The sequence below is a fragment of the Rhizobium sp. 05N49 genome (genome assembly GCF_056396805.1).
Genome location: NZ_JBFTME010000006.1, coordinates 1 through 56,893, shown reverse-complemented (window position 1 = coordinate 56,893; position 56,893 = coordinate 1). Strand labels below are relative to the sequence as shown.

General features: G+C 61.0%; 51 protein-coding genes and 3 pseudogenes. 27 read left to right on the top strand and 27 right to left on the bottom strand.

Annotation, left to right across the window (positions count from 1 at the left end; all coding sequences use genetic code 11):
* Positions 1 to 62 precede the first annotated feature (62 nt).
* From AC1DF8_RS13895 to AC1DF8_RS13885, 3 genes are all read left to right on the top strand, one after another.
* Positions 63 to 1,487 (top strand): DHA2 family efflux MFS transporter permease subunit, encoded by a 1,425-nt coding sequence (locus AC1DF8_RS13895; protein WP_478154085.1) that lies wholly within the window; start codon positions 63 to 65, stop codon positions 1,485 to 1,487.
* 241 nt (positions 1,488 to 1,728) lie between these two features.
* Positions 1,729 to 2,796: a 3-deoxy-7-phosphoheptulonate synthase gene (locus AC1DF8_RS13890; RefSeq protein ID WP_478153947.1), complete on the top strand. Its 1,068-nt coding sequence runs from the start codon at positions 1,729 to 1,731 to the stop codon at positions 2,794 to 2,796.
* 91 nt (positions 2,797 to 2,887) lie between these two features.
* Entirely contained in the window at positions 2,888 to 3,436 is a 549-nt protein-coding gene (locus AC1DF8_RS13885; RefSeq protein ID WP_162729910.1) for a hypothetical protein, read from the top strand.
* Positions 3,437 to 3,481: 45 nt separating this feature from the next.
* Here AC1DF8_RS13885 and AC1DF8_RS13880 read toward each other — a convergent pair whose 3' ends face one another.
* The 3 genes from AC1DF8_RS13880 to AC1DF8_RS13870 are packed head-to-tail and all read right to left on the bottom strand — an operon-like array spanning position 3,482 to position 6,212.
* On the bottom strand, positions 3,482 to 4,315 hold the full coding sequence (locus tag AC1DF8_RS13880) for a TolB family protein (protein WP_113148166.1): 834 nt from the start codon (positions 4,313 to 4,315) through the stop codon (positions 3,482 to 3,484).
* Positions 4,316 to 4,342: 27 nt separating this feature from the next.
* Positions 4,343 to 6,022, bottom strand: coding sequence for an NAD+ synthase (locus tag AC1DF8_RS13875; RefSeq protein WP_113202644.1), 1,680 nt, complete (start codon positions 6,020 to 6,022; stop codon positions 4,343 to 4,345).
* Position 6,023: 1 nt separating this feature from the next.
* On the bottom strand, positions 6,024 to 6,212 hold the full coding sequence (locus tag AC1DF8_RS13870) for a hypothetical protein (protein WP_112547325.1): 189 nt from the start codon (positions 6,210 to 6,212) through the stop codon (positions 6,024 to 6,026).
* On the opposite strand from AC1DF8_RS13870, the gene AC1DF8_RS13865 reads away from it, so the two are divergent.
* From AC1DF8_RS13865 to AC1DF8_RS13830, 8 genes are all read left to right on the top strand, one after another.
* Positions 6,211 to 6,747 carry a DUF1003 domain-containing protein gene (locus AC1DF8_RS13865; RefSeq protein WP_112547326.1) on the top strand — a complete coding sequence of 179 codons (537 nt, stop codon included), beginning with the start codon at positions 6,211 to 6,213 and terminating at the stop codon, positions 6,745 to 6,747. The genes AC1DF8_RS13870 and AC1DF8_RS13865 overlap by 2 nt on opposite strands.
* Before the next feature lie 126 nt (positions 6,748 to 6,873).
* Entirely contained in the window at positions 6,874 to 9,606 is a 2,733-nt protein-coding gene (locus AC1DF8_RS13860; RefSeq protein WP_478153946.1) for an ATP-binding protein, read from the top strand.
* An 81-nt stretch (positions 9,607 to 9,687) separates the two neighbouring features.
* A complete protein-coding gene (locus tag AC1DF8_RS13855) occupies positions 9,688 to 10,221 on the top strand; it encodes a type 1 glutamine amidotransferase family protein (protein ID WP_478153945.1) in 534 nt (177 codons plus the stop codon).
* A gap of 65 nt (positions 10,222 to 10,286) precedes the next feature.
* Positions 10,287 to 10,925 (top strand): ArsR/SmtB family transcription factor, encoded by a 639-nt coding sequence (locus AC1DF8_RS13850; protein ID WP_478153944.1) that lies wholly within the window; start codon positions 10,287 to 10,289, stop codon positions 10,923 to 10,925.
* Positions 10,922 to 12,157: an MFS transporter gene (locus tag AC1DF8_RS13845; RefSeq protein ID WP_112968238.1), complete on the top strand. Its 1,236-nt coding sequence runs from the start codon at positions 10,922 to 10,924 to the stop codon at positions 12,155 to 12,157. The genes AC1DF8_RS13850 and AC1DF8_RS13845 overlap by 4 nt, the downstream gene beginning before the upstream one ends.
* A 79-nt stretch (positions 12,158 to 12,236) precedes the next feature.
* On the top strand, positions 12,237 to 13,031 hold the full coding sequence (locus AC1DF8_RS13840; protein ID WP_478153943.1) for a phosphotransferase: 795 nt from the start codon (positions 12,237 to 12,239) through the stop codon (positions 13,029 to 13,031).
* 330 nt (positions 13,032 to 13,361) lie between these two features.
* A complete protein-coding gene (locus AC1DF8_RS13835) occupies positions 13,362 to 14,192 on the top strand; it encodes an alpha/beta fold hydrolase (protein WP_478154084.1) in 831 nt (276 codons plus the stop codon).
* Between the two features lie 227 nt (positions 14,193 to 14,419).
* Entirely contained in the window at positions 14,420 to 15,361 is a 942-nt protein-coding gene (locus AC1DF8_RS13830) for an MBL fold metallo-hydrolase (protein WP_478153942.1), read from the top strand.
* Between the two features lie 60 nt (positions 15,362 to 15,421).
* Here the strand turns inward: AC1DF8_RS13830 and AC1DF8_RS13825 are convergent, their stop codons facing one another.
* Positions 15,422 to 15,820, bottom strand: coding sequence for a GFA family protein (locus AC1DF8_RS13825; protein WP_478153941.1), 399 nt, complete (start codon positions 15,818 to 15,820; stop codon positions 15,422 to 15,424).
* Between the two features lie 124 nt (positions 15,821 to 15,944).
* Between AC1DF8_RS13825 and AC1DF8_RS13820 the strand changes: the two are divergent.
* Positions 15,945 to 16,490: pseudogene (locus AC1DF8_RS13820) on the top strand (hypothetical protein); the annotation flags it as partial.
* 13 nt (positions 16,491 to 16,503) lie between these two features.
* Here the strand turns inward: AC1DF8_RS13820 and AC1DF8_RS13815 are convergent.
* Entirely contained in the window at positions 16,504 to 16,965 is a 462-nt protein-coding gene (locus AC1DF8_RS13815) for a nuclear transport factor 2 family protein (RefSeq protein ID WP_478153940.1), read from the bottom strand.
* A 184-nt stretch (positions 16,966 to 17,149) separates the two neighbouring features.
* On the opposite strand from AC1DF8_RS13815, the gene AC1DF8_RS13810 reads away from it, so the two are divergent.
* Positions 17,150 to 17,899: an aminoacyl--tRNA ligase-related protein gene (locus AC1DF8_RS13810; RefSeq protein WP_478153939.1), complete on the top strand. Its 750-nt coding sequence runs from the start codon at positions 17,150 to 17,152 to the stop codon at positions 17,897 to 17,899.
* Between the two features lie 94 nt (positions 17,900 to 17,993).
* On the opposite strand, the gene AC1DF8_RS13805 is transcribed toward AC1DF8_RS13810, so the two are convergent.
* Positions 17,994 to 18,404: an NUDIX hydrolase gene (locus AC1DF8_RS13805; protein WP_478153938.1), complete on the bottom strand. Its 411-nt coding sequence runs from the start codon at positions 18,402 to 18,404 to the stop codon at positions 17,994 to 17,996.
* A 129-nt stretch (positions 18,405 to 18,533) separates the two neighbouring features.
* On the opposite strand from AC1DF8_RS13805, the gene AC1DF8_RS13800 reads away from it, so the two are divergent.
* Positions 18,534 to 19,016, top strand: coding sequence for an HIT family protein (locus AC1DF8_RS13800; RefSeq protein ID WP_478153937.1), 483 nt, complete (start codon positions 18,534 to 18,536; stop codon positions 19,014 to 19,016).
* Positions 19,013 to 19,771: an NUDIX hydrolase gene (locus AC1DF8_RS13795; RefSeq protein ID WP_478153936.1), complete on the top strand. Its 759-nt coding sequence runs from the start codon at positions 19,013 to 19,015 to the stop codon at positions 19,769 to 19,771. Before AC1DF8_RS13800 ends, AC1DF8_RS13795 begins: the two co-directional genes overlap by 4 nt.
* A 50-nt stretch (positions 19,772 to 19,821) precedes the next feature.
* Here the strand turns inward: AC1DF8_RS13795 and tyrS are convergent, their stop codons facing one another.
* Positions 19,822 to 21,096, bottom strand: a complete 1,275-nt coding sequence (gene tyrS, locus AC1DF8_RS13790; RefSeq protein WP_478153935.1) for a tyrosine--tRNA ligase — start codon at positions 21,094 to 21,096, stop codon at positions 19,822 to 19,824.
* A gap of 194 nt (positions 21,097 to 21,290) precedes the next feature.
* The gene (locus AC1DF8_RS13785; RefSeq protein ID WP_478153934.1) at positions 21,291 to 21,767 is read right to left on the bottom strand and encodes an NUDIX hydrolase; all 477 of its coding nucleotides are present in this window, start codon (positions 21,765 to 21,767) and stop codon (positions 21,291 to 21,293) included.
* 78 nt (positions 21,768 to 21,845) lie between these two features.
* Between AC1DF8_RS13785 and AC1DF8_RS13780 the strand changes: the two genes are divergently transcribed.
* The gene (locus tag AC1DF8_RS13780; protein WP_112547340.1) at positions 21,846 to 22,658 is read left to right on the top strand and encodes a hypothetical protein; all 813 of its coding nucleotides are present in this window, start codon (positions 21,846 to 21,848) and stop codon (positions 22,656 to 22,658) included.
* Between the two features lie 117 nt (positions 22,659 to 22,775).
* Here the strand turns inward: AC1DF8_RS13780 and AC1DF8_RS13775 are convergent, their stop codons facing one another.
* The gene (locus AC1DF8_RS13775) at positions 22,776 to 24,149 is read right to left on the bottom strand and encodes a class II 3-deoxy-7-phosphoheptulonate synthase (protein WP_478154083.1); all 1,374 of its coding nucleotides are present in this window, start codon (positions 24,147 to 24,149) and stop codon (positions 22,776 to 22,778) included.
* 257 nt (positions 24,150 to 24,406) lie between these two features.
* Between AC1DF8_RS13775 and AC1DF8_RS13770 the strand changes: the two genes are divergently transcribed.
* On the top strand, positions 24,407 to 25,690 hold the full coding sequence (locus AC1DF8_RS13770; protein ID WP_113116838.1) for a pilus assembly protein TadG-related protein: 1,284 nt from the start codon (positions 24,407 to 24,409) through the stop codon (positions 25,688 to 25,690).
* Positions 25,691 to 25,795: 105 nt separating this feature from the next.
* Here AC1DF8_RS13770 and gor read toward each other — a convergent pair whose 3' ends face one another.
* The 3 genes from gor to rpiA form a co-directional block, all read right to left on the bottom strand.
* Complete coding sequence (gene gor / locus AC1DF8_RS13765; RefSeq protein WP_478153933.1) at positions 25,796 to 27,181, bottom strand: glutathione-disulfide reductase; 1,386 nt, start codon at positions 27,179 to 27,181, stop codon at positions 25,796 to 25,798.
* Between the two features lie 108 nt (positions 27,182 to 27,289).
* A complete protein-coding gene (locus tag AC1DF8_RS13760) occupies positions 27,290 to 27,880 on the bottom strand; it encodes a DUF2059 domain-containing protein (RefSeq protein ID WP_112547343.1) in 591 nt (196 codons plus the stop codon).
* A gap of 17 nt (positions 27,881 to 27,897) precedes the next feature.
* Positions 27,898 to 28,596, bottom strand: a complete 699-nt coding sequence (gene rpiA, locus AC1DF8_RS13755) for a ribose-5-phosphate isomerase RpiA (protein ID WP_112547344.1) — start codon at positions 28,594 to 28,596, stop codon at positions 27,898 to 27,900.
* Positions 28,597 to 28,790: 194 nt separating this feature from the next.
* On the opposite strand from rpiA, the gene AC1DF8_RS13750 reads away from it, so the two are divergent.
* Positions 28,791 to 29,525 (top strand): HAD family hydrolase, encoded by a 735-nt coding sequence (locus AC1DF8_RS13750; protein WP_478153932.1) that lies wholly within the window; start codon positions 28,791 to 28,793, stop codon positions 29,523 to 29,525.
* Positions 29,526 to 29,647: 122 nt separating this feature from the next.
* On the opposite strand, the gene AC1DF8_RS13745 is transcribed toward AC1DF8_RS13750, so the two are convergent.
* Both AC1DF8_RS13745 and AC1DF8_RS13740 read right to left on the bottom strand, forming a co-directional pair.
* A complete protein-coding gene (locus AC1DF8_RS13745; protein ID WP_112547346.1) occupies positions 29,648 to 31,546 on the bottom strand; it encodes a L,D-transpeptidase family protein in 1,899 nt (632 codons plus the stop codon).
* Between the two features lie 80 nt (positions 31,547 to 31,626).
* A complete protein-coding gene (locus tag AC1DF8_RS13740; protein WP_162735759.1) occupies positions 31,627 to 31,965 on the bottom strand; it encodes a hypothetical protein in 339 nt (112 codons plus the stop codon).
* Between AC1DF8_RS13740 and fumC the strand changes: the two genes are divergently transcribed.
* Positions 31,964 to 33,355 carry a class II fumarate hydratase gene (gene fumC / locus AC1DF8_RS13735; RefSeq protein WP_478153931.1) on the top strand — a complete coding sequence of 464 codons (1,392 nt, stop codon included), beginning with the start codon at positions 31,964 to 31,966 and terminating at the stop codon, positions 33,353 to 33,355. The genes AC1DF8_RS13740 and fumC overlap by 2 nt on opposite strands.
* A gap of 179 nt (positions 33,356 to 33,534) precedes the next feature.
* On the opposite strand, the gene AC1DF8_RS13730 is transcribed toward fumC, so the two are convergent.
* On the bottom strand, positions 33,535 to 33,843 hold the full coding sequence (locus AC1DF8_RS13730; protein WP_113210396.1) for a hypothetical protein: 309 nt from the start codon (positions 33,841 to 33,843) through the stop codon (positions 33,535 to 33,537).
* Positions 33,844 to 34,135: 292 nt separating this feature from the next.
* Between AC1DF8_RS13730 and AC1DF8_RS13725 the strand changes: the two genes are divergently transcribed.
* Entirely contained in the window at positions 34,136 to 35,743 is a 1,608-nt protein-coding gene (locus AC1DF8_RS13725) for a fumarate hydratase (RefSeq protein WP_478153930.1), read from the top strand.
* Positions 35,744 to 35,801: 58 nt separating this feature from the next.
* Here AC1DF8_RS13725 and AC1DF8_RS13720 read toward each other — a convergent pair whose 3' ends face one another.
* Positions 35,802 to 36,038, bottom strand: a complete 237-nt coding sequence (locus AC1DF8_RS13720) for a hypothetical protein (RefSeq protein ID WP_112968253.1) — start codon at positions 36,036 to 36,038, stop codon at positions 35,802 to 35,804.
* 363 nt (positions 36,039 to 36,401) lie between these two features.
* Here AC1DF8_RS13720 and AC1DF8_RS13715 point away from each other — a divergent pair, with 363 nt between their 5' ends.
* The gene (locus AC1DF8_RS13715) at positions 36,402 to 37,472 is read left to right on the top strand and encodes a GGDEF domain-containing protein (RefSeq protein ID WP_478153929.1); all 1,071 of its coding nucleotides are present in this window, start codon (positions 36,402 to 36,404) and stop codon (positions 37,470 to 37,472) included.
* A gap of 86 nt (positions 37,473 to 37,558) precedes the next feature.
* Here the strand turns inward: AC1DF8_RS13715 and AC1DF8_RS13710 are convergent, their stop codons facing one another.
* Entirely contained in the window at positions 37,559 to 39,985 is a 2,427-nt protein-coding gene (locus AC1DF8_RS13710) for a glucan 1,4-alpha-glucosidase (protein ID WP_478153928.1), read from the bottom strand.
* A 166-nt stretch (positions 39,986 to 40,151) separates the two neighbouring features.
* Between AC1DF8_RS13710 and AC1DF8_RS13705 the strand changes: the two genes are divergently transcribed.
* Positions 40,152 to 40,880, top strand: coding sequence for an ROK family protein (locus AC1DF8_RS13705; RefSeq protein ID WP_478154082.1), 729 nt, complete (start codon positions 40,152 to 40,154; stop codon positions 40,878 to 40,880).
* A gap of 19 nt (positions 40,881 to 40,899) precedes the next feature.
* On the opposite strand, the gene AC1DF8_RS13700 is transcribed toward AC1DF8_RS13705, so the two are convergent.
* Positions 40,900 to 41,679 (bottom strand): class I SAM-dependent methyltransferase, encoded by a 780-nt coding sequence (locus tag AC1DF8_RS13700; protein WP_478153927.1) that lies wholly within the window; start codon positions 41,677 to 41,679, stop codon positions 40,900 to 40,902.
* Between the two features lie 59 nt (positions 41,680 to 41,738).
* Here AC1DF8_RS13700 and AC1DF8_RS13695 point away from each other — a divergent pair, with 59 nt between their 5' ends.
* The gene (locus AC1DF8_RS13695; protein ID WP_478153926.1) at positions 41,739 to 42,608 is read left to right on the top strand and encodes an acyl-CoA thioester hydrolase/BAAT C-terminal domain-containing protein; all 870 of its coding nucleotides are present in this window, start codon (positions 41,739 to 41,741) and stop codon (positions 42,606 to 42,608) included.
* A gap of 14 nt (positions 42,609 to 42,622) precedes the next feature.
* On the opposite strand, the gene chrA is transcribed toward AC1DF8_RS13695, so the two are convergent.
* From chrA to AC1DF8_RS13680, 3 genes are all read right to left on the bottom strand, one after another.
* Positions 42,623 to 43,834 carry a chromate efflux transporter gene (chrA, locus tag AC1DF8_RS13690; RefSeq protein ID WP_478153925.1) on the bottom strand — a complete coding sequence of 404 codons (1,212 nt, stop codon included), beginning with the start codon at positions 43,832 to 43,834 and terminating at the stop codon, positions 42,623 to 42,625.
* A gap of 153 nt (positions 43,835 to 43,987) precedes the next feature.
* On the bottom strand, positions 43,988 to 44,896 hold the full coding sequence (locus tag AC1DF8_RS13685; protein WP_478153924.1) for a DMT family transporter: 909 nt from the start codon (positions 44,894 to 44,896) through the stop codon (positions 43,988 to 43,990).
* Between the two features lie 179 nt (positions 44,897 to 45,075).
* Positions 45,076 to 46,560: a DUF1254 domain-containing protein gene (locus tag AC1DF8_RS13680; RefSeq protein ID WP_478153923.1), complete on the bottom strand. Its 1,485-nt coding sequence runs from the start codon at positions 46,558 to 46,560 to the stop codon at positions 45,076 to 45,078.
* 285 nt (positions 46,561 to 46,845) lie between these two features.
* On the opposite strand from AC1DF8_RS13680, the gene AC1DF8_RS13675 reads away from it, so the two are divergent.
* From AC1DF8_RS13675 to AC1DF8_RS13665, 3 genes are all read left to right on the top strand, one after another.
* A complete protein-coding gene (locus tag AC1DF8_RS13675) occupies positions 46,846 to 47,481 on the top strand; it encodes a LysE family translocator (protein WP_478153922.1) in 636 nt (211 codons plus the stop codon).
* 115 nt (positions 47,482 to 47,596) lie between these two features.
* Entirely contained in the window at positions 47,597 to 48,019 is a 423-nt protein-coding gene (locus tag AC1DF8_RS13670) for a hypothetical protein (RefSeq protein WP_112547357.1), read from the top strand.
* Positions 48,020 to 48,023: 4 nt separating this feature from the next.
* A complete protein-coding gene (locus AC1DF8_RS13665) occupies positions 48,024 to 48,602 on the top strand; it encodes an OmpA family protein (protein ID WP_112547358.1) in 579 nt (192 codons plus the stop codon).
* A 165-nt stretch (positions 48,603 to 48,767) separates the two neighbouring features.
* Here AC1DF8_RS13665 and AC1DF8_RS13660 read toward each other — a convergent pair whose 3' ends face one another.
* From AC1DF8_RS13660 to AC1DF8_RS13645, 4 genes are all read right to left on the bottom strand, one after another.
* Positions 48,768 to 50,222, bottom strand: coding sequence for an MltF family protein (locus AC1DF8_RS13660; protein WP_478153921.1), 1,455 nt, complete (start codon positions 50,220 to 50,222; stop codon positions 48,768 to 48,770).
* 103 nt (positions 50,223 to 50,325) lie between these two features.
* Positions 50,326 to 51,990 carry an arylsulfatase gene (locus AC1DF8_RS13655; protein ID WP_478153920.1) on the bottom strand — a complete coding sequence of 555 codons (1,665 nt, stop codon included), beginning with the start codon at positions 51,988 to 51,990 and terminating at the stop codon, positions 50,326 to 50,328.
* A gap of 462 nt (positions 51,991 to 52,452) precedes the next feature.
* Positions 52,453 to 52,908 carry a MarR family winged helix-turn-helix transcriptional regulator gene (locus tag AC1DF8_RS13650; RefSeq protein WP_478153919.1) on the bottom strand — a complete coding sequence of 152 codons (456 nt, stop codon included), beginning with the start codon at positions 52,906 to 52,908 and terminating at the stop codon, positions 52,453 to 52,455.
* 13 nt (positions 52,909 to 52,921) lie between these two features.
* Positions 52,922 to 53,368, bottom strand: a complete 447-nt coding sequence (locus AC1DF8_RS13645) for a MarR family transcriptional regulator (RefSeq protein WP_113116848.1) — start codon at positions 53,366 to 53,368, stop codon at positions 52,922 to 52,924.
* 85 nt (positions 53,369 to 53,453) lie between these two features.
* Here AC1DF8_RS13645 and AC1DF8_RS13640 point away from each other — a divergent pair, with 85 nt between their 5' ends.
* Entirely contained in the window at positions 53,454 to 55,271 is a 1,818-nt protein-coding gene (locus tag AC1DF8_RS13640) for a chloride channel protein (protein ID WP_478153918.1), read from the top strand.
* A gap of 85 nt (positions 55,272 to 55,356) precedes the next feature.
* Here AC1DF8_RS13640 and AC1DF8_RS13635 read toward each other — a convergent pair.
* Positions 55,357 to 56,733: pseudogene (locus AC1DF8_RS13635) on the bottom strand (MFS transporter); the annotation flags it as partial.
* Between the two features lie 11 nt (positions 56,734 to 56,744).
* A pseudogene (locus AC1DF8_RS13630) lies at positions 56,745 to 56,893 on the bottom strand (IS630 family transposase); the annotation flags it as partial.

Below are 56,893 nucleotides of genomic sequence, written 5' to 3'. Positions count from 1 at the left end.
GCGCCATTGGTGCCGAATCCCTTCTCCTTGCATCCCGGTTGCCCGTGTCCCGCCTAACGCCGATGATCCTTGCGGTCGCCCTGTTCATGGAACAGATGGATTCGACCGTGATCGCCACCAGCCTGCCGGCTATTGCGGCCGATATCGGCACCTCGCCGATCGCGCTGAAGCTTGCGGTAACCAGCTACCTTGTGGCGCTTGCGATCTTCATTCCGATCAGCGGCTGGATGTCGGATCGCTTCGGCGCGCGCAACATTTTCCGTCTGGCAATAGCAGTCTTCATGGTCGGTTCGGTTGCCTGCGCCTTTTCGAATTCCATCGCCGCCTTCGTCATTTCCCGGCTCATCCAGGGCGCCGGCGGCTCGATGATGACGCCGGTCGGACGGCTGCTTCTGGTGCGCGGCACGCCACGTCACCAGCTGGTGAATGCCATGGCCTGGCTCACCATTCCGGCCCTGATCGGCCCGATCATGGGCCCGCCGATCGGCGGTTTCCTGACGACCTATTTGAGTTGGCACTGGATCTTCTGGATCAACGTTCCGATCGGCATCATCGGCATTGCGCTGGTCACCCGCTTCCTGCCGGCGATTGAGCCGCGCAGCCCGAAGCCGATGGATTTTCCGGGTTTCTTCCTGTCCGGGATCGGCTTTGCCGGTTTCGTCTTCGGAATATCCGTCATCAGCCTGCCGGCCGTTCCCGTCATCTACGGCTATGTCACCGTCGCGGTCGGCGTCCTCTCCGGTATCCTGTATTTCGTCCATGCCAGGCGCACGCCGCATCCGCTGCTTGATCCGAAAATGTTCCGCTACCCGATGTTCCGGGCGGCGATCCTCGGCGCCTCGAATTTCCGCATGGGGCTCGGCGCGCTGCCCTTCCTCATGCCGCTGATGCTGCAGCTCGGTTTCGGTCTGACACCGCTGCAGTCTGGCTCTGTCACCTTCGTCAGCGCACTCGGCTCCATGGGCTCGAAATTCGCTGCAACCCGCACCTATAACGCCTTCGGCTTCCGCAACGTCATCGCGCTGACCACCTTCCTTGCCGCGATCTGCCTCGGCGTGAACGGCTTCTTCACTGCTGAAACGCCGATCTATCTCATCATGGGCTCTCTTCTCGTCGGCGGACTGCTGCGCTCCATGGCCTTCTCGGGTGTCAACGCCATGGCCTTCGGCGATGTCGACGAGGCCGACAGCAGCCAGGCGACGGCCATCAATGCCGTGGCGCAGCGCATCTCCATGGCCATGGGTGTTGCAGTCGCAGGGACGATCCTGGAAGTGTCCGCCAACTTCCACGGCGGCCAACTCACGGTCACCGATTTCCATATCGCCTTCTTTATCGTGGCAGGGATTTCCGCGCTCGCCTGCATCACTTTCCTGCGCCTGCCCGCCAATGCCGGCGATGACATGACGACACGCCGCGGCAAGCATGGACATGCCGAAGCGGCTGCGCCGGAAGATGCCCAGAGAGAGGCAATGGCCGAAAGCCGATAAAACTTCACAGACCTGTCATTTTTCCTCACAGAATCCACGTGACAATTCCAATTCGCATGTCTACATAGGCGGCATGTCGATTTCGTCCGTTTACGCATCGCGATTTTATTCGTACCGCTGCTTCCAGCGGATGCGGGTCTGTGCGTAACCGAAACTAACGCGACGACACACCCGAACAGCCGCTAGTCAACCTGGCGGCTTTTTTGTTCCGCCACGGTATGACCAAACAGGAGAGCATACCGTGACTGACACTATTGATGATCTGCGCATCGTCGAGATCACCCCGCTGACCAAGCCTGCCGATATTATCAAGGAAATCCCGCGTGACCGAGCGGTGACCGAGACCGTGACCGGCACGCGCGACACCATCCACAATATCCTGACGGGCAAGGACGACCGCCAGCTGGTCATCATCGGTCCCTGCTCGATCCATGATCCGGCAGCCGCCCGCGAATATGCGTCCCGTCTCGTCGAACAGCGACGACGCCTCTCCGGCGATCTCGAAATCGTCATGCGCGTCTATTTCGAAAAGCCCCGCACCACCGTCGGCTGGAAGGGTTTGATGAACGACCCGCATCTCGACGGCAGCTACCGCATTGAGGAAGGCCTGCGCCTCGCCCGCCGCCTGCTGCTCGACATCAACGCCATGGGCCTGCCGGCCGGCTGCGAATTCCTCGATACGATCACGCCGCAGTACATCGCCGATCTCGTCAGCTACGGCGCCATCGGCGCGCGCACGACCGAAAGCCAGATCCACCGTCAGCTCGCCTCGGGTCTCTCCTGCCCGATCGGCTTCAAGAACGGCACGGACGGCAGCGCGCGCGTCGCGCTCGACGCGATCATGGCCGCTTCCCAGCCGCATCATTTCCCGGCGGTTACCAAGGATGGACAGGCAGCGATCGCCTCCACCCGCGGCAACGAGGACTGCCACATCATTCTGCGCGGCGGCAAGCGCCCGAACTATGAGGCAGCCGACGTGCAGGCCGTTATCGCCGAGGCAACCAAGCTCGGTGTCGACCCGCGCATGCTGATCGACGCCAGCCACGCCAACAGCGGCAAGGATCCGATGAACCAGCCGAAGGTCGTCCACGACGTCGCCGGCCAGATCGTCGCCGGCAACCACCACATCAAGGGCATGATGATCGAGAGCAACCTCGTCGCCGGCCGTCAGGATCTCGTTCCCGGCAAGCCGCTCGTCTACGGCCAGTCGATCACCGACGGCTGCATCGGCTGGGATATGTCGGTCGACGTGCTCGAGGATCTCGCCAAGGCCGTCCGCGATCGCCGCAAGGCCGCTGTTGCGGCTTGATAGGCAGCATCAAGCGCGGCGGGCAGACACCCGCCGCCTGTTTACAAAATGGCTTGTGGAGTCGGTGATATCAATGCAATCGTAACGCCTTATGATTGAATATTTTAAGGACAAAAACTTGATTGCCGCTCCTGCTCGCTTACTTTTTGCCTGCTGCATAGCGTTAACCTTAGGATTCAATGCCGAGCTCGCCAACGCTGACACAGCTGATAGCCCAAGTGTTTTTAAACTGGGTAGTTCACTAGATGAGGCCCGTCGCATCTCAAGCGAGCGGGGTTGGAAGGTGAGAGTGCTTTCACCCGACCTTCCCGGTCAATGGTATGTTGATGGGGCAGAGGTTAATCTTTTCGTCTGCGATAACAACAACAAGATTGCCAGCGTTTCAAAAACTCGAGATGGAGGCGTTGATGAGTTCGCCTCGATCGTGTCCTATTCATTTACATCCAAGTATGGTCAACCGAAGACGACAGTCGTGGCGTTTCCGCTCGGACAAACCACTGTCTCAAGTATCGATTCAACATTCGCCCCTTCCGAAGGCGAGTCTGTTCGGGTGCAACTCCAAAGTATCGGAGGGCACTCAAGAATTACTGTGCACCGCGCCTCTGAAACACCGTGCCCAGCGGAAAACGGACCCCGCTAATCAGTTATCTCCCACCACCCCATCATCAAATGGCGGTGAGCCCTCTCAAGATCTCGCCGGAAAATACCGTACGAAAGCGAATTCCTCACCATCCGGCGACCAGTTCGGCACGTTGATCGTGCCCTGCCCGCCGAAGAGCTCGAACAGCTCCGTCAGATTGCCGCCATCCATGTCCATCATCCTGAGACGCACATTGAGATCGCGCGGATGATCGAAGACATCGGGGTCGTAGGAAAGGATCAGCACTTTGTCATTGTTGGGTGATGGATGGGCGAACCAGTTGCCGTAATTGTCCGATGTCACCTGTTGGAGATCCGTGCCGTCGGGATGCACGCGCCAGATCTGCATCAGCCCGGTACGGCTGGAATTGAAATAGATCCACTGCCCGTCGGCCGACCAGTCCGGCCCGTCATTGCGGCCCTCGCCATGCGTCAGCCGCTTCTCCTCACCACCATTGACCGAGATCGTATAGATATCGAAGACGTCGTTGCGGATGCCGCAATAGGCAAGCTCGCGCCCATCGGGCGACCAGCCGTGCCAGTAGGACGGCAGGTTCTTGGTGATCAACCGCGGCTTGCCGCCCTCGATCGGCAGGATGTAGATCGCCGACTTGCCGAACTCGGTCTTGTCGGAGATGACGATCTGTTCGCCATCGGGCGAAATACCGTGGTCGTTGTTGCAATGGACCGCGAAGCCGGTATCGACACGCTCCACCAGGTCGCTGCCATCGAGACGCAGGCGATAGAGCAGCCCGTCGCCATTGATCAGCAGATAGGCGCCGTCGCGCGAGAAATTCGGCGCCTCCACCAGCGCTTCCGTCTGCCAGATGACACGGCTTTCGCCCCGCCGCACATTGTAGATTTCAACTGAGCTGCGCATTCATCCCTCCCAGATATTTGAAGCGTCTCAGCGATCCCGGAACCGGTTGGTGATCGGGTAGCGCCGGTCGCGGCCGAAATTCTTCTTCGTGATCTTCACGCCCGGTGCCGACTGGCGGCGCTTGTATTCGGCGAGATAGAGCAGATGCTCGATGCGGTGCACCGTCTCGACGTCATGGCCGCGCGCCACGATCTCCTCGACCGCCATTTCCCGTTCGACCAGGCATTCAAGAATGTCGTCGAGCGCTGGATAAGGCGGCAGCGAATCCTGGTCCTTCTGATCCGGGCGAAGTTCGGCCGACGGCGCCTTGTCGATGATGTTTTGCGGAATGACCACGCCCGAAGGGCCGAGCGCATCCGGCGGCACATTCTCGTTGCGCCAGCGGGCCAGCGCATAGACCTGCATCTTGTAGAGGTCCTTGATCGGGTTGAAGCCGCCGTTCATGTCGCCGTAGAGCGTCGCATAGCCGACCGACATTTCCGACTTGTTGCCGGTGGTGACGACCATCGAGCCGAACTTGTTGGAGATCGCCATGAGGATGACGCCGCGGGCGCGGCTCTGCAGGTTTTCCTCAGTAATGCCGCTGTCTGTGCCCTCGAAGAGATTCGAGAGTGCGGATGAAAAGCCAGCGACCGGTTCTTCGATCGGAACGATGTCATAGCGGCAGCCAAGCGCCTTGGCGCAATCGGCGGCGTCCTTGAACGAATCCTCCGATGTATAGCGGTAGGGCAACATCACCGTGCGCACCCGCTCCTCGCCGAGCGCATCGACGGCAATCGCCGCGCAGATCGCCGAATCGATGCCGCCGGAAAGCCCGAGCACGACATTCTTGAAGCCGTTCTTGTTCACATAGTCGCGGAAACCGAGCAGGCAGGCGCGGTAGTCGGCTTCTTCGCTCTCGGGTATGCGCGCCATCGGCCCTTGCGAGCAATGCCAGCCGTTTTCGGTGCGTTTCCAGGTCGTCACGGCCAGTGCCGTTTCGAACTGGCTGAGCTGGAAGGCGAGCGACTTGTCGGCATTGAAGGCAAAGCTTGCGCCATCGAAGACGAGCTCGTCCTGGCCGCCGAGCTGGGCGGCATAGACCATCGGCAGCCCGGTCTCGATCACCTGTTTCAGCACGACCTGATGGCGGATATCGACCTTGCCGCGATAATAGGGCGAACCGTTCGGCACGAGCAGGATTTCCGCCCCGCTTTCGGCCAGCGTCTCGCAGACGCCGAGATCGCCCCAGATATCTTCGCAGATCGGAATGCCGATGCGCACGCCGCGGAAATTCACCGGCCCCGGCATGGCGCCCTGATCGAAGACGCGCTTCTCGTCGAACTCGCCATAGTTCGGCAGGTCGATCTTGTCTCTGACGGCGATCACCTTGCCGCCGTCGAGCACGGCGATGGAATTGTAGCGGCCCGTCTCGTCCTGGCGCGGGAAGCCGATGACGATGCCCGGTCCGCCATCGGCGGTATCGGCCGCGAGGCTTTCGACAGCCTTCCAGCAGGCTTGGATGAACGCCGGCTTCAGAACGAGGTCTTCCGGTGGATAGCCCGAGATGAAAAGCTCGGTCATCATGAGTAGTTGCGCGCCCTGGCGGGCTGCATCGGCGCGCGCCTCGCGCACCTTGGCAAGGTTTCCGGCGACATCGCCCACCGTGGGGTTCAGCTGGGCGATGGCGATGTTGAACGTATGGGAGAGAGCGTTTTCCTGTGTCATGTCATTCATTTAATCCGCCCCTTCGTGCACCGCAATAAGCGGCGTCAAAAGCCGTATCGATCTGCGGCGAAAATTTGATGAATGCTGACTCACACCTCTGTTTGCCTTGCGCGACGCCGATACGCATTGCAATTTGCAGCAGTGGCGGAATACTGCGCGCCAATTCGATCCATTCCCGGGACAATGCCATGTATAATCTTCCGAATTTCGTCCACCTGCATTTCGGCAAATCGGCCGAAGAACTGGGTGACATCGAAAAGCGCGTGCTGGCCAAGGCACATGAGCGCAAGATCATCTCCACCGACATCAACGCTGCCATTGCTGCCGAATCCTCCGTCGGCCAGCGGTTGGCGGATGGCATCGCCCGCGTCGGCGGCTCATGGTCTTTCATCCTCGCCTTCCTCGCCTTCCTCGTGATCTGGACGGTCATCAATACGGTCATCCTGATGACCCGTGCCTTCGACCCCTATCCCTTCGTTTTCCTGAACCTGATCCTCTCCATGCTCGCCGCCATCCAGGCGCCGATCATCATGATGTCGCAGAACCGTCAGGCCGAACGCGACCGTTTCGAAGCGGCCAAGGATTACGAGGTGAACCTGAAAGCCGAACTGGAGGTGCTCTCGTTGCATCAGAAGATCGACATGCGGGTTCTGACGGAACTGACCGCGCTGCGCGAAGACGTCTCCCGGCTGAACGCCATCCTTGGGGAACGCGGACAGGCTTGATGCCGCTAAAATAGCGTGGCCTTAAACATCTGAAATCCCCGTGCAATTCCCGCCCTGCCGCTGCGTTTCATTTGACAGGGCGCTGCCATTGGGATCAACCTGCCGGCACCACGCAAGGGGCCGGGTTTGGAAGAAGAGTTTCACTTCGGCGCATTTTCGATCGTGCCCGCCAGGCGCAGCCTGATGCGGAACGGTTCTGCCGTGCCGCTCGGTAGCCGCGCCATCGACATACTCCTGTTCCTGCTCCATCATCCGGGCGAGTTGAAGACCAATGCCGAGATCGTCAGGCAAGTCTGGCCTGAGACTTTCGTGGATGAAGCCAATTTGCGCGTCCATGTTTCGGCGCTGCGCAAGGCATTGGGCGACGTCAGGCGCGAGCCGCAGTTCATCGCCAATGTGCCGGGCCGCGGTTACACGTTCATCGCTCCCGTCAACCGCCGCAGCAACGGCGCTGAGCCTGCCGCCGCCTCACCGATACCTCAGAAATCCCGCCCGGAACGCCTGCCTGGGCGCATCTTCGGCCGCGAACAGACGATCGCGGCCGTGACCGGACAGCTTGCGAAGAGCCGGCTGGTGACGATTGCCGGTCCTGGTGGCATCGGCAAGTCCACCGTCGCCCGCGCCCTGATTGCGCGCGGCGGCTTCGAAGGCGAGATCGTCTGGATCGACCTGTCGGAAGTCGCGACCGGAAATCTTGTGCCCACCGTCTTGGCGTCTGCGCTCGGCATCCTCTCCCGCAGCGATGATATCGTCAGGGAAATCGCCGTCCATCTGCAGCCACGCAACCTCCTGCTCGTGCTGGATAGCTGCGAGCATGTCGTGGCCGATATCGCCGAGCTTGCCGAGGATCTTCTCGCGGAAGCACCCGATCTGCATATCCTTGCCACCAGCCGTGAGCCGCTGCGCGCCGATGGCGAACGCGTTCACCGTCTGCTGCCGCTCGACCTGCCGGCGTCCGCCGTGACAGCGGAGGCTGCTCTCGTCTCGCCCGCCGTCCAGCTCTTCGTCGAACGCGCCGATGCCTGCCTCGGCGGTTACGAACTGACGGATGAGGATGCCACCGATGTCGTCGATATCTGCACGAGGCTCGATGGTATCGCGCTGGCAATCGAGCTTGCGGCCGGCAGGCTGGAGGCGATGGGCATTGCCGCCCTCTCCCGCTCGCTGTCCGACTGTTTCCGGGTATTGACCCGCGGCCGGCGCACGGCCCTGCCGCGCCACCAGACGCTGCGCGCCACGCTCGACTGGAGCTATCTCATCCTGTCGCCGCAGGAGCAGCAGGCCCTGCGCGAACTTTCCGTCTTCCGCGGCCGCTTCAGTGGCAGGGCCGCAGGTGCCGTGCTCTCCGGCAGCGAGCCAGAGGATTTGCTTGCCGCCCTCGTCGCCAAATCGCTGGTCGTGGTCGAGAACGCGACCGACGAAACACTTTACCGGTTGCTGGATACGACGCGCCTCTATGCCGGTGAGAAGCTTGCCGCATCGGGTGAACTCCCCGGTGCCATGGCCCGTTTCTCCGCTCATCTCTCCGTCGAGCTCGAAAGCGCCGAGCAGGATCTCTACGCCGCCCTGCCGGAGGAATGGCCTGACGATTTCGCCCAGCAGGTTCCGGGTTTGCGCGCAGCCGTCGACTGGGCCTTCGGTCCATCCGGCGACGCGTTGCTCGGCGTGCGCCTGACGGTCGCTGCCCTGCCACTCTTCTTCCGCCTGTCGCTGCTTGACGAATGCCTGGCGGCGCTGACCCATGCGATCGCCTTTCTCGATGCCCGCCACGGCCTGGATGAGAGCAGCCGCATGAAGCTCTATGCCGCACTGGGCTGGCCGCAGCTGCGCGCCACCCATGCGCCGGAACTTGGCGTCGCTGCCTGGACGACCGCCAGGCGCATTGCCGAGGAGCTCGGCGATATCGACCATCAGTTGCGCGCCATCTGGGCGCTCTGGGTCGACATGCTGAACCGCGCCGAGCCCCGCCAGGGACTGGAGCTGGCGGCGCGTTTTACAGCCCTTGCTCCCTCCTCCTCCGATCCGAGCGATATTATCATCGGCAGGCGCGTGAGGGCCGCAACGCTGCACTGGCTCGGCCGCCATGCCGAAGCCCGCGATGAGCTTCTGGCTATGCTGGCCGACTACGAGCATGTGCCTCAGGCGCACCACTCCGTGCGCTTCCAGTTCGACCAGCGCGTGACGGCGCGCATCATCCTGGCCCGTTGCCTCTGGATGTCGGGCGACGAGAAGGCCGCGCTGGACGAGGCCGAAGAGACAATGCGCTACGCCCGCGAGATCGGCCACAACCATTCGATCAGCAATCTGCTCGCCGAGGCCGTCTGCCCGCTTGCGCTTCTCTCCGGAAATGACGAAGAAGCCGCGAACGCGATCCGGCTGCTGCGCGACCATACCAAGGCCCTGTCACTCGATGTCTGGCACACCTATGCCGATGGATTCGAAGCGGAGCTGCATCTGCATGCCGGCGAATACCGGCTCTGTCTCGCAAAACTGCGTCCGGCGATGGATATCCTCGATCGCGCCGGATTCAATCTCTTCCGCACCTACTTCCAGTCCATCGAGGCGCAAGCCCTCTCCGGCCTCGGCCAGCATATAGAGGCCGGCAGCGTAATCGATGCTGCACTTGTCCATTGCGATATCTCGGGCGAGCGCTGGTGCCTGCCCGAACTCCTGCGGGTGAAAGCGCTGGTCACCGCAAAGGGACAAGGCCCGGACGCACTGGATGCCGCTTCGGCGATCCTCGAAGTGGCACGCACAGCTGCAAGACAGGATAGCGCCGCCGGCTGGGAGCGTCGCATCAACCTCGATCTCGAAGCCCTCGGCCATGAGCCGGCGCAGCTTTCGGGTGCTGCGGGCTGACCCCCTTTACACCGATTTACAACGATCAACTCGTCCGCCACTCGCCATCCGTGCATCATTGCCCTTCAAGAGGAGCATGCCATGGACGGCGACATACCCATTCGTTTTCTGATCGTTCTCGCCATGGATGGAGATAGCAGCGAGGTCCGGATCTCACGCCTCGCGCCGGCCTATTATCTCTTCAGAGACGCACATGCAGAAGTCGTCCTCGCAACCCCGTCAGGCGGATTCCCTGATCTGACCAGCGAGCTGCGTCAGACCGCGCATCCGGAACCATCGACCCGCCGCTTCCTCGCCGACCGCGCTGCCCGAGATGATCTCGCCGATACGCTACATCTCGGCCAGATCGTGACGGAGGATTTCGATGCTGCCTTCTGTATCGGTCTTTCCGGCTCGCTCTGGTTGGCCGATGGCGTTGCAGCGACGATCCGCACTTTCCTGACTGTGGGCAAGCCTGTCGCCATTGTCCCCGGCAGGCATCTGGACATAACACCTGACGGTGCTTCCGCCGGTCTTCTGATCCTCGGTGACAGCGAATCCTCTCCGCTTCTTTCGGCCCATGCCTTGCTCAAGGTGGCGCTGGAACGGCGCAACGCCCGGACAACGGCCGACTGAAAGCCTCTCTCAGAGTTTGCAAAGAAACATTTGCAAAGAATCGTTTGCGATATTAGGCTGTCGTCATGAAACCGCCAGTCTCTACACACGCGTCAGCCACCTCGCGTAACGTCAGCGAGATCGTTCCCGATGTCACCGCTCTGAAGGCGCTCGCCCATCCGGTGCGCTTGCGCATGCTCGGCATGCTGCGCATAGATGGTCCCGCAACGGCAACCCAGCTTGCCGCGCGCCTCGGCCTCAACAGCGGTGCCACGAGCTACCACCTGCGCCAGCTCGCCCAATATGGTTTCATCGAGGACGCGCCTGCGACATCGCGCCGGGAACGCTGGTGGAAGGCGTCCCACGAGATCACCTCGGTGCGACCGGCGGAAAGCGAAGGTGAGGCTTTCGACATGGACGTCGCCTTCGCGCAGGCGATACTCTCCCAGCAGGTCGGCCAGATGCAGAAGGCGGCCGAGGAATATGCCGAACTGCCGCTCGAATGGCGCAAGGCCAGCACCGCAAGCGACATCGTCATTCCGCTGACCGCCGAGAAAGCCGAAGCCCTGACGACGCGGCTGAACGAGTTTCTCATGGAAGCGATGCGTGAAGCCCCGGCCCTTGGCGAGCCACTGCCCGCCGACACGGTGCCCTTCACTGTCATGCTGCATGCCTTTCCCTATCCGGGCCGCCTGCCGCATGGCGAGGAAGAGAGCGAGCCATGAGCCGCAGCCCCTTTGTCGCGCTCGCAGTTGCCGAAACGCTCTCCCTTTCGGGCACGCGCCTCTCGGGCATCGCCATTCCCTGGTTGGTACTGAGCACCACAGGCAGCGCCATGCTGACCGGCATCGTCGCCATGATGGAAATGCTGCCCTATGTCGTCGCCAAGGCGCTCGGCGGCCCGATGATCGATCGCGTCGGACCCAAGCGCGTCGCCATCGTCTGCGACAGCGCCTCGGTGATCACGGTCGGTCTCGTGCCGCTCCTGCATCTCCTCGACCTGCTCACCATGCCGATCCTACTGCCGATCGTCTTTGTCATGGGAGTGCTGCGCGGCCCCTCCGATGCCGCAAAACAATCCATGGTCCCCGATATTGCCGGGCTTGCCGCCGTACCGCTGGAACGCGTGACCGGGGTCATCGGCGTCATCGACCGCCTCGCATCGACGGTGGGTGCGGCAGGTGCCGGTGGGCTGATTGCCCTTGTCGGGCCGAGCCAGGCGCTGGTGGTCAACGCCGTCACCTTCGCCGCTTCCGCGCTGATCGTCGCTATCGGCATTCCTGCAATTCGGCATGCAGTGAAGTCCGCAGCATCCGGCATCAAGGCCTATGGGCGGGAACTCGCGGAAGGCTGGCACTTCATGCGGCGTGATGCCGTGCTCGTCGCAATCGTGCTGATGGTAGCGACCACCAACTTGCTCGATCAGGCCTACTATGTCGTCCTGGTTCCGGTCTGGACCCAGGGTTCGGGCCATGGCCCGGCCCTGCTCGGAACCCTGTTTGCCGTCTTCTCCTGTGCGTCGATGATCGGCGCTGCGATTGCCGCCATGATCGGCGAGCGCCTACCGCGGCTTGCCGTCTACACGGTCGCCTTTCTGTTGACGGGTTTCCCCCGCTTCCTGGTCTTTGCAATGGACTCCCCACTCGCCCTGATCTTCGCGATCCTCGCCATCGGCGGCTTCGCCTCGGGCTTCCTCAATCCCATTATCACGGCTGTGCTTTTCGAGCGCATCCCCAAGCCGCTGATGGGGCGCGTCACCTCGCTGAATGCCGCACTCTGCTGGGCGCTCATTCCCTTCGGCGGCCTTGTCGGCGGCGCGCTGATCGATGGCTTCGGCCTCTCGGCCGCACTTTTCCTGACGGGCCTTGCCTATCTCGTGACGACGCTTGCACCGCTGGCACATCGCAGTTTCCGCGGCTTCGACAAGAGGCGGGCGGGTGACGTCGCGATCTCCTGAACAGATCGCAAACGGTGCATGGGCAAAGGTGCCTCTTTCCGCTATTCGGTCATCAGCGAACCATGCCGGGGGGACGACGATGCCGATTTCAGAGGAAATCCCGCTTGCCGGCGGCAATGTCAATGCCGGCGTTGTCAGGGTTGGCAATACTGTCCGCCGTGCGATCGGCCCAAACAGCGGCAATGTCCACAAGCTCCTGGAGCAACTGGACAGGCGAGGCTATGGCCATGCCCCGCGCTTCCTTGGCATCGATGCCAGCGGAAGAGAAATCCTCTCTTACATGGCGGGTTCTGCGACGATGCCGGACACGCTCTGGACGAATGATGCCGCGCTCGTCGAAGCCGTGGGCATGCTGCGGCAATTCCATGACGCGACGAAAGACCTGGATTTCGTACCCGATGGCAATTGGGCCTACACCTACCCCGTTGCCGGCCGCAACGACGTGATCTGCCACAATGATTTCGCACCCTACAACATGATCTTCCGGGATGGCCTTCCGATCGCGATCATCGATTTCGATCTGGCGGGCCCGGGCCCGCATTTGCGAGACCTCGCCTACCTTGCATATTGGTTTGCCCCGCTTTCCTTTTCCTCCGAAGACCTGGCCGAACACGCCGCCCGCGAACTTGCTTCCGGCAGCCCCCGGCTCAAGCTGCTCTGCTCGGTCTACGATACCAACGATCATGCCGCCCTGCTCGATATGGTGGCTGAGGTGCTGGAGCACATGGGTGATGAGGCGGCGGCCGAGAAGATGGTTGGCCGAGACGCCGCGGTCAGATTGCGCGACGGCGGCCACTTCGAGCATTGGCGCAAAGAAGCGAGATCGTTCGAGGAGAACACGCAGGCCGTCCGGCGCAACATGCAGCGGCTCTGAGAAGAAAAACCTGCTGATAACATATTGTGTTCATGAGGTAATTACGCCTAATGGCGCATTGCTGTCATTATTGCTTTGCATCAATTTACGACGGTTAACTCGCATCGCCGCCGGAAGTGGGTCAGCTTGTTCTCGTCGAAGAGGCGCGGAGAAGCCCACACGGAGGCGATCATGCCCACAGCTGAGAATGAACGCAGCATTGTACTGACAGCGGATGCCACACGGCGGGACGTTCTTCTGGCAGGCGGCGCGGCCATTGCGGCCCTCGCCCTGCCGAAAACCATGCTTGCCGCAACCAGTTCAACATCATCAGAAAATCGGAGCCAGACCATGCCTTTCATCAAGACCAAGGACGGAACTGAAATCTTCTACAAGGATTGGGGTTCGAAGGATGCCCAGCCGATCGTCTTCCATCACGGCTGGCCGCTCAGCTCCGACGATTGGGACGCACAGATGATGTTTTTCCTCGAAAAGGGTTTTCGCGTCATCGCCCATGACCGCCGTGGCCACGGTCGCTCCACCCAGACATGGGAAGGCAACGAGATGGACACCTATGCGGCTGACGTTGCCGCGCTGACCGATCACCTCGATCTCAAGAATGCCGTCCATATCGGCCACTCGACCGGCGGCGGCGAAGTCGTCCACTACGTTGCCCGCGCCAAGGAAGGTCGTGTCGCCAAGGCCGTGATCATCGGCGCCGTGCCGCCCATCATGGTCAAGTCGGACAAGAACCCGGGCGGTCTGCCGCTCGAAGTCTTCGACGGCTTCCGCGCAGCCCTCGTTGCCAACCGCGCCCAGTTCTACCTCGATATACCCACAGGCCCTTTCTATGGCTTCAACCGTCCGGGCGCCAAGGTCAGCCAGGGCGTGATCGAAAACTGGTGGCGTCAGGGCATGATGGGCGGCGCCAAGGCCCATTACGATTGCATCAAGGCCTTCTCCGAAACCGACTTCACCGAAGACCTTCAGAAGATCACCGTGCCCGTTTTCGTCATGCACGGCGATGACGACCAGATTGTCCCCTATGCCGATTCCGCGCCGCTCTCCGCCAAGCTGCTCAAGAACGGCACGCTGAAGACCTATCCCGGCTTCCCGCACGGCATGTGCACCACGCACCCGGAAGTCATCAACCCGGACCTCCTGGCCTTCATCAAGGGCTGAGTTTTCTCTCGAAGAGTTGCCGGCGCGCCCTTGTGGCGCGCCTTTTTCTTCCTGATATGCGGTTGTCACCGCCGTCAGGGAATGGTTGTCCGGTATGGTGTCCCGGCATCAGCCGTAAAGAACTGAAAATCAATGTAAATAATTGATAATATTGAATTTTATAGGCGAAGTCCTATCGTTGTGCTGTTATTGTCTCCTCATGGTGATACCGAAGAGGAGACGAGCAGATGAGCAATCCGGATAATCTCGGCCTGTCGGCCACGCGCCGTCAGCTTCTGGCCGGCGCCCTCTCGGGCGCGGCGGCCCTTGTCCTGCCGCGCGGCACCTATGCGGCGGCGTCCTATCGCTTTACGCACGGCGCCTTCAATATCACTGTCGTCAGCGACGGCTTCATCACCCTGCCCGCCGAAGTCCTGCTTCCCGACGCGACGCCGGAAGAGCGCCGGCCGATATTGGCGCAGCTCGGCGGCGATGCGGCGGGTGCGCCAGTCCAGGCCAATATTCCGCTCATCCGCCATGGCAGCGACCTGATCCTGATAGACAACGGTTCCGGTACGAACTTTCAGGCAAGCGCCGGCAAGCTCGCCGCCAACCTGAAGGCAGCAGGCATCGAGCCGGAAGCCATCACCAAGGTGATCTTCACTCACGCCCATCCGGATCATTCCGGCGCAACGACCCTGGCCGGTGGCAAGCTGCTCTATCCGAATGCCCAGTATTTCGTCAGCGAAACAGAATGGAACTTCTGGACCGACAAGGACTACGAGACCCATATGCCCGCCGTCCTGCACGATTTCGCCCGCGGTGCGCAGCGCGATCTCCTTGCGGTGAAGGACCGGCTCACCCTCGTCAAGCCGGGTCAGGAAATCCTGCCTGGAATGCAGGTGGTCGAAACATCGGGCCACACGCCGGGCCATATCTCGCTGGAACTCGCCGGCGACGGCAATCTCCTCATCACCGGTGACGCCTGCACCAATGACGTGATCTTCTTCGAGCACCCCGCCTGGCATTTCGGCTTCGATACAGATCCCGAAACCGCCCTGAAGAACCGCCGGATGCTACTTGACCGCGCTGCTTCGGAAAAGATCAAGCTGCTCGGCTATCACTGGTCCTATCCGGGCGTCGGTCATGCCGAACGCAAGGACAGCGCCTACCGCTTCGTCAAGGCCTAAAGCAATTCCAGCAAAGGCGTGCAGCGGTTTTGCGTAAGGAATTGCGTGAAACAAAAAGCTCTACGGCCGTCCCGCAGCATATTGCGGAACGCCATCTGGAATCTCGTAGAAATCGCCCTTACTGGCACAGAAGATATGATAGCCGAAGCTGAGCCCGTTCTGTTCGTCGAAAGCGCCGGCCAGGATGGAAATAGCCGGCCCGCCCAGCCTTTGCCAGAACAGTGCCGAACCGCATTGCGAGCAGAACCCGCGCCGGGCCTCATCGCTCGACTGATACCAGCGCAGGTTTTCCTCGCCTGTTATCGTGACGGCCGAAACCGGCACGTCGGCCGAGGCATAATAAAGCCCTGTCTGCCGCCGGCACTGCGAGCAATGGCAGCCGACCAGGACATCGGGCTTCTCCCGCGCTTCGAACCGCACTGCGCCGCACAGGCACCCGCCCGCATGATGTTCGCTCATGTCCGTCCCCCTGAAATAGCCCGGAGAGTGACGTCGGCACAACGGCCAGTCAAATCCAAAGCGCTGATCAAAGGCTTCAGGAAAACTGATGCGTTGGAGCAGAGCATCATCAGTTGCAGGGCGATCTGTCGATGCCAGCATGATGGATATCCTTTCGGCTGCCGCAATCGCCACCAACCAGAAGAAGCAGGTGGCCGTGAACCTGAACGCCGCAGTCCCCGGCATTGCCGGCGCGAAACTGACACTCGCAATCGGCGAGCCGCCGAAGGAACTGGCCTCCAACGCCGTCGGCACCACGGGTGCGGTCGTGCGCACCGCCCAGGTGCGGCTTGCATTTGATCTGAATGTTCTTGGCATCAGCTCGATTGCCGGCATCAAGCTGCGCAGGACGTTTCCGCCAAGACCATCAAGAATGTTTCGACCAGGGACACGCTGACCTCGACGGTCACCAGCCTGCTTACCAATACCGACATCCAGGTCACCATCCTCGGTCTCGGTATCGGCCTGCCGAAGGCCGTCATCCAGGGCGCGGTCGCCGATACGCTGACCGGGCTTGCTCGACGAGCTGCTTTTCAACACACTGACCCTGCTCGGCGTCAAGATCGGCGAAGCCGATGTGCGGGTGACGGATGTTCGCTGCCAGCAGTCGGTACTGGTGCAATATCGATGAGCACCGAACCGGCTCACGCCATCGGGGTGCCCTGATGGAAGACGATCTTCCAACCATCGGCGGCCTGACGCCAGATGGTCGAATGGCGCGTTACGCGCTGCGGCTCCTCGAGAATGTAGGAGAGAAGGAAGAGCCTGTCCGCCAGCACCGTGATGGTGAAATCCCGGCAGGGCCAATCATGCGGCTCTGGCCCGTTCTCGTAGCGCGCAAGCGACGTTTCGATCGCATAGCCGCGCTGATAAACCTTTCCGCTCGCACCGATCTGCCAGAAGTTGCTATCGGTCATCCGTTCGAGATCGGCACGCGACGTGCCGAATTCGCGCCGGTGAAAGATCGGCTCGCGGGCGGCAAGTTCTCTAAGAATATGGTCCAGATCCATGTCGCTCATGACGGCAGAATGCATGGATGAAGCGTTGCTCGCAATGCGAGCGGCCGATTTGACAAGCGCCGGTCCCGCGGATACGACGTCAGCCATGAGTTCCAACCGCGCGCCTCTCTCCCGTCTCGACCGCACCTGCCCGCAGGTTGCCGTTCTGCGCGCTTTTGGCGGACGAGGTCTCCGCGTCCAGCCGTAACGTCCGGATGCCCTGATGCGTCCCGCGAACTGCTGGACGTAAAGCCCCCATCCTTCTGTTAGGGCTGCCAGGGAGACAGGCACCGTGCTCAATCTTTTCAATGTCAATTCGCTCGTCCACTGGGAAGAGCGCGAAATCAACATGCGTGACCACATGGTCCGTTTCTTTTCCGAGGAGGTGCGAACCTTCCTCCGGGCGGTCAACCCCGCCTGGGATGTCAGAAGGGTCGAGGCGCCGGCGCTGACGCCTCGCGCCCTCATTTCGGACGCCTACACCAATGCCGATATCTGGGCGCAGGAGCAACTGACCGAGACCGAGGCGCCGCTCGTGCTGAGGCCGGAAACGACGCCCTCGACCTACGTCTATATGCAGCACATTCTCGGCAATCATTCGAGGACGCGTCTGCCCCTCTGCGTCTGGCAGGCCGGCCGATCCTACCGGCGCGAGCAGGAGCAGCCGACCAAGCACATGCGCCTGAAGGAGTTCTGGCAGCTGGAATTCCAGTGCGCCTACACGGCTGACAGCGGCAACGACTATCATGCCGCTGCGCTGGAGCCCGTGCGCCGAATGATTGCCGCGCTCATTCCGCTGCCGACCCGCATCGTGCCTTCCGACCGGCTGCCCGCCTATTCGCAGACAACAGTCGATGTGGAGGTGGATAACGGCGACAAGTGGATGGAAGTCTGCTCTATCTCCCGCCGCACGGATTTTCCCGAGCGCTACAGGACGCAGCCGAAGAAGGGGCCGGCTGTGGAACAGGATATTCTCGTGCTGGAAATCGCCATCGGCCTTGATCGCTGCGTCTACAACTGGGATCTTGCGACGAGCCTGTAAGACATTGCGGGCCGCGTTTATTCAGGAATCCGGCCCGCACTTTAAATATAGACATATCTATATGTATTGTCCGGTCTCAGGCAATTGACTTCGATTAGTCACGCATATCACCGGCCAGAGACTGTTCTTGAATCTCGTGGAAGATCGAACACCATTGTGGGTGGCCCAAATCGTCCAGCGCCTCGGCCTGAACGGGCGTGGCCCACTGCGCCGCCGTATGTTCATCTCCAAGCAATACAGGTTCTCCACCCCGCCATTCGCTCACGAGGAAGAGATGATAGATCGTGTCTTCCTCGGGCTGCTCGGCGAGCTTTCGAAATCGGGATGGGGTCAGGCCAACTTCCTCTTTTGCCTCGCGCACCATTGCCGCCGCGGGGCTCTCGCCGGCTTCAACATGGCCGCCGACCAGATCCCAGCAATCAGGAAAGCGCTCTTTGTGCCCTGCACGTCGGACCAGCAGAACCCGGCCTTCTCGCCAGAAAATGGCGCATGCAATTTCAGTCAAGACATTCCCTCTCGGTGCGTCCGCAATTTGCCCCGACAAGAAGCGAAAGTCACGGCCCTTGCCGAAGCACGTCATCGTCAGCCAATTTACGAATCTGCGCGCATGCCCACGCAAGAGAGGAAGGCATCCTTGGAAATTCCTGCACAGTTCCATGTGTCCGAAACATCCGGCTGGCTGGTGAACCATCGCATCAATTCCGCCCTGCCGGGCTATCTCATGGTCAGTTCGCGAAGCTTCACCAACGATCTCGCAGACCTGTCGGCTGAAGCGTTGTGCGAGCTCGGCCCGTTATTGGCAAAAGCTCAGCATGCCCTCGGTAAGGTGCTCGGCGCAAAGCGCGTCTATATTGGCCGCTACGGCCACTCGCCCGGCTTTCCGATCCACTTCCACATCATCCCGATCTATGACTGGGTGGAAGACCTCTTCTGGCAGGATGAGCGTTACCGTCTGCTGCAGACCTTTGCCGAAGGCCCGGGCGAAACGCCGACCGATGGGGCCGAGCTGACCTTCTTCATCTGGCGCGAATTCTGCGAGCGGGCCGAGCCGCCACCGATAAAGGGACCATCTGTTGCAGAGACGATCGAATTGCTGAGAAAGACATTGCGCGCATGACATTCGCAGACCAGGCATTCACAATATCAGTCGATCATATTCATTGCCGCTGCGCCGGAACCTTCCGGCTTTCCGAGCCGGTCGAGGCACTGCGGCGGGCCGGCTGGGATCGCTTTCTCGAAAGACACCCAACGGCCTTCGACGGGCAGCTCCTGCGCTTGGCCGAGCATCGCATCGAGAATGGCGGATTGACCATCATGGCCCAAAGCACGAGCTTCTCCGCCTATGTCGTGACCCGCCATGCCGGCTTTGCCGCTGAGCACCCTGACGCCGAGCGCTCCGATCCGCTGGGGCTCACCATTATCCTTGTTACCGCGGACCAGCAGGTGATCGTCACCAAGCGGAGCCTGACTGCGGAGCAGAATCCAGGCGCCCTTTATCTGATCGGCGGTTATGCGGAACCGGGTGCCAGCGAAGAAGTCGATCTCTTCGACGAGGCGGCCCGCGAACTTGCCGAGGAGGTTGCCGTCACCGATATCGATCGCTCCACCGCCTTCGCGATCGGCCTCGCCTACGATCCCGTCCATTGCCACCCGGAGCTTTTCATTCTGGCATCGAGCCGCTCCACTTCAGCCGCGATCCTCGACGGCGCCCATCATGCACCAGACCGCAACGAGGCGGCCGAACTCTTCGCGTCACCGCTGAGTGATATCCTGAACGACGATGGTTTCCTGCCCGACGCACCCAGGACATGGAGCTTCCTCAAGGCCCGGTCTTTCCTGCAGCGGCATTTCCGTCAGCACCATGCCCTTTGACATCGACGAGCGGGCCGCCTGCCGTGTGAGGCAGCCCATTCGCGATGGCATTACGGTTCCGGCCGTAGCAGCACATGTTTCTTCCGGCCGACCGACAGGCGGATGACGCCCTGCTCCACGTCGGCATCGGTAAGCCGCATGGCTTCATCGGACACGTTGCTGCTGTTGACACGCACGCCGCCGCCGATGATCAGCCGCCGCGCCTCGCTTTTCGACCTTGCAAGCCCCGATGCGACAAGCGCATCCGGCAGCGGCAGGCCCTGGCGCAGCAGATCGCCCTCGATGGCAACCGTCGGCAATCCTGCAGCGGCCTCGCCCTCTTCAAACATGCGGCGAGAGGTCTCGGAGGTTTGCGTCGCCGCGTCTGCGCCATGGCAGAGCCGTGTCACCGCGTCGGCAAGCACCTTCTTTGCAACATTGATCTCGGAGCCGCGCAAAGCTTCCAGGCGCGCAATCTCGTCAAGCGGCAGCTCGGTGAAGAGCCGCATGAAGCGGCCGACATCGGCATCCTCGGTGTTGCGCCAGAACTGCCAGAATTCGTAGGGCGACAGCCGATCTGCATTCAGCCAGACCGCGCCCGATGCGCTCTTGCCCATTTTCGCACCCGACGCGGTCGTGAGCAGCGGCGCCGTCAAACCGAACAGCGTTCGCCCGCCGGCACGCCGCCCGAACTCGACGCCGCTGAGAATATTGCCCCATTGGTCCGAACCGCCGAGCTGCAGCAGGCAGCCATGCGTTTCGGCAAGCACGTGAAAGTCATAGCCCTGCATGACCATGTAGTTGAATTCGAGCAGCGAGAGCGATTGCTCTCGCTCCAGCCGCTGGCGCACGCTTTCGGATGTCAGCATCCGGTTGACGGAGAAATGCGGACCGACATCGCGCAGGAAATCCAGGTATTTCAGGCTACCAAGCCAGTCGGCATTGTTGACCATGAGCGCATCGGTCGGCCCGCCGCCGAAGGTCAGGAACCGCTCGAAGATGCGCCGGATTCCGGCGAGATTGGCGGCGATCTGTTCTTCGCTGAGCAATGGCCGCGACGTATCGCGAAAGCTCGGATCGCCGAGCCGCGTCGTGGCGCCGCCCATCAGCGCGATCGGCCTGTGGCCGGTCTTCTGAAACCAGCGCAGCATCATGATGGGGATGAGATGCCCGACATGCAGGCTGTCGGCCGTGAGGTCAAAACCGTTATAGGCTGTCGCGATCCCGGTGCCGAGCCGGTTGTCGAGGGCTTCGAGATCAGTGCATTGCTGGATGAATCCGCGCTCCGCGAGAACGCGCAGAAACTCCGATCGAAGCTTGATGGAAGGCTGAAAATTGATGGTCATGAGGGTCTCCAGTGGGGCCGTCAGGCCGGAGACCTTCTGCTGAAACACGCGCCGCCGACCGTGCGGCGTTCGGGTTTCGAATAGATGACCGTCGCCGCTCTATGGGAGCAGCGCGTAATACAGGCCGGACAGGGTCGGTACACGGGTCATGCGGAATGCATACAGGGCGCGTGGCGTCACGACAAGGGCCTCGATCACCGTCTCATGGCGATCGGCAGCGCAGGCTGCGAGACTGCGGTCTTCATGAGATCGACGATACCATCCGGGAAAATGACGTCGGCACTGGCAAGTAGTTCTTCGGCCGACCACCAGTGGTGATCCGCCATGACCTCTCGTTCCAGATCCGTCCAGCCGCTATCGGAGATCGCCCCACGCTCGGTGCGCAGCACAAAAAACTGCTCCTCGGCGCGCACCATCTCGCCATTGTGGAGCTGAAATTCGAAAGACCGGCTGCCGATCGATGATCCCACCTGATCCACATGGAGGCCGGTTTCCTCCGTGAGCTCACGCAAGGCCGCGGCTTCGAACGTCTCGCCCTCCTCAAGCCCGCCGCCCGRCGTCGCCCAATATTGCCGCCCCGCAAGCGCGCCCGATCTGAAGACGAATTTGAAAAGCAGGACGCACCCGAACTGATCGAGTAGAAGCAGCCGCGCGGCCGGACGTGTTCGCATCAAACTTACCTCTTGTGTCATCGCTCATGAGAATGGCAATGGAAGAAAATCGCAACCTCCGGTGAAAAAAAGCATCAGATGCTTCGTTTCGGCTTTCGTTTCGCAATCGTCGTCTTTCTGACCCTGCTCACACAGATCGGCGGTATCGCCTATCTCGTAGGCATCGCGGTTGCACGCCTTTGGGCCGTGCGTAGATTTGTGCCGAAGCTCGCACTCTTCCTGCTCGTCTATACCAGCCTGACGATTGTAACCAGCATCGTTGCGCCGATCTTCGGGCGTGTTCCCCTGTCCTGTCTGGCAGACGCTGCAGACAAGCTTGTCGTCCGCTCACCGATCTACTGCGCCCTCAATCGAAATTATGTCACGCCTGCAGTGCGCGATCTGGCCTATGCCCTTGCAGACAATATGGACAGGCAATTCCCCGGCGCGACAACGATCGCACTGGATGCCAATTTCCCCTTCCTGACCGGCTTTCCGCTGCTGCCGCATTTGTCGCATACTGACGGCAGGAAGCTCGACTTCGCCTATTATTACGAGGATTCCAGCGGTAATTTCCTTGATGGCGTCACCCGCTCACCAATCGGCTACTTCGCTTTCGAACAGCCCGCCAATAGTGATGAGCAGCCATGCAAGGGGCGGAACGACTGGCTGACGGGGCGTTGGGACCTCGATTTTCTCCAGCCGCTTTTTCCTGCCTACCGGCTTCAGAAGCAACGGACGGCGGCGGCGGTGAATTGGCTCACCACCGAGGGCGTGAGCCGGTTCGGAGTGGAGAAGGTATTTCTTGAACCGCATCTGAAAAAAGCGCTCGGCATCACCGACGATCATGTGCGGTTTCAGGGATGCCGCGCTGCGCGTCACGACGACCATCTGCATGTTCAGTTGCGGTGATGCCCTCGCCTCCCTCATCGGTGGGCTTATCACAGGGGGTAATGGCGATGCCTGTGACTCCACAAACAAAAAGCCCGGCTCTAGGCCGGGCTTTTCAAACTCTATCGGCTAATCGCCTCAGGCCCTTGCGGCCATCCGCTTCTCGTCACGCCCGCCCTTCATGCGCTCGGCCAGCAGGAAGGCCAGCTCGAGTGCCTGGTCGGCGTTGAGGCGCGGGTCGCAATGGGTGTGATAGCGATCCTGCAGGTCCTCGGCCGTGACGGCGCGGGCGCCGCCGGTGCATTCCGTCACGTCCTTGCCGGTCATCTCGATATGGATGCCGCCCGGGTGCGTGCCTTCGGCACGGTGGATCTGGAAGAAGCTTTCGACTTCCGAGAGGATCCGTTCGAAGGGCCGCGTCTTGTAGTTGTTGAGCGTGATCGTGTTGCCATGCATCGGATCGCAGGACCAGACGACCTTCTTGCCCTCGCGCTCGACGGCGCGGATGAGCTTCGGCAGGCTGTCGGCGACCTTGTCATGGCCGAAGCGGCAGATCAGCGTCAGGCGGCCGGCTTCGTTGGCCGGGTTCAATGCGTCGATCAGCTCGATCAGGTTGTCGGGCTGCAGCGACGGGCCGCATTTCAGGCCGATCGGGTTCTTGATGCCGCGGAAATATTCCACATGCCCATGGTCGAGCTGGCGGGTGCGATCACCGATCCAGATCATGTGGCCGGATGTGGCGTACCAGTCGCCGGAGGTGGAGTCGACGCGGGTCAGCGCCTCTTCGTAGCCGAGCAGCAGCGCCTCGTGGCTGGTGAAGAAATCGGTCTCGCGCAGGCTCGGATTGTTTTCCGAGGTGATGCCGATCGCCTTCATGAAATCCATGGTTTCGCTGATGCGGTCGGCAAGCTTGCGGTAGCGCTCGCCTTGCGGGCTGTCCTTGACGAAGCCAAGCATCCACTTGTGCACGTTGTCGAGATTGGCATAGCCGCCCATCGCAAATGCGCGCAGCAGGTTCAGCGTTGCGGCCGACTGGCGGTAGGCATCGAGCTGGCGCTCAGGGCTCGGGATACGGGATTCCGGCGTGAATTCGATGCCGTTGACGATATCGCCGCGATAGCTCGGCAGCGAAACGCCGTTCTGCGTTTCCATCGGCGCCGAACGCGGCTTGGCAAACTGGCCGGCGATGCGCCCGACCTTCACGACGGGAAGCTGGGCGCCAAAGGTCAGCACGACGGCCATCTGCAGGAAGGCACGGAAGAAGTCTCTGATATTGTCGGCGCCGTGCTCCAGGAAGCTCTCGGCACAATCGCCGCCCTGCAGCAGGAAGGCATTGCCTTCGGCGACATTGGCAAGCGCGCTCGTCAGGCGGCGGGCCTCACCGGCAAAAACCAGCGGCGGATAGGTGGAGAGCGTGGCTTCAGTCGCCGCCAGCGCGGCCGCGTCGGGATATTCCGGAACCTGCTGGATTGGCTTGCTGCGCCAGCTGCTCGGGGTCCAATTCTGTGCCATGTCGCTCATCTGCTTCCCCACCCGGTTTACCCGGATGCCTGCCCGTTAAAGAATGCGGCGGCTTATAAACCTTTCGGCTTCCCTTGCCTAGTAGCGCATTCGGCGCCCCGAAAGAGTTTCCATCGCCGGCTCGCAGCGTCACTCCGGCTGCGCCAATGCGACGTCGAACCTGGCGTTAAGGCGATATATACCATGCTATTTTCCGGCTAATTTAGATTTCGTATGTAAAGCAGACCCTAATAATATAGGGGTTGAGCATGGGTATCCTTTCGTCCGCGTTCCTTTCGGACCGATCCGGCAATTTCGGCATCATGACGGCGTTGCTGATGGTGCCGCTGGTAGGCTCTGCCGGTCTGGCGCTGGACTATGCCCATGCACTGAGCCTGCGCACCGAGCTCTATGCCGCGGCCGATGCTGCAGCCGTCGGCTCGATTTCCGAAAAATCGGATGCGGTGGCGGCTGCCATGACCATGCAGGGGGACGGCACCATCTCGGTCGCCAAGACCGATGCCCGCAGCATCTTTTTCTCGCAGATGTCCGGCGAGCTGACCTCGGTGGCGGTGAACCTGAGCATCGACGTCACCAAGACGGCCAACAAGCTCAATTCGAAGGTCACCTTCAGCGCCTCCGTACCGACCACCTTCATGCATATCCTCGGCCAGGACTCGATCACCATATCGGGCTCGGCGACGGCGGAATATCAGACCGCATCCTTCATGGATTTCTACATCCTCCTGGATAACACGCCGTCCATGGGTGTCGCCGCAACGCCGACCGACGTTTCCAAGCTGCAGGCCAAGACCGGCTGTGCCTTCGCCTGCCACCAGATGGACCAGGCCTCCAACAACTACACGATCGCCAAGAGCCTCGGCGTCGCCATGCGTATCGATGTGGTGCGCCAGGCAACCCAGGCGCTGACCGATACGGCCAAGACAGAACGCGTCAGCGCCGACCAGTTCCGCATGGGCGTCTACACCTTCGGCACCAAGGCCGAGGATGCCAAGCTGACGACGATCTCAAATCTCACCTCGGATCTGACGACGGTGAAAAACTATACCAACGCCGTCGACCTGATGACCATTCCCTATCAGAACTACAATCAGGACCAGCTCACCAGCTTCGACAGTGCCATGACGCAGATGAACACCATCATCGATCCGGCCGGCGACGGCACGTCGAATACCAAGCCCGAAAAGATCCTGTTCTTCGTGTCGGATGGTGTGGGCGACAGCTACAAGCCTTCGACCTGCACCAAGAAGACGACCGGTGGCCGCTGCCAGGAGCCGATCGACACGTCCTTCTGCAAGCCGCTCAAGGATCGCGGCGTCAAGATCGCCATTCTCTACACCACCTACCTGCCGCTGCCGAGCAACAACTGGTACAATACCTGGATCAAGCCCTTCCAGAACGAGATACCCACGCGCATGGCCGCCTGCGCCTCGCCGGGCCTCTATTTCGAGGTGTCACCGACCGAGGGCATTGCTGATGCCATGAAGGCCCTGTTCCTGAAGGTTATCCGCGCGCCGCGCCTGACGAGCTAAGCATGTCGTCCAGCCCTGTGAAGCCGTTTCGCGACAAGGACGGCATAAAACAGAGATCACCCTCGCCTGCCGCCTGTGCGGCAGGCCTCATTTCATGAGGATGGATCAGACGCGCTTGCCGTCCCGGATACGGTAGCTCGGCGCATACATGGTCACCAGTTCTTCGGCTGCCGTCGGGTGCAGCGCCATGGTCCGGTCGAAATCGTCCTTGGTGCAGCCGGCCTTCAGCGTGACGCCAAGGATCTGCGCCATTTCACCGGCGTCATGCCCGAGAATATGGGCGCCGACCACCTTGCGGCTTGCGGCATCGACGATCAGCTTCATCATCATCTTTTCCGCCCTGCCCGAGAGCGTTGCCTTCAGCGGCCGGAACTGGGCGCGATAGACTTCCAGCTCCTTGTAGCGCTTGGCCGCCTCTTCTTCGGAAAGACCGACCGTACCGATCTCCGGCTGCGAGAAGACCGCCGTCGGGATGAGGTCGTAATCCGGCTTGGTCGGATTGTCCTTGTACTCCGTCTCGATGAAGCACATCGCCTCATGGATCGCGACCGGCGTCAGCTGTACCCGATCGGTGACGTCGCCGAGCGCATAGATGTTCTCGACATTGGTACGAGAATAATCGTCGACGATGATGGCGCCGCGCTCGTTGACTGCAACGCCCGCCTTTTCGAGCCCCAGCCCCTTCGTGTTCGGATCGCGACCAAGCGCAAGCATGACGATACCGGCGTTGAGCGTGCCGTTCTTCAGCGTCTCGATAACGAGGCCGTCTTCACCCTTCGTCACCTTCTGCATCACGTCCTGGCAGAGGATGCGGATGCCCTTGGCGACCATTGCCTCATGCAGCCCGCGGCGCAGGTCCTCGTCGAAGCGCGAGAGGATTTCGGTACCACGATAGATCAGCGTCGTCTCGACGCCGAGCCCGTGGAAGATGTTGGCGAATTCGACGGCGATGTAGCCGCCGCCGGCAATCAGGATCGATTTCGGCAGTTCTTCCAGGTGGAAGGCCTCGTTGGAGGAAATGCAGAGCTCGTGGCCGGGCAGCGCCTCATGCGGGTTCGGCCGGCCGCCGGTGGCGATCACGATGGTCTTTGCCGTCACCGTCTCGCCCGTCTTCAGGAGCCTGATCGTATGCGCATCGACGAGTTCGGCGCGTGTCTCCAGGATTTCGGCATTGGCGCCGGCAAGGCCCTTCTTGTAGAGCCCTTCCAGCCGCGCGATCTCATTGTCCTTGGCCGCGATCAGCTTCTGCCAGTCGAACGAGCTTTCGCCGACCGTCCAGCCGAAGCCGGCCGCATCCTCGAAATGTTCGTGGAACTGCGAAGCATAAACGAAGAGCTTCTTCGGCACGCAGCCCCGGATCACGCAGGTGCCGCCGTAGCGATATTCCTCGGCGATCGCCACCTTCTTGCCGAGCGAGGCTGCAACGCGTGCGCTTCTCACGCCGCCCGAACCGCCGCCGATGACAAAGAGGTCGTAGTCGTAGGAAGGCATGATGATCTCCGGAGGGAATCGCTGGACGGGTTTTCAACATATAGGTGGCAGCGCCACAAAAACAAAAGCCCGGACGAGGCCGGGCTTTTGTCGAAATGAAGGATGGTCTTACTTCTTGGCAGGTGCCGGAGCAGCGGGGGCAGCCGGCGCTGCTGCCGGAGCCGGCGTTACCGGGCTGTCGGTTGCCGCCGGCGGAGCCTTGATGACCTTGGAAAGCTCGGCATTGCTCTGCTTTTCCAGATCACGGGAAATGCCCTGCGCCCAGATATCGGCAGCCTTGGCGGTTTCACGCGAGGCAACCGGACCGTCGCGCAGCAGCTTCTTGCCGACGTCGGAATTGTAGAAGTCGGCGATCGCCTTCAGCTCTTCTACCGAGAAGGCCTTGGCATAGGTCAGAGCCGCTTCTTTTTCGAGGTCGGCACGACGCGGTGCCAGAGCCAGAGCCTGGGTGTCGACGGTCGCAGTGATCACGTCCTGATAGTTCGGCGAATCCTGGATGAGGCCGGCCTTCAGGCGCTCGGCCAGACCCGGCAGGATGTTGTCATACTGGGTGGTGGCGCCGATGGCATCCATGGCTGCGCGGGCAGCCTTCAGCTGCTCCTCGGAAACTTCCTGCGCTCTTGCGGCAGAGCCGAAGGCAAGCCCGGAAAGAACGATGGTCGCAGCGGCAAGACGGCCAAGACCTGCAATGTTCATCATGAGTTTCTATGCTCCTGTTATCTGTTTGCCTGCAGCGTACGGGCGCCTGCAGGACCGGCAATGATCGCAAGCGCCGCCATGTTGATGAAAAGCCCGTGCTCCACGACACCGGGTATGGAATTCAGTTCCCTCGCCAGCGCCTCTGCATCAGGAATGCGGCCAAAAGATGCATCGATGATGTGATGTCCGCCGTCGGTCGTAAAGTCTCCGTCACCGGACTGACGCAGCGTCAATTCGCCGGAAAGCCCAAGGCGCGAGGCGGTCTTTTCGATCGCCATGCGCGTCGAAACGAGACCGAAGGGATTGACTTCGATCGGCAGCGCGAAGGCGCCGAGCGTCTCGACCAGCTTGCTCTCGTCGGCAATGACGATCATCCGGCTCGAGGCTGCAGCGACGATCTTTTCGCGCAACAGCGCGCCGCCGCCGCCCTTGATCAGCCGGAGTGCCGCATCGACCTCGTCGGCACCGTCGATGGTGAGATCGAGCTGCGGCAATTCGTCCAGCGATTTCAGGGGGACACCGAGTTCGACGCAGAGCCGCGCCGTGCGCTCGGACGTCGGAACGCCCTCGACCTTGAAACCGGCGGCGACCTTTTCGGCGAGCAGGCGGACGAATTCTTCAGCCGTGCTTCCCGTCCCGATTCCAAGCCGCATGCCGTATTCGACATGGACGAGTGCTGCCTCGGCGGCCTTGATCTTCATTTCGCGGGCATCCATGCGCCGCTAGCTCCTGATATTGCGTTGGATGTGCTGTTTACACGGCTCGTATTGCAAACGAAAGCCAAAATCATCGTCCTGCGATTGAAAGCCACGCGTTTCGGCTGCGACTTTTCCGTCTGCCGGTGCGCCGTTGCTTTTCGGCTGTTCATCGCCTACTCCCGGATGACCCTACTCCGCAAAGAGGCACGACTTTGACCCCCGCTCCCGAAAATGCCGGCCAGGCTCCCTCCAAGAATAAAGGCCTCGTCGTCTTTGATCTCGATGGCACGCTGCTCGATACCCATGTCGACCTGGTCGAAAGCCTGAACTACACGATCGCCGCTCTTAATCTTGAGCCCGTCACCTATGACGATCTCACGCATCTCGTTGGCCAGGGAGCCCGTGTGATGATCGAACGCGCCTGCAAACTGCAGGGTCGCCCGATCTCGTCGGAGGAACTCGCCCCGCTCGTCGAGCGCTTCGTCGCCCATTACAGTGCGAACATGCCCGGTCATACCGAGCCCTACCCTGGCCTCGTCGCTGCCATGGACCGCCTGAAGGCCGATGGCTATGCGCTCGCCGTCTGCACCAACAAGCTGGAAGGTCTCGCCACGGGTCTTTTGGAGAAGCTCGGCCTGACGCATTATTTCGAGGCGATCACCGGCGGCGATACGTTCGAACATCGAAAGCCCGATGCCCGCCATCTGACCGGCACGATCGAGCGCGCCGGCGGCCATGTCTCCCGCTCGGTGATGGTCGGCGACAGCATCAATGACATTGCGGTGGCCAAGAACGCCGGGGTGCCTGTGATTGCGGTTCCCTTCGGCTATTCGGATGTACCGGTGGCGAGTTTGGACCCGGATGTGATCATCACGCACTTTGATGAGCTGACGGTGGAATTGGTGGAAGGATTGCTGAAGGGGGCTGAGGCAAAGGTTGCTGTTTGAGGGCTGATAGAGCTGGCCGTGCCGATCGCGCTTAGGGCTCCTCTCTTCTCAACTCGCACCCCTCAAATACAGGACGGGCGGCCCGAAGACCGCCCGTCAAAATCCTCATCCGGCGTCAAGCGTCAGATCTGCGCCTCACGCGACTTGGTCGTCACATCGAATGCCTTTTCCACATAGGCATCGCGGCCATAGACGTCGTCGAAATACTCGATCACGCCGTCCTTGTTCGGCCATGCAGTGAAATAGGACACGTAGACCGGAATCTTCTGCGGCACCTTCACGGCATGGTTCTGCCCGGTAGCGATCTGCTTGGCAACGTCATCGACCGTCGTGCCGAGAACGGCAGCGGCCATCGCGCGCGGATCGGACAGGCGCACACAACCGTGGCTGAGCGCACGCATGTCACGCTTGAAGAAGCTCTTCGAAGGCGTGTCGTGCATGTAGATGGCGTGGCTGTTCGGGAACAGGATCTTCAACTCACCGAGCGCATTGTCGCTGCTCGGCGGCTGACGCACAGAGATGTTCTGGGTCGAGCCGTACCAGTCGACGCTGGAGGACGGAACGGCGCGGCCGCCGACTTGAACCTCGTAGCCCATCTGGTCCAGATAGTTCGGGTCCGAGCGCAGCTTCGGCAGCATCTCGTTGATGATGATCGACTGCGGCACGCCCCAGAACGGGTTGAACTCGACAGTTTCGATCTCGTCGTCGAAGAAATAGGTCTGGTTGTTCTTGCCGCCGACGACGGTGCGCATCGCAAGCTGCTGCTTGGAGTCGTTATAGTAGTAGGCCATGAAGGCCGGCTGGTTGATCATCACGTAGCGCGGGCCGAGATCCGCGGGCAGCCAGCGCGCCTGCTCCATGGCGACGACGAGCTTGCCGATCCTGGAGCCGTTCGAGTCGCCGCCGGTCATGGTGCGCACGGTCGCCTGGCCGATCACGCCATCGGGCTTCAGGCCGTGTTCCTTCTGGAAGTCCTCGACCAGTGACACGATCTCGGGCGAATAGTCGCTGCTGCCGGTATAGGCCGAGAAGGTGGCAGCATGCGCCGTCTTCAGTTCTTCCGAACCATGCTTCTGGATTGCCTTGACGATATTGGCCACTTCCGGCGAGCTGTCGCCCGGCCGCAGCAGGCTGTCGAGCGAAATGGTGATCTGCTCTTCATAGCCGCCGCCGAGACCACGCAGCTTCGCAAGCTCGGCCTTCAGCGCCAGGAACTGCGTGCCGTCGGGGTTGCGGCTGGAAAGATAGGCCGCAACGTCAGGGCTCATGCGCGACAGCTTCAGCACCGGATCGAGCTTGACGACCTTGCGCTGGAAATCATGATAGCCGGAGAGCTTGTTCGGGTCGACGCGGCCACGGGTCGTATCCTGCACATAGGAGAGAACCTTGGAGGAAAGCGCGAGCTCGAACTGCGTCAGCGCACGGTCACGGACGTCAGGATCCGGATTGGCCGGATCGATGCTCGGCTCGGATACTGCGTAATCGGCGGGGTCGAGGCCGACGCTTGCCGCATCGGCGAGCACGCTCAGCGCCGCCTTGCCGCGCTCGTTGACACCCTCGCCGGACACCCAGACCAGCGGGTTCTTGCCGTCGCCGTAATAGCCCTGCAGGGCCTTGGCGACATCCGGATTGGCGCGGACCTTGGCTTCCGTCAGAAAATGGCGCTGCGGAGCGCCGTCGGTGGTGGTCGAACCGGAGACGTCGGCGACTGCACCGGTGACAACGGGATCTGCAAACTTCGTCGTGTCGACGAACTGCAGCGTTTCGGCCTTGTAGGTGTAATAACGCGGGCTGGAAACCTTCGGCAGCGCCGCTTCCGGATCGATATCGCCGCCGAGCCCGTTACGGTTGCCCGGATTGCCGCGCATTGGAGCCGAAGGGTCCATGATGATCGTGCTCTGGCCGCTTCTTGCCCGGTCGCCGCGCAGCATATCCATCAGCGTATAGGCATGCGCAGGAATCGCGCCCATTACGCAGGAAAGTGCCAATGCGGAAACCGCGCTTTTCAAAACGAACTTCATCTTGTTTTCCAGTCCCAGTATAATGCTGTTGTCGAGCAAATGGCTCAGATCAATTCTTCACGGCAGCCGCGGCCCATTCATCAGAAACCGGCCTGAGGCGCCAGCGTTTTCAGACTCAACTTTGTGTGACGGAGTCGAACGCAAGCGCCGTGCAGCAGTTCACACAAAATTATGAAATTATTAGTTAATTTTTTACCGAATTTTCCGGTTTGAGAAAGTGCGCTTTCTGTCGCTATTTGCATTAATTTCCCTGCGTGGCCGAAAAAACACGCCGCTGAAGCGCCTGAGCGGCGATGCAAAACATGAGATCCGTCTTCAATATTTCGTGTGGCGTCTGGTTTTCTTGGCAGGTTTTCCACCCTATAAGTCCTCATCTTCAAAGACTGCCCAACAGCATGTGACAGGAAGGCATGAGCCATGAGTTCAACCCGCACCGAAACCGACACATTTGGCCCGATCGAAGTCGCCAGCGACCGATATTGGGGCGCGCAGGCGCAGCGTTCTCTCGGCAATTTCAAGATCGGCTGGGAAAAGCAGCCGCTCTCGATCGTGCGTGCGCTCGGCATCGTCAAGCAGGCGGCCGCCCGCGCCAACATGGCGCTCGGCCAGCTCGATCCTGAACTCGGCAAATCCATCGTGAATGCCGCCCAGGAAGTGATCGACGGCAAGCTGAACGACCATTTCCCTCTGGTCGTCTGGCAGACTGGTTCCGGTACGCAATCCAATATGAACGCCAATGAAGTGATCTCCAATCGCGCGATAGAAATGCTCGGCGGCGTCATGGGTTCCAAGAAGCCCGTGCACCCGAACGATCACGTTAATATGAGTCAGTCGTCGAACGACACCTACCCCACGGCCATGCACATCGCCTGCGCCGAACAGATCGCCCATCACCTGCTGCCCTCGCTGAAGCACCTGCATGCCGCGCTCGACATGAAGGTCACGGAGTTCAGCCACATCATCAAGATCGGCCGCACGCACACGCAGGATGCGACACCGCTCACGTTAGGTCAGGAATTCTCGGGTTACGCAGCGCAGGTTGGCTCCGCCATCAAGCGCATCGAAATGACCCTGCCCGGCCTCTGCGAACTCGCTCAGGGCGGCACCGCCGTCGGCACCGGGCTGAATGCACCGGTCGGTTTTGCCGAAAAGGTTGCCGAAGAGATCGCCGTCATCACCGACATGCCCTTCGTGACTGCGCCGAACAAGTTCGAGGCGCTCGCCTCGCATGATTCGATGGTCTTCGCGCATGGCGCGATCAATGCGGCCGCCGCCGCCCTCTTCAAGATCGCCAACGACATCCGCCTGCTCGGCTCCGGCCCGCGCGCCGGTCTCGGCGAACTGGCGCTGCCCGAAAACGAGCCCGGCTCCTCGATCATGCCCGGCAAGGTGAACCCTACTCAGTGCGAAGCCCTCACTCAGGTCTGCATCCACGTCTTCGGCAACCACGCGGCTCTCACCTTCGCCGACAGTCAGGGCCATTTCGAGCTCAACGTTTATAATCCGATGATGGCCTACAACTTCCTCCAGTCGGTGCAGCTGCTCGGCGACGCTGCCGTCTCCTTCACCGATAATTGCGTCGTCGGCATCGAGGCCCGCGAAGACAATATCAAGGCCGGCCTCGAACGCTCGCTGATGCTGGTGACCGCCCTTGCCCCGAAGATCGGCTACGACGCCGCCGCCAAGATCGCCAAGACGGCCCACAAGAACGGCACGACCCTGAAGGAAGAGGCCTTGGCGAGCGGGCTGGTGACGTCGGAAGAGTATGACGCGATCGTGCGCCCGGAGACGATGATCAGCCCCAAGTGAGTTGATGAATTGAAGTATGAAAGGGCCGGCTTAGCCGGCCTTTCTTGTTTGAGATGGCCGGGATCCTTCCTTCATCTTTAGGTCAGATCAACTTGACCTGATAAGGGCAGACGTCGCCTGAATCTTGTGAGATTGTCACCGAGGACTGCAGTTATGCGGGAGCATAATATTAGCGGGTCTTATGAAAGCAGTCCCTTTAGCTTTTCTTCGACAACTCTCTCCAATTCGCGGACGTATGCTTCAAATTTTATCCTGTCGGCCCCCATTTGCACACAGCGATCTCGCCACCATAGTGCATACAGAGGCAGCTGCCAGATGAGGAGCACAAGTTTGCATTTCTCATTCGAATTGTATTTCTGCGGATCGATATGGCGGATCGTCTCGATAGCCCGTACAGCCTCGATCTCAACGAAGTTCATCTTCCGCATATCATAAAAGTGCCCGCCTGCGCGGAACTCCTTGCCAATCTCTTCCTCGATATCCTTCATCTCTGTCTCTCGAAATTCGAGTCACGGGGCATGCCGCTCAATTAAAACTCTTCGATTGTAAAATGAAAGCTTATTGCCATGCTGGTTGCTGGAGCCACTGGCCGAGAGATTTCACTTGCCTGCCGCGAACGCGGCTGGGTCAATCGCAACCATGATGGCTGAAAGATGTGGTCCTTCCGCAGCGAAACCACCGCGGAATTTTCACCACCAATCCCCCACCCTTCCCAATTGCTTTTAGCTCGTGCCAGATTTAGACCCGTTCCAAACTATCCCACCCAGAAAGGTCACTTCGATGGCTGACGATCTCTTCCCACTTGGCACCGACAACACCCCCTACCGCAAGATCAGCAGCGACCATGTCTCTGTCGATACTTTCAAGGGCCAGGAGATCCTGACCGTCGATCCCGAGGGTATCCGCCTTCTTGCCGAAACCGCCTTTGCCGATATCAACCACCTTTTGCGCCCCGGCCATCTGAAGCAGCTGGCCGCGATCCTCGACGATCCCGAAGCGACCGACAACGACCGCTTCGTTGCCTACGACCTCCTGAAGAACGCCAATATCGCCGCCGGCGGCGTGTTGCCCATGTGCCAGGATACGGGCACTGCGATCATCATGGGCAAGAAGGGCCGCCGCGTCTGGACCGAAGGCGGCGATACCGCGGCCCTCTCCAGGGGCGTTCTCGACGCCTATGAAAAGAAGAACCTGCGCTATTCGCAGCTCGCGCCCATCAAGATGTTCGAGGAAAAGAACACCAAGAACAATCTGCCGGCACAGATCGATATCTATGAGGAAGGCACCGACAGCTACGACTTCCTCTTCGTCGCCAAGGGCGGCGGTTCGGCCAACAAGACCTTCCTCTTCCAGGGCACGCCCTCGCTCCTGACGCATGATCGCATGCTGGACTTCCTCAAGGAGAAGATCCTCACCTTGGGTACGGCAGCCTGTCCCCCCTATCATCTGGCTGTTGTCATCGGCGGCACCTCGGCCGAGATGAACCTGAAGACCGTCAAGCTTGCCTCCACTCGCTATCTCGATGAATTGCCGACTGAAGGCTCGGAAGACGGACACGCCTTCCGCGATATCGAGATGGAAAAGGAAATCCACAAGCTGACGCAAAGCCTCGGCGTCGGCGCCCAGTTCGGCGGCAAGTATTTCTGTCATGACGTGCGCGTCATCCGCCTGCCCCGCCATGGCGCCTCGCTGCCGATCGGCCTCGGCGTCTCCTGTTCCGCCGACCGTCAGGCCAAGGGCAAGATCACCCGCGATGGCATTTTCATAGAGCAGCTGGAAACCGATCCGTCCAAGTACCTGCCCGAGATCGACGAGGCTAAGCTCTCCGAGTCCATGGTGCGTGTCGATCTCAACCGGCCGATGGCCGATATCCTGGCCGAGCTTTCCAAGCATCCGGTCAAGACGCGCCTGTCGCTGACGGGCACGATCATCGTCGCCCGCGACCTCGCTCATGCCAAGATCCGTGAGCGGCTGGAAAAGGGCGAAGGCATGCCCGACTATATGAAGAACCACCCGGTCTATTATGCCGGCCCGGCCAAGACGCCTGCCGGTTACGCCTCCGGCTCCTTCGGCCCGACGACTGCCGGTCGCATGGACAGCTATGTCGACCAGTTCCAGTCCTTCGGCGGTTCCATGGTCATGCTCGCCAAGGGCAACCGCTCGCGCGCCGTGCGCGAAGCGTGCAAGAAGCACCAGGGTTTCTATCTCGGCTCCATCGGCGGCCCGGCCGCCCGTCTGGCGCAGGATTGCATCCGCAAGGTCGAGGTGCTGGAATATCCAGAGCTTGGCATGGAAGCCGTCTGGAAGATCGAGGTTGAGGACTTCCCGGCCTTCATCGTCATCGACGACAAGGGCAACGACTTCTTCCAGGAGCTGAATCTGGGCTAAGGAAGTCCGGTGAAGGGCGATCGGCCGCGTGCCGTATCGCCCTGACAAACCCAATATTCTACCGCACCGAAGCCGCCTGAGGCCCTTCGAGATTGACGGCCGTCATGGACGGGGCCGGCCGCTTCTCCATTGTGGCGATATCGGCAGCGCTCAGGACATCCTCTGCCTTCACGCTGGCGACGATGTCTGTGCTGAAGATGCCATTGAAAAAGCCACTCTGCTGCAGAAGGAAGATGGTGCCGGCGAGAACGGCGAGACCAAGAATGACGGGTGACGTGTGGCGAGACGATTCCATGATCTCATGCCCAAAGACGGAGACCGTGATCCGGTCCCGATGAATTCGATTTCCTGAGATGGAATCTGTGATCTCGCCATGCCGGTCTGTAGATCAGACAAAAGATACCGACCGTCAACAAAGCGAAAACAATCCCTAAAAAGAGAAAACGATTGAACTTTTTTGGAACACCTCGCGCATAAGAGGTGTCTGCGTTGCAGTCGAACTTACAAATATTTGTGAAAAATCATAGGGCTGATCGTAGTATTGATGCCCGTCAAACTTATCGTATGTAATCTTTGGTATATGTCGCTTTAATCATTTCCCAAGAAATCTAAGGTAACAAATAGAAGATTGCTTAAGAATTGGATGAGGAGTTGCCGGATGAACACGGCTGTTGCGCCCAAGGTGCAGGTTCCCGATGTGGCGGGTCAGATCACCTATGCCATGCGCTCCATGGGCGTTGCGCCAATTCCCCGTAACTACGAACTCTTCTACGAAGCCTATATCGGCTCCAACCCGGCACTCACCCGCGACCTTGCCGCTCTCGGCAGCCAGGCGTCGCAGGCCGAGCTCGATGCGCTTGGCTCGCAACATTGTTCCCACACGGCGCCCGCCAAGATTTTCGACGACGCCCACAGCCGCATCGCCGGTGAGCTGGAAGGCCTGCTGCGCGTGCTGCGCCAGGAGCAGACCTCGCTCGAAAGCTACAATCGGCTGCTCAACGAGACCTGCAAGCGCATCAGCTCCAAGAGCACGACGAGCGCCGACCTGATCGAAAACGCCATCGACCTGCTCACCCAGGCAACTGGCGACACGATCATCCATGGCGAAAAGACCGTCGAAGACATGGTTCAGCGCTCGCAGGAGATGGATCAGGTCCGTAAGGAACTCGACGAATACAAGCGCATCGCCAATACCGACTCGCTGACACGCCTTTCCAACCGTCGCGCGTTCGACGACCGTCTGGCGGCCGTCTTCAACACTCCGGCGCTACGCCCGGTAACCGCCCTGCTCCTGGCCGACATCGACAATTTCAAGAAGATCAACGACACCTATGGTCATCCGGTCGGCGACAAGGTGCTGGCGACAGTCGCCTCCGTCATCCGCAGCAACGTCCGCCGCGACGTCTTCGTCGCTCGCACCGGCGGCGAGGAGTTCGCCCTGATCATCGACGGCAATACGTTGGATGAAGTCACTGCGATCGCCGAGCGCATCCGCCGGACGCTGGAATCGACACCCTTCAAGAATTCCCGCACGCGCGTCAATTACGGCCCGGTCACCGTCTCCATCGGCATCTGCATGGCCTCGCATGCCGACGATGCCGGCGAACTCTATTCCAAGAGCGATATCGCGCTCTACAGCGCCAAGAACGCTGGTCGTAACTGCACCGCCGTCTATGAGGACGGCATGCAGAAGGAGTTCACCAAGAGCTGGCTGATCTACAAGGCCTGATTTCTGGACCCGATGAACTGAGTTTTTTCGGCGGCCGCAACGGCCGCTTTTTCTTTGTGTCCGCTCGGCGGCGCACGGCACGAACCTCAAACCACCTCGATCTGAAAATCCGCGCCCTCCCAGCGCTGTACATCTGCCCAGAAAATCGTGAAGTCGATCTTGCCGGGACCAAGCGCCTCCGTTGGCAGGTCGAAGACATGGGTTCCGAAGGCGGTGTCACGGCACGGGCTGTCGGTAGCACTTGCCCAGCAGTCGGTGGACCAGCGCACCAGGGCGGGTGACGGCAGTTCGATGCGCAGCTTGCGTCCGGCCGGCATACGGTCCTGCCGCGCCGTCAGCCGCCACGAGAAAGGCGCCGGTTCCGGTTTTGCCGCGACATAGCGGGCAAAGGTCTGGGGCGGCATATCGAAGATCACGCCGTCGCGCAGCGATCGCAGCAGCTTGATATGTTCGGCATGCGCCCAGACGAGCGGCATGGCGCTGCCGGAGGGGCGGCCGAGGAAGAGTTCGCGCCGCGGCACGTCTTCGCTGTCCCAGATCTGCTCCGGCAGGAGCCCGCCTTCGCTTGCCGAGGCTTCGAGTGCTGCGAGCATCCGCCGCGCCTCGCCGGCTCGCCCGGCAGCGAGTTCATAATGGGCGCGCTCGCCGGTCAAGAGCGGCCACAACCGTCCGACACCACTGCCGGCAAAGGGCGCGCCGTCGATGCGCTCGCCATAGCCATCGTCATTGTAGCGATACCAGTAGGGACCGGCAGGAAGGTCGCGGCGCAACTCCGCATCGATCACGGCCACCGTACCAAGTATGCGCGGATCGTCGGCGGCCCGCAGGCCGAAACGTACGAGCGCCAGCGCATCTGGACTGATCAGCAGGTCCGCTTCAAGCACCTCGCCGAGATCGTCCCGATTGCGGATCGGAATGAAGTCACGCCGCAGTGACGGGCTGCTACCATCGGTCGCCGAGGCGATGCGAACATAATAGCCTTCGACGCCGACACGGCGCGACAGCTCGGTATCGGTGGCGTAAGTCCATTCCTCGATGCGCTCGTTCCAGCCGTCAGCCACTTCGCGCAGATAGCGCGCCGCATCCAGCCGCCCGGCCGCTTCCACGGCATCGGCCGCTGCAAGCAGGCCGGCAATCTCGACAGCGAGCGTGAAAGGCGAATAGCCGGCATCCTCCTCCCATCGGTCCTCCTGGGTGGCAGGCCCGTTTCTGACGATATAGCCCGCCGCAGCCTCGATCATCGGCAGATAGCGCCCCCGCTCGGCGGCATCGATTGCGCCTGCGCGCAGCAGCATGTCGTAGAGCAGGATCGGAAAGGCCGTCTCGTCCATCTGGATGCCGTTCCAGTAAGGCCTGCCATCGAGCCAGGCATTCTGCACCCAGTGACCGTCCCCTTCCTGGATGACGGCGAGATAGTCGAGCACCGAGCGCGCATCCGCTATGGCCCCGGCTGCGAGCAGTCCGCCCGCCGTTTCCACCAGATCGCGCGTCCAGACCAGATGATAGCCGCCAAGATCATCATCGCTCTTGCTGAAGCCCCAGGGGATGGAAAGGCTGGCAATGATGGCGCCGGAGGCATCGTCCCGGTGGGTGGCGAGCACGCCGGTGCTGACGCGGTACCGGTTCAGCTGGGTTGGATCATGGGGCTCGTCGAGCGCCAGCAACCCGGCCTGCCACTCCCGCCAGCCGCTGCGATAATGTTTCAGCGCCGGCTCGACGCCTTGTTCCAGGCTGAGCAGCGTACGCAGGGCCGCCTCCTCCGGCTGCGTGCCGAAACCGATGGCGATCAGCGCCCGTCCCTGGTCGCCCCGGCCGCCGCTTGATTGAATATCCAGTGTCCCCGACAACGCGATGTTCCCGGAGCCGGCATAGCAATATTCCTCCTTCAGTCCCTCGCCGCGCGACAGCGTCTGCCAGCCATCGGAAAAGCCCACATAACCCACCGAGCGCGCAAGCCAGGGCACAGAAGCGGCGACGGCGAGCGAGCGGCCGGAACCCTCGGCAAAGAGCATCGGCCTGCCCTTGAAATCTGCATACCAGCCGGTGTTGTCTGCGCCGCCATTGACGAGATGCGGGGCGATCAGTGCGTGCAGCCTGTAGTCGGAGAGACTGCCCGTCAAAGCCTCGAAGCGGATGTCCTGCAACACCACTTCGCGCTCCGGGTCCGAAAAGATGGTCTTGGTAATGCGATAGCGACCGTCGCGGGCGGTATTGACCAGGCGGAAGCCCGGAACGCCGTCCTCGATCGCCTGCACGCTGTGATCGGCGTCACGCTTCTCCTCGGAGAAATAGCCCTGCGCGGTAACGATGAAGCCGAAATCGCGCACACAGGCCATGTCGAGCCGCGGAGCGTAGATCTCGTTCACAATGCCGTGGCTCGTGGTGAACCAGACGCAGCTCGCCGAGCTGACTGATGTGCCGACCGCACTCTTGTCGCTGGAGGTCCAGCGGGGCTCGATGCCGGGAGCCCCTGGTGGTTCGACGGAACCGGGTGGCAGTGTCGGAAAGGCCAAGTGCTGTTCCTCCGCTTAAGGGTTCTCCACTGAATGCGCTATCCTGAGATGAAATTGGGCGATCCGCAATATACCGGGCTTGACAGCCGGCACCTATCTTGCGCCCGATAGAATGGCGCGGGAAGGATTGAGGCCAAACCCGGAGAGGAGCGCCAGCATGACCGACATGACGGAAGCACCAGATGCGACTCAGGCAGGCGAGCATGGCAAGGAAGCGGCCGCATCGGCGAGCCGTATCGTGCTTGCCGTCGATATCGGCGGCTCGCATGTGAAGGCGGAACTCAGCAACGGCAGCGAGCGGCGGTCGGTCGTCTCGGGGCGCGAAATGACGGCGGCAAAGATGGTCGCCGCCCTCAAGGATCTCACCGCCGACTGGCACTATGACGTTGTCGCCATGGGCTATCCCGGCCCCGTCTCCGCCCACCGTGCCGCGGCGGACCCGTTCAACCTTGGCCCGGGATGGAAGGGCTATGATTTCGAGCAGGCCCTCGGCAAGCCCRTTCGCATGGTCAATGACGCGCTGATGCAGGCGATCGGCAGCTACGAGGCCGGCCGTATGCTTTTCCTCGGTCTCGGCACCGGCCTCGGCTCGGCCCTGGTCGCGGACAATGTCTGCCTGCCTTTGGAACTGGCGCATATGCCCTACAGGAAGAAGACCTTCGAAGACTACGTCGGCGAACGCGGCCTGGAAGGTCGCGGCAAGAGCAAATGGCGAAAATCGGTCTTCGACGTTGCCGATCGCCTGAGTGCTGCCCTGTTGCCCGACTATATCGTCATCGGCGGCGGCAATGTCGGACGGCTCAAGGATTTGCCCCCGAAGTGCCGGCGCGGCAACAATGACAATGCTTTCCGCGGCGGTTTCCGGGTCTGGCTGGACGATAGCTTGCGGCTTTGAATTCAGTCTCTGGCGATGGTCATGACCTGATCGAACCCCAGACCAATTTGGTCTTGACCGTGAAACTGAGTTTTCCGGCAGAGGCATAGGGGGCGAGAATTTCCCTGATCTCGGCATCGAAAGCCGTCATCCTGTCGCCGAGGCGCGATGGCGCGAATGTATCGCGCGAATGCTGGCAGCGGATAAAGTCTTCGACGCTTTGCTCAAACGGGGCGGATAGAAAGTTCTCGGAACCATCGATGTCGAGGAACGCCTTGTAAGCCGACCAGCTCTCTTCCTTGCCGACGGGATCGAAGGCTCTGCCCGTCATGGCCGGAACCCACCTTGCAAGAAACGAGTGCCAATCGGCCTCCCAGGCAGGTTGGAAGGGCGCATCTCCTGAAATCACCGCCACGTAGTGATCGGCAGCGGCATAGGTTTTCAGCCGCGAGAAAAGGCGCCGGTGATCCATCCAGTGAATGCTGGCGGCGGCAACGATGAGATCGGGACGATCGGGGATGTCGATATCCTCGGCGAAACCCACGATCCAGTGAAGATTGCGCGCCCGGCCGTCTTCCAGGCTCTGACCGAGTTCGATCATGTGGCGGGACGGATCGACAGCTATGACCTTGTCGAAATGCCGCGAGAGAGGTCGCGAAACCTTGCCGGGGCCGCAGCCTATATCCAGCAGACAGCCACGTTTCGGCGCGATGGTCAGCAGCTTCTCGTAGATCGCCTCGGGATAAGGCGGACGATAGCGATAGTTGCTGACGACATCGGCATCCTCGAAGGAGGCCCCTGCACGCGCATGCTCGACCATGGTAGGCTCCGCCTCTAGTGACAGTCGAGAACCATCCGATAATTCAAGAAGATGTCAGTATGGTAACAAGCGCGACGGAGGGCTGCAAAATCGAGCGTCTCCAGGGCCGGATAAACGGTGCATTCGTTTTCAGGCCAGATGCGGGCGAAACCGGCGTCGTCGTGCTCGGCGGTTCCAGCGGCAGGGTCGATACCGACCGCGCCAGGCTCTTTGCCGAGGCCGGCGCAAAGGCATTGGCGTTGCAATGGTTCGGCGCAATGGGACAGTCGCCTGGAATCTGCGAAATCCCGTTGGAGACCTTCTGTGAGGCAATCGACTATCTGATCTCGCGGGGATGCCGGCGCATCGTCTTCGTCGGGACATCGAAAGGCGCAGAAGCCGCGTTGCTCGTCGCGATCCGGGACCCGCGCGTCAACGCCGTTGTCGCGATCAGCCCAACCGCCTTCGTCTGGGGTAATATAGGCCCCGGCAAAGACGGCGTGGAATGGCCCGAACGCTCGTCCTGGTCCTGGAAGGGAGAGCCGCTGGATTTCGTTTCCGCCGACACTGCCTGGGAGCGGGACTATCGCGACGGGCTGATATCCTATCGTTCCTTTTTCGAAAAATGCCTGCAGACGGACCAAGAGACCCTGGGGCGGGCCGAGATCCCCATCGAGAAAACCGCCGCAGAGCTCATCCTCGTGGCCGGTGGTGATGATGCGCTCTGGCCATCGGAGAGGTTCGCACGCGAGCTTGCCAGCCGTCGTGAACGAAGCGGCAGGCCGGTGTCACTCGTCGTTGATACCGAGGCGGGCCATCGCGTCCTGCTCCCGGGCGAGACGACGCCTCGCTCCAGCCTTCATGCTCATGGCGGCAGTGACATTGCGGATGCAAGGCTTGGCCAGATGGCGTGGGCGGCGATAGAGGCCGCTTTATTGCCAAGGGATTGATGGCCTGGTACCGGTCAGGCGGAAAGCTGCAGCAGGATCGCACTTGCCGCCATCAGCACGACCACGATCCATGGCGCCGCCTTCCAGATGACCAGCAGAAGAAAGCCGGTCAAGGCAAGAGCAAAATCCGCCGATGCCAGGACCGCGCTCGTCCATACCGGATTGTAGAGCGCTGCACCCAGCAGGCCGACCACGGCGGCATTTGCGCCACGCATGGCCGCCTGCGCCCGTGGATAGGCGCTGAGCCTGTCCCAGAAAGGAAGGGTGCCGAGCAGCAGCAGAAAGCCGGGCAGGAAGATCGCCACCAGGGCGATCGCTGCGCCTGCGACACCGTTGGGAGCCGGCCCCACAACCGCACCGAGATAGGCCGAGAAGGTAAAGAGCGGACCAGGCACCGCCTGCGCGACACCGTAACCGGCGAGAAACGCGTTTTCGGAAACCCAGCCCGGTCTCACGACCTCCGCCTCGAGCAGCGGCAGGACGACATGGCCGCCGCCGAACACCAGCGCGCCTGAGCGATAGAAGGCATCGAAGAGGCGCAGCCCCTGGGAATCGAAGGCGGCGACGACAAGCGGCAATCCGAACAGCAGGAGCAGGAAGGCCAGCAGGCAGACAATGCCGGTTGATCGCGATATTCCGAACGAAAAACCTGCCTTGTGCTCGACGGCGGCCTGGCGACAAAGGACGATCCCGGCAATTGCCCCCAGCGCGATGGCGGCGAGCTGGCCGAGCGCCCCCGCGGCTGTCACGATGAAGATCGCGGCCAGCGCAATGGCGGCGCGCGGCTTGTCGGGTGACAGCGATCGCGCCATGCCCCAGACGGCTTGTGCCACAACGGCGACAGCAACGAGCTTCAATCCGTGCAGCAGTCCCTGTCCAAGAGGATTGTCGAGCGCGGTGGCGGCGGTTGCGAAGATGAAGAGGATCAGCGCGGACGGAAGCGTGAATGCACTCCACGCAGCAAGCGCGCCCAGCGGCCCACCGCGCATGAGGCCCATGGCAAAACCGACCTGGCTCGATGCGGGACCGGGAAGGAACTGACAGAGCGCAACGAGATCGGCATAGCCCTTCTCGTCGATCCATTTCCGCCGCGTCACGAGCTCGTTGCGGAAATAGCCGAGATGCGCGATCGGTCCGCCGAACGATGTGAGGCCAAGCTTCAGAAAGGCGCCGAACACCTCCGAAGGCGTACCTGCCGGTGGAGCCGCTGTCTTCTCCCTGGTCATTTCATTCGCATCCAAGCCAATATCCCCCATTGTCCGCCCCGTATCCTCATCATTAATGACAGCGCGATGACAACAGGCGATTTTCGATATCTGTCGAATTAGCGATCGCGGCCCCGGTGCCCGCGGCCGCGACGCTGAACCGAGGCCGGGCGTTCATGTCGATGGCGGCATCGACTGGATTGCCTGACGGACCCGCACTCTGGCAGGCAGCGTCATGGCAATGACGCCGGCCATGATGCAGGCAAGCCCAAGGCCTGCCGTCGAAGACAGCGTTTCGCCGAGGAAGACGACGCCGATTGCGACGCCGATCGGCACCCTGAGATAGGCCTGGGCCGTCGCGCCGACCGAACCGAGCGTCTGCACGAGGCGGAAATAGATCACAAAGGCGAGCGCCGTGGAGAAGACTGCGAGGGCAAGGAGCGCGAAGATCGAATCGAGGCTGGGGCTCAATTTCCACGGGGCATCGATGACGATGCTGATGGGGATGAGGATCACCGCCCCTGCGAGCAACGAACCGGCGGCCGGCATCATCGGATCAAACCCCTTGAAATTCCGTCCGAAGACGGCAGCGCCCGCATAGCAGATCGTGGCGGCAACGATTGCAAGCTGCGCCCAGAGCCCCTGCCCCAAACTGCCGAGAGCGCCAAGGCCAATGACCAGCGCGGTGCCGGCCAGTCCCGCCGACACGCCGAACAGTTTGCGACCCGTGAGGGCCTCGTGCCGGGTAACCAGTGCCGTGATCAGGAAGGCGAAGATAGGTGTCGTGGAATTCAGGATCGCCGCCAGGCCGGCATCCGTCGTCCGCTCGGCCCAGGCGATCAGCGTGAAGGGCAGGACGCTGTTGAGGCAGGCCTGAAAAAGAAAATAGGTCCAGGTCTTTCGGTCGCGGGGCAGCTTGAGGCCACGCCAGCTGATGATGGCGAGAAGCAGCACGCCGGCAATGAGCGTTCGTGCCGCCACCAGTGTCAGCGGCGGGATGGTTTCGACGCCGATCTTGATGAAGGTGTAGGAGGCTCCCCAGAGCGTCGAAAGCGCCAGCAGCAGCGCCAGTTCCGTTGTCATCGTCGCGCTCTTTTCCATCGCAATCCCATTCGTCAGCCGTGCAAAACCGACCGCCTATTTAACGGGTGCGGGCGCGAAATGCTTCGATGTGGGCCGAACTGTCGATGGAAAAGAAAGGCTTGGCGGGACGCGCGTGGATCATGACGCGCGCCCCAAGGTTTCCGATGCCTTTAGCCTTGTCACTGAGCGGCGAGCGGAGCTGCTGGAGCCACACGTGTCACCGGCGGCGGGTTCCACTTGCCGATCAGCGCGGTCCCCTTCGGCGCATAGAGCCGCATTGTCAGATTGTACGGGCCGTTCGGCGCCGGCAGCCAGTTCCATTCCTTGTTCTTGCCGGGGCTTTCCGTCTGGAAATAGAGGTCGAGCGAGCCGTCGGCGTTGTACTGAAACGGCATCCAGCTGCTGACGGCGAACCGGTTTAGCGGATTGGCGACCTGGAAACCGTCATTGTCATAGAGGGTGACAGACCAGAAAGCATTGACCGGCGGGATCTCCTCCTTCTCGAAATGGATCGTGTAATTGCTTCGTCCATCGAGCGGGTTGCCGCTTTCATCCGCAAGGTTGAGCGGATAGATGGCGTCTTCGGGCAGATTGGCGCCAAGCCCCTGCTGCGCCACGATCGCCCGCTTCAGGTAATAATTGCCGTAGACGCCCATCGTGTCGGTATTCATCGACCAGCCGTTGACCACGCGGGCCAATGTTTTCAGCTTCCAGCCCATCAGCGCCTGCCCATCCTGCGGCGCTGTCTTCAAGGCGGTCTGGACGACAGGATCGGCCTTGGAAAGATCGAAGCTCTTGCCGGGCTCGATGCCGATCCGCTTCATGCGGGCAATGATCGGCTGATCGGTGCTGTGCGGCGGATGAAGTTTCAGGAGTTCGGCAGCATAGGCGAAATAGTCTTCCGCCGACGCCGTATCGACCTGAGTCTTCGGTGGCGTCTTCATGTCGATGGATGGGTCCACCTTGACCGCGGTCGGCTTGGTGTCCGTACCCCACTGCGACAGCGGGGTGATCTTGTAACCGTCCTGGATCTTGTGGACGGCGTCGTAATCATTGGGGCCATCGGTCTTGGTGCGGCCGATGATCCAGACATAGGGTGTCGGAGCATCGATCCGTTCGGTCCCCTCCGGCAGCTTGAATTCGCCGAACGTGCCGCGAAGTTCTGGCCTCCAGCCGGGCGGTGCGACCAGGAAATTTCCGGCGGATGTCCCGGTCGTGCGCCAGCCCGGCGCGGCAAACACATCCGTCCACATGTCGAGCATCGGCAGCAGATAGTAGCGGCCCGCCGTATCCGGCGCGGTCACGACCACCGGCTCCTTCGTCAGATCGAGCCAGCCGCTCGAATAGAGCGTATCGAAATTCGGCCGCACCACGGCTTTCATGTCCGCCGCCGGAAATGCGCGGATATTGTTGAACTGATTGGGCGGCCCACCGATCGCCCCTTCCTTCGCTTCCATGTTGGTCAGCTGTTTGCGGGTAATATCCATCGTTATCAGCGGATAGAAGTAGACATAGGCTTCGATGCCGATCTGCCGCGCTTCCTCTTCCGTCAGAGAAGCGGCCGCGGCCTCCTGTGCGACCGGAACGGCCATTGAGGCAATTGCCAGAAATGCGAACGACATAGGTGTCCGCAACAGGCTCTTGATTCCAAACTGGATTGTCATGTGCGTTTCCCCCCGGAACGAAATGTAAAACGTGGCAGGATTTCGATTGACGTCGGGCTGGCAAGTCCAGGATGCAAAGGTACTGGGGACCTGCTGGCGGCCCATGAAAAGCGAAACATACCGGGCGTATATCCGGAAGTACGTTACAGTAAACAGGCGCCGTAAATGCTCGGGATACCGAGCTTTGTGCTTCGATCCGGTGCAGGATATTGGCTTTCCTTGAAGGCCCTTCCGCAAATGTCAGGTGAATGCCATAACTCGATTCCTGACACGGAGGAGGATGACATGACTGAAATGACGGTTCTTGCATTTGCGCTTGTGGCATTCATCGGCATCGCCACACCCGGCCCGACCGTGCTTCTCGCCCTGACGAACGGCTCGAAATTCGGAGTGCGCCGCGCTGTATCAGGCATGATCGGCGCTGTCATGTCCGACTTCGTGCTGATCGGTGCCGTTGCCCTCGGCCTCGGTGCTCTGCTGGCTGCCTCGGAATTCTGGTTCACTGTCGTCAAATGGGTCGGTGTCTGCTACCTCGCCTTCCTCGGCGTCATGCTGTTGCGCTCGAAGGGAACGCTTGACGTCTCGATACGCTCTGAAAACGGCAACACGTCCGCTTCGCCGGTGACGATCTTCCTCAAGAGCTTCCTCGTCGCCGTCACTAATCCCAAGGGCTATCTCTTCTTCTCGGCCTTTCTGCCGCAATTTATCGACCCCGCGGGTCCGCAGATCGAGCAATATGCCGTGCTCGCCCTCGTCTTCGCTGCCATCGATTTCATGGTCATGTTCGGTTACGCGTTGCTTGGCTCGCAGGCCGTCCGGCTGCTCAGGAAATCGGGCGCGCTGTGGCTCGACCGAATCTGCGGCGGTGCCCTGCTGACGCTTGCCGGCTCGCTGGCGCTCTATCGGCGGGCGACCACCTGACCGCCTGCCGATTTACAGCGAGTTTACGGTAACGTACTTATCCGAACTCTCCCGATCTGCATTCAATGGCCCTGAGGGGACGCCATCTCGGCGGCCGTAACAGGAGGGCTCATACATGCCTGGAGTTTGGAGACTGGCAGGTGCGGTGGCGATTGCCGTCATCGCCGGGACGTGTGCCGCCAAGGCCGACACGGTCAGCTATGCCGATGCGATCACTGTGCTCGCGAAGGATTGCGGCAGCGATATCAAGAAACTCTGCAAGGGGCTGAACCTCGGCAATAACCGCATTGCCGATTGCCTGGCGCAGAATTCCGCCAAGGTCTCGCCGACCTGCACATCGACGCTGGCAAGCGTTGCAGCGTCGATCCAGAAACGCGAGCAGGCGCAGACGAGCTACAAGCAGGTCTGCGCAACCGATATGGCGCGGCGCTGCAACGGCGTCAAAGGCGACGGCTACATTCTCGCCTGCCTTGCCGGCAAGACGAAAACRATCAGCAAGCAATGCAGCCAGACGATCACCGACGCGGGCTGGAGGTAAGATCATGACCATGAGAAAAACCGCCCTCGCCGGCTTTGCCGCAGCCTTCCTTCTACCCGCCCTTGCACTGGCCCAGCAGGTTTCCGAGCAGCGCATCATCACCGGCCTCGGCAAGCTGCAGGGTGCTGCCCCGATCGTCGATGTCGAGATCCTGCGGCAGGAGGCCATGAGCGGCGCCGGCAAGCAGATGTCCGGCCTGCCGAACTGGAGCAAGGTCGCGCGCCTGCCGCAGATGGTGGTCGAGATCGCCTTCGCCAACGACTCCGTTGCCATCGAGCCGGAATCCTACCGCACGCTCGGCATGATCGCCGATGCGCTGCACCACCCGAACCTCTGGGCTTACAAGTTCCTCGTCGTCGGCCATACGAGCTCGACCGGAACCGATCAGCACAATCTCGATCTCAGCCAGCAGCGTGCCGATGCGATCAAGGAGATCCTGTCGACCACATTCGCCGTCGATCCCGGCCGTCTCTATGCGGTCGGCGTCGGCGAATATTTCCCGATCGACGGCTCGAAATCGGAAGCCGCCAACAACAGGCGCGTCCAGCTCTACAATCTCGGCGTCTTCACGAAAAAGCCGTGAGGCTCAAAAATGCCGGTGTCGTCGCTGCCGGCATGCTTGGTCTGCTAGCCTTCACGCTGGCGCGAATGGGCGCGCCAGGGCCTTGCGGGCGTGGCAGGGCCGCCAGCCGCATCGCAGGGAATACGGTTCGGTTCGTGTCACCAGCGGGTGATGTTGCCGAAAATCCTATTTCTGTACCGCTTCGCCGGCATCCGAGCGTTCGCCCATCCGTGCCACGAGCAGCGAATAGGCCACGTAATATTTGTAGATATTGCTGACATACTGGACCGTCTCCCGACCGACGATCTCGGACGCCGCATTCTCCACATTGCCGAACCAGACATTGGGGTCGAGCCCCATCGCCTTGGCCTTGTCGCGGAATTTGTGCAGATTTCCCGGCCCCGCATTATAGGCGGCGAAGGCAAAGAGCTGCCGGTCCTTGGGCGTGAGCCCCTCATCATCGATATAGGTATCGATCAGGTGGCGCAGATATTTGGCGCCTGCCTCGACATTGCGATCGGGGTCCTTGTCGATGCCGCTGATGCCGATCACCTTGTCCTTCGCCGTCGAAGGCAGCATCTGCATGATGCCGACGGCGCCGCGCGGCGAGCGACGCGACTGGTCGAGCTGCGATTCCTGATAGCCTTGCGCCATCAGCATGAGATAGTCGAACGAATAGCTGCCGCCATATTTGCGGAAGATTTCGGTGAGCGTCTGGAAACGTGCGACATCGGAGGGCGAGTAGGCGCGTTTGACGATCTTGTCCTGCTTGTAAAAGGTGTTGCGCAGGATGTTGCCGAAGGTCGTGCCCACTTTGTGGGTGGCGACGAAGGCATTGAGTTCCGCCTTCAGCTTCGGGCTGTTCTTGCGGATCGCCCAGGCTATCCTGCCCTGCGATGACAGGACGATGTCGTGGCGCACCTTCATGTCGCCAAAGACGTGCGTCCAGATATCGGCCTTGTAGGCATCGACCGTCGTGAAGGGCAAAAGGTCGGCATTGACCATCTCCATCAGGTCCTCGTCTTCGAGGCTTTCATCCATCAGATCGATGATGATCTCGGGCTTGCCCGCCGCGGCCAGAGCCTTGTTGCGCGCCAGAAGATGTTCGTAATAGCTGCTCGAGGCGCGCACCGCGATATGCTGGCCGGAGAGATCGTCAAGGCTGGCAATCGCCGGGCTGTTCGGAGCGCTCACCAGCACTTCCTCGGCATTTTCATAGAGCGGATCCGCAAAATCCACCTGCGTCAGCCGCTCGTCGGTAATCGTCAGATTGGCCGTGACGATATCGCCATAGCCTTCGTTCAACGCGTCGAGCAACCTGTCGCGCGGCATCGGCACGAAGACAATGGTGATGTGGTCGATCTGCTTCTTGCGGTCCTTGTTCAGGACCTTTTCAAGCTCCAGCCCGAATTGCACCGCCGTGCCGTACTGGCGACCCTTGTCGACGAAATAGATCGTCTTGCTGTAGGGCACGAGCACACGCACGATCCGGCGCTCCTTCATCGCGTCGAGATCGATCACATGCTTGTCGATGAGGGCCGGTTTCTCAAGCGGTGCCGGGGTCTCGGCCAGAGCAGGCCTGGTCCCCAGCGATACGGCAGCCAGAACGAGGACGAACAATACCTTCAAAAACGAGCTCATCGAGGCCTCCCCAGCATCGGCCATGAACGCATTCTATCGCTGCGGTTTTGATCTTATCCGCCGCGGGAGCTCCGGCCGCACTCCTGCGACGGTCTTGCGAGACCTATTGCGGCGTCAGTCGCTCCAGTTCGTTCAGCCGCTTCAGCGCTGCCTCCTGCCGCAGCAGGCCGTAATTGATGCCGCTGGCGTTGAGCGAGCTTCCCTCCTGATAGGGAAATTGCGTGAAGTCGGAGAAGAAGTCCTTGATCTTGCCCTGCACCGGTACGATCAGCCACATGTTGCGGGCCAGGAATTCGATGGCCCCGCCCCCTTCATGCAATCCGCGCTCGTAAGGGTCCATGCGCAGATTGGCGATATTGGCCCAGGCCGGCACCTCGCGGGTTGCCGTGGCAATATTGCCTTCGCTGTTGATGGCGAAACTGAGCTTCCAGTCGTTCCACCTGATCGCATTAAGATTGCCGCCCTGGTCGAAATAATAGACGGAATCGCGCGGTCCGCCCTGGCTGTCGCCACGCAGGAAGGGCAAGAGATTGTAGCCGTCGAGATGCACCTTGAAGGTCTTGGCGCCGGACTGGAACCCGGCCTTCATCTGCTCCTTGATGTCATCGATGCCGGCAGCCGCCGCAAATGTCGGCATCCAGTCCATCAGCGTGACGATCTCGTTGACCTCGGTGCCGGGTTTGACGACGCCCGGCCAGCGCACCATCATCGGAATGCGGAAACCGCCCTCCCAGGTCGTGCCCTTTTCGCCGTGGAATGGCGTCATGGCGCCATCGGGCCAAAGCGCGAGTTCCGCGCCGTTATCGGTCGTATAGAGAACGATCGTGTTCTCGGCGATCCCGAGTTCGTCGAGCTCATCGAGCAACTGGCCGACATGGCCGTCATGCTCCACCATGCCATCGGCATGGATGCCCTTGCCGGTCTTGCCGAGCGAGTCTGCCTTCAGGTGTGTGAAGACATGCATGCGGGTCGAGTTGAACCAGCAGAAAAAGGGCTTTTCGGCCTTGGCCTGCCGGCCGATGAAATCCTTGGCGGCGGCCAGGAATTCCTCGTCCACCGTTTCCATGCGTTTGCTGGTGAGCGCGCCGGTATCCTCGATCTTGCCGTCGGCGGTCGATTTGATGACGCCGCGCGGGCCGAACTGCCGGCGGAAGGCCGGGTCCTTCGGATAGAAATAGCCTTCCGGCTCTTCCTCGGCGTTGAGGTGATAGAGATTGCCGAAGAACTCGTCGAAACCGTGCTTGGTCGGCAAATGCTGATCCTGGTCTCCCAGATGGTTCTTGCCGAATTGGCCGGTCGCATATCCCTTCGTCTTCATCACATCGGCAATGGTCGGCATCCAGTCCTGAATGCCATGCGGGTCGCCCGGCATGCCGATCGTCAAGAGCCCGGTACGGAACGGTTCCTGCCCGAGGATGAAGGAAGCGCGGCCCGCCGTGCAGCTCTGTTGGCCGTAGGAATCCGTAAAGATCGCCCCTTCCCTGGCGATGCGGTCGATATTCGGCGTGCGATAGCCCATCAGTCCCATCGTATAGGCACTGATCTGCGGAATGCCGATATCGTCGCCGAAGATGACGAGAATGTTCGGCGGCTTCGTGGAGCCGCCGGTCTGGCTGGCCGTGTTCTGTTGCGTCTGGGCGACCGCCGGCCCGCTCGCAGCTGAAACGGCAAGAGCCGTGAGCGCCAGCGACGTTCCGCCCAGCAGAATATCACGGCGGCTGACGGGAACGATCGGGTCATCCTGCTTCTGAATATCGACGTCGTTCATCGAATTTTCTCCTTGAGATGAAACCTGCACGGGAATGCTTTGCCAATTTCCGTGATCGCGGAAGTACGTTACGGTAAACATCGGCCGTAAACTTACGCTGAGCCGAACGGCACTTGAGCTTCATGACGTCATCCCCTGCGCCGGTGCCATCGAGGCGCAGAGCGGCGATGAAGTTGCGGCCCGGAACGGTCTGGATCCAGTTGCTGCCGGGCGCTTCTGCAGGTCTAATGGCTCCGAAAGCCGTTGACAGATGGCAGCAACTGCCTTGCCTCCGGCATCGATCCATCCGTCACGTTCTCGAGCGTTGCATGGCTAAAATAGCGGCTGGAATGTCGGCGAGGTCGCGGGACAGACGGTACAGCACCCCGTCTGCTTGTCATCGGCCGCTTTGCCGACGAGCCGTTTGCCGGCCGCGACATTCGCCGTCACCTGAAACAGGCAAACAACCGGCGGACTTGAGCGTCAGCGCGACCAGGGGTCGGTCTTGATCTCACCGTCCGTCTGCAGACCTTTCAGGATATCGATGAGTTTCGGCGCCATGTCCCTGATTTCGGTCATATGAATGGCCGTCAGCCGCCTCAGCACATCGTCTGCCTTTTCGGTCAGCTCCAGTGTCTGGCGCCGTTTGTCGGCGGGGTCGGCCTTGCGGGAGACGTAGCCTGCGGCCACCAGCCTCCCGACCAGTTCGGTTGCCGAATGCGGGGCGATCAGCAGCCGCTCGGAAAGCAGGCCGATCGTCATGGCGTCTTCGCTGCGATGGCCGCGGATCGCAAGCAGCGCCTGATGCTGCTGAGCCGGCAAGCCCTCCTCCTGCGCGGCGGATGCGCTGAAATCCATGAAGCGGCGCAGCGTGTAGCGCAGGTTGGAGAGGGCCTCGTAATCGGCATCCGTCAGATCGTTCTTGGGCTTCTTCACCATGCCTCCCCTGCGATCATTGCATCCATGCGGCCACTTCCATCTGCCGGTGATCCTGCAGCATGCGCAGCGCCTGCATGAGTTCCGGCGCCATCTCGCGGATCTCGTAGAGATGGGCGGATGTCAGCCGACGCAATAGCTTTTCTGCCTGTGCTGTCAACAGCACGACCGGCCGGCGCTTCTGCTTCGCCTCGATGGTGATATGGCCGGCCTCCTGCAGCGAGGCGGCAAGCTCTGCGGCCTCGGGCGGCGAGAGGAAGAGCCTGTCAGCAAGCGCAGACAGGCTCATGCGCCCGCCGGCGCCGAGCCCCTTGATCGTAAGCAGCGCCTGATGCTGCTGCCGCGTCAGGCCGAGCTTTTCGGCCGCTTTCCCGCTGAACTGGCGAAATTTGCGGATCCTGTATCTCAGATTGGCGAGCGCCTCATATTCGGTTTCCGATAGGGCGCGGTCTACGTTCGGCATGGTTCCAGCTCCTGATTTTGGCTGTTGATTTATATCGTACTACGATATATTTGCGACGAGAACGAACCCGTCAACAGGACCAGCAATGCCTCCCCAAAAAAATGCTCATCGCCCCCATGATTTTATGGGTGGCCTCTCCCGGCGCGAGGCCGGGGATTTCACCACCGACAAGCGCGTCCTGGCCCTGGTCGGCATGGCCTTGATCGTCGGCACGGGCGGCGCCTTTGCCGCCTGGGTTCTGGTCAGCCTCATCTCGCTGGTGACGAACCTCGTCTGGTTCCACCGTTTCAGCATCGCCGCCGTGTCGATGGCGCAGGCGCCGCGCTCCGTCTGGATGGTACTCATTCCCGTCATTGGCGGCCTCGTCATCGGCCTGATGGCCCGCTACGGCTCCGAAAAGATCCGCGGTCATGGCATTCCCGAAGCAATCGAGGCGATCCTGATCGGCGGCAGCCGCATGTCGCCGAAGGTGGCGGTCCTGAAACCCCTCTCTTCGGCCATCTCGATCGGCACCGGCGGCCCCTTCGGCGCGGAAGGCCCGATCATCATGACGGGCGGCGCAATCGGCTCGCTCTTTGCCCAGTGCTTTCATCTGAGCTCGGCCGAACGCAAGACGCTGCTGGTCGCCGGTGCCGCCGCCGGCATGACCGCGATCTTCGGCTCGCCGATCGCCGCAATCATGCTTGCCGTAGAACTGCTGCTGTTCGAATGGAAGCCGCGCAGCTTCATTCCCGTTGCGGTCGCTGCCTGCGTCTCGATCTGCTGGCGCCCCTTCCTGTTTCAGGCCGGTCCGCTCTTTCCCAAGCAGTTCCATATGGATCTGCCGTGGTGGGGCATCCTGCTCTGCGCCGCAATGGGCATTATAGCCGGGCTGCAATCCGGTATCCTGACGACGCTGCTCTACAAGGTCGAGGATCTTTTCGAGGCGCTGCCGATCCACTGGATGTGGTGCCCTGCCCTCGGCGGCCTCTTCATCGGCCTTGGCGGCCTGATCGAGCCTCGGGTGCTCGGCGTCGGCTACGACATCATCGACGGCCTGCTGAACAGCTCCATCCTGCCGGCGGCGGTGCTGACGATCCTCCTGGTGAAAGCCGCGATCTGGCTTGTCGCCCTCTCGTCGGGCACGTCAGGCGGCGTGCTGGCGCCGCTGCTGATCTTCGGCGGCGCGCTCGGCTGGCTGGTCGGCCTTTTCCTTCCCGGCGATCCCGGTTTCTGGGCGTTGCTCGGCATGGCTGCCATGATGGGCGGCACAATGCGTGCGCCGCTCACCGGCACCTTCTTTGCCGTGGAACTGACGGGCGACGTCTCCTCGCTGCTGCCGCTTCTGGCGGCAACCGTTTCCGCCTACGCGGTGACGGTACTTCTGCTGCGCCGGTCGATCCTGACGGAAAAGATTGCCCGCCGCGGCCAGCACATCACCCGTGAATATGGCATTGACCCGTTCGAGTTCTCCCGCGCCCGTGACATCATGATCAGGGAGGTCGATACGTTCCCGGCGGATATGACGGTGGGAGACGCGACCCATTTCTTCACGGCGACCGCGAAGACCCACCGCGTCTATCCGGTCGTCGATGGCAGGGGGATTGTCAAAGGCCTGGTCTCGCGCGGCGATGCGCTGCGCTGGCAACAGGATGGGACGATTGCCGACCAGACGCTCGGCGATCTCGTCTCCGACACCTCCCTGCCGCTCGCCCACCCGGACGATACGGTCGGCTATGTCGCCGACCTGATGCTGGCGACGGACGCCGGTCGCATCCCGATCGTCGATCCCGAAAACGGAGAGCTGCGCGGCCTCGTCGCCCGCAAGGACCTGCTGCGCCTGCGCCATTCGCTGAAGGCAACCGAGACGGAGCGTCAGCCCTATTTCGGACCACGAAGGCAAATGGGCGAAACACGCACCTGAGGCTCAGACATCTGATTGTAGGTGAAATCCGCCGTCAGCCTGTGACGGCGGAGAATGACTTGGGAATTTAGCGTCAACGCAGGCCTTACCTGTATGCGTGATCTATGGTTGTCCCTTTTTGCAATGCGCGGAACAGGATGAGGCCCAGAGCAACGGCGACCAAATTATAGAGCGTCGCGACCGCGAAAGCCGTCCCATAGGCACCGGTGGTTCGAACAGCGGAATCTGGTTCTGCGCCGCTCCCGTTACTGATGCCGAACAGGATCATACCGACGATCGTCACGCCAAAAGCCGAGCCTGCGGTTTGGATGGTGCTGAAAACGCCTGACGCCATCCCGGCTTCAGTATCTGCAACAGTGCTCAGAACCATGTTGAGCAGAAGCGGAATGATGATTCCCTGACCAAACCCTTGGAGGATCACTGAGACAGTCAATGCCGATCCATCTCCGCCGACAAAGCCGTCGATAACCGCGATCAGCAAGCCTAAGCTGAAGACGCCCATGCCAAATGTCGGCGCCCCATGCTGCAGCCGTTTCGCAAACCAAGCCGAAACCACGGAACCGGCAAAGAACGCGACAGTGGAAGGCAAGAACAGCATGGCCGCCTGAAGAGGGCTCTGGCCGAGGCCGATCTGCAAGAAGATCGTCAGAGACAGCGAGAACGAACTGATCGCGGAGAAAAATAGAAACGACGCCAACATGCCGAGGGCCACACCGTTTTTCTTGAACAGCGAGGGATCAATGATTGGGATGCCGCCGAGCCGCCTCACGCGGTTTTCGTAGGCAATGAAGGCCGCGAACAAAGGCACGGACAACAGTAGGCCGAGGATCGTCCACCATGGCCAATGTTGTTCCTGTCCGACCATTGCTGGCAAGAGGATCGCCGTGAGTGCCGAGGCGCCAAGTAGTGCGCCCATGAGATCGAGCTTTGCCGATTTAGCGTCTCTGGTTTCGACAATGAACCATTTCCCGGCAATGAGGGCGTAGGCGGCGATGGGAAGGTTGACGAAGAAGATCAGGCGCCAGTCGAGGCTGCCAATGTCGAGTGCCATCAAGCCGCCGCCGAGCAGTTGCGAGGCCGCTCCTGCGATACCTTGCACCGCGCCCATCACGGCAAAAGCCCGCCGACGCTCGTCGCCATCGAACAACAATCGCAGCGACGCGTAGACCTGCGGCATCAGCAGGGCAGCGCCGATGCCCTGCAGGGCTCGGGAGGCAATAAGGCTCCAGGGAGATAAAGCGATGCCACACAGCAGGGACGCCAGCGCAAAGATTGCCATGCCGGAGAGAAACATCCGTCGACGGCCATAGATGTCGCCTAGCCGTGCGCCATTGAGCAGCATTGCGCCGTAAGAAACGCTGTAAGCTACCATGATCATCTGCAATTCGGCATTCGAGGCGTGCAAGTCCCGTTGGATGTTCGGCAAGGCCACATTGACTATGAAAAGGTCGAGGATGGTGACGAAGTTTCCGGCTAGTCACCTGAATCTGAAGTTCGGTTCATTGTCTTCTGGCAGAAGCGCTTGACCGACGCGAGGATTTGGTCGGCGGATTTGACCCACTTGTACGGGGTGGGGTTCTCGTTGTGGGTTTCGATGAAGGCGTCGATGTCGGCTTCCAGTT

Excerpts from the sequence above, each read along its gene's own strand:
- AC1DF8_RS13895 (WP_478154085.1), top strand. The coding sequence starts at position 63 with ATGATCCTTGCGGTCGCCCTGTTCATGGAACAGATGGATTCGACCGTG.
- AC1DF8_RS13885 (WP_162729910.1), top strand. The coding sequence starts at position 2,888 with ATGATTGAATATTTTAAGGACAAAAACTTGATTGCCGCTCCTGCTCGC.
- AC1DF8_RS13880 (WP_113148166.1), bottom strand. The coding sequence starts at position 4,315 with ATGCGCAGCTCAGTTGAAATCTACAATGTGCGGCGGGGCGAAAGCCGT.
- AC1DF8_RS13875 (WP_113202644.1), bottom strand. The coding sequence starts at position 6,022 with ATGACACAGGAAAACGCTCTCTCCCATACGTTCAACATCGCCATCGCC.
- AC1DF8_RS13865 (WP_112547326.1), top strand. The coding sequence starts at position 6,211 with ATGTATAATCTTCCGAATTTCGTCCACCTGCATTTCGGCAAATCGGCC.
- AC1DF8_RS13870 (WP_112547325.1), bottom strand. The coding sequence starts at position 6,212 with ATGGCATTGTCCCGGGAATGGATCGAATTGGCGCGCAGTATTCCGCCA.
- AC1DF8_RS13855 (WP_478153945.1), top strand. The coding sequence starts at position 9,688 with ATGGACGGCGACATACCCATTCGTTTTCTGATCGTTCTCGCCATGGAT.
- AC1DF8_RS13850 (WP_478153944.1), top strand. The coding sequence starts at position 10,287 with ATGAAACCGCCAGTCTCTACACACGCGTCAGCCACCTCGCGTAACGTC.
- AC1DF8_RS13845 (WP_112968238.1), top strand. The coding sequence starts at position 10,922 with ATGAGCCGCAGCCCCTTTGTCGCGCTCGCAGTTGCCGAAACGCTCTCC.
- AC1DF8_RS13840 (WP_478153943.1), top strand. The coding sequence starts at position 12,237 with ATGCCGATTTCAGAGGAAATCCCGCTTGCCGGCGGCAATGTCAATGCC.
- AC1DF8_RS13835 (WP_478154084.1), top strand. The coding sequence starts at position 13,362 with ATGCCTTTCATCAAGACCAAGGACGGAACTGAAATCTTCTACAAGGAT.
- AC1DF8_RS13830 (WP_478153942.1), top strand. The coding sequence starts at position 14,420 with ATGAGCAATCCGGATAATCTCGGCCTGTCGGCCACGCGCCGTCAGCTT.
- AC1DF8_RS13825 (WP_478153941.1), bottom strand. The coding sequence starts at position 15,820 with ATGAGCGAACATCATGCGGGCGGGTGCCTGTGCGGCGCAGTGCGGTTC.
- AC1DF8_RS13815 (WP_478153940.1), bottom strand. The coding sequence starts at position 16,965 with ATGGCTGACGTCGTATCCGCGGGACCGGCGCTTGTCAAATCGGCCGCT.
- AC1DF8_RS13795 (WP_478153936.1), top strand. The coding sequence starts at position 19,013 with ATGACATTCGCAGACCAGGCATTCACAATATCAGTCGATCATATTCAT.
- tyrS (WP_478153935.1), bottom strand. The coding sequence starts at position 21,096 with ATGACCATCAATTTTCAGCCTTCCATCAAGCTTCGATCGGAGTTTCTG.
- AC1DF8_RS13780 (WP_112547340.1), top strand. The coding sequence starts at position 21,846 with ATGCTTCGTTTCGGCTTTCGTTTCGCAATCGTCGTCTTTCTGACCCTG.
- AC1DF8_RS13775 (WP_478154083.1), bottom strand. The coding sequence starts at position 24,149 with ATGGCACAGAATTGGACCCCGAGCAGCTGGCGCAGCAAGCCAATCCAG.
- AC1DF8_RS13770 (WP_113116838.1), top strand. The coding sequence starts at position 24,407 with ATGGGTATCCTTTCGTCCGCGTTCCTTTCGGACCGATCCGGCAATTTC.
- gor (WP_478153933.1), bottom strand. The coding sequence starts at position 27,181 with ATGCCTTCCTACGACTACGACCTCTTTGTCATCGGCGGCGGTTCGGGC.
- AC1DF8_RS13760 (WP_112547343.1), bottom strand. The coding sequence starts at position 27,880 with ATGATGAACATTGCAGGTCTTGGCCGTCTTGCCGCTGCGACCATCGTT.
- rpiA (WP_112547344.1), bottom strand. The coding sequence starts at position 28,596 with ATGGATGCCCGCGAAATGAAGATCAAGGCCGCCGAGGCAGCACTCGTC.
- AC1DF8_RS13745 (WP_112547346.1), bottom strand. The coding sequence starts at position 31,546 with ATGAAGTTCGTTTTGAAAAGCGCGGTTTCCGCATTGGCACTTTCCTGC.
- fumC (WP_478153931.1), top strand. The coding sequence starts at position 31,964 with ATGAGTTCAACCCGCACCGAAACCGACACATTTGGCCCGATCGAAGTC.
- AC1DF8_RS13740 (WP_162735759.1), bottom strand. The coding sequence starts at position 31,965 with ATGGCTCATGCCTTCCTGTCACATGCTGTTGGGCAGTCTTTGAAGATG.
- AC1DF8_RS13730 (WP_113210396.1), bottom strand. The coding sequence starts at position 33,843 with ATGAAGGATATCGAGGAAGAGATTGGCAAGGAGTTCCGCGCAGGCGGG.
- AC1DF8_RS13725 (WP_478153930.1), top strand. The coding sequence starts at position 34,136 with ATGGCTGACGATCTCTTCCCACTTGGCACCGACAACACCCCCTACCGC.
- AC1DF8_RS13720 (WP_112968253.1), bottom strand. The coding sequence starts at position 36,038 with ATGGAATCGTCTCGCCACACGTCACCCGTCATTCTTGGTCTCGCCGTT.
- AC1DF8_RS13715 (WP_478153929.1), top strand. The coding sequence starts at position 36,402 with ATGAACACGGCTGTTGCGCCCAAGGTGCAGGTTCCCGATGTGGCGGGT.
- AC1DF8_RS13700 (WP_478153927.1), bottom strand. The coding sequence starts at position 41,679 with ATGGTCGAGCATGCGCGTGCAGGGGCCTCCTTCGAGGATGCCGATGTC.
- AC1DF8_RS13695 (WP_478153926.1), top strand. The coding sequence starts at position 41,739 with ATGGTAACAAGCGCGACGGAGGGCTGCAAAATCGAGCGTCTCCAGGGC.
- chrA (WP_478153925.1), bottom strand. The coding sequence starts at position 43,834 with ATGACCAGGGAGAAGACAGCGGCTCCACCGGCAGGTACGCCTTCGGAG.
- AC1DF8_RS13685 (WP_478153924.1), bottom strand. The coding sequence starts at position 44,896 with ATGACAACGGAACTGGCGCTGCTGCTGGCGCTTTCGACGCTCTGGGGA.
- AC1DF8_RS13680 (WP_478153923.1), bottom strand. The coding sequence starts at position 46,560 with ATGACAATCCAGTTTGGAATCAAGAGCCTGTTGCGGACACCTATGTCG.
- AC1DF8_RS13675 (WP_478153922.1), top strand. The coding sequence starts at position 46,846 with ATGACTGAAATGACGGTTCTTGCATTTGCGCTTGTGGCATTCATCGGC.
- AC1DF8_RS13665 (WP_112547358.1), top strand. The coding sequence starts at position 48,024 with ATGACCATGAGAAAAACCGCCCTCGCCGGCTTTGCCGCAGCCTTCCTT.
- AC1DF8_RS13660 (WP_478153921.1), bottom strand. The coding sequence starts at position 50,222 with ATGAGCTCGTTTTTGAAGGTATTGTTCGTCCTCGTTCTGGCTGCCGTA.
- AC1DF8_RS13655 (WP_478153920.1), bottom strand. The coding sequence starts at position 51,990 with ATGAACGACGTCGATATTCAGAAGCAGGATGACCCGATCGTTCCCGTC.
- AC1DF8_RS13650 (WP_478153919.1), bottom strand. The coding sequence starts at position 52,908 with ATGGTGAAGAAGCCCAAGAACGATCTGACGGATGCCGATTACGAGGCC.
- AC1DF8_RS13645 (WP_113116848.1), bottom strand. The coding sequence starts at position 53,368 with ATGCCGAACGTAGACCGCGCCCTATCGGAAACCGAATATGAGGCGCTC.
- AC1DF8_RS13640 (WP_478153918.1), top strand. The coding sequence starts at position 53,454 with ATGCCTCCCCAAAAAAATGCTCATCGCCCCCATGATTTTATGGGTGGC.